General features: G+C 36.9%; 56 protein-coding genes (1 of these 56 running past the window's edge). 23 read left to right on the top strand and 33 right to left on the bottom strand.

All coding sequences use genetic code 11. The annotated features are described in order from the left end of the window. The 3 genes from ASU31_RS19715 to ASU31_RS19725 form a co-directional block, all read right to left on the bottom strand. A partial coding sequence (locus ASU31_RS19715) for a triose-phosphate isomerase family protein (protein WP_167346214.1) occupies positions 1 to 341 on the bottom strand: 341 nt, incomplete at its 3' end. Between the two features lie 47 nt (positions 342 to 388). Further along, positions 389 to 1555 (bottom strand): putative sugar nucleotidyl transferase, encoded by a 1167-nt coding sequence (locus ASU31_RS19720; RefSeq protein WP_057933999.1) that lies wholly within the window; start codon positions 1553 to 1555, stop codon positions 389 to 391. 73 nt (positions 1556 to 1628) lie between these two features. Next, positions 1629 to 1877: a type B 50S ribosomal protein L31 gene (locus tag ASU31_RS19725; RefSeq protein ID WP_025142617.1), complete on the bottom strand. Its 249-nt coding sequence runs from the start codon at positions 1875 to 1877 to the stop codon at positions 1629 to 1631. A gap of 321 nt (positions 1878 to 2198) precedes the next feature. Here ASU31_RS19725 and ASU31_RS27590 point away from each other — a divergent pair, with 321 nt between their 5' ends. Both ASU31_RS27590 and ASU31_RS19730 read left to right on the top strand, forming a co-directional pair. Beyond that, positions 2199 to 2366, top strand: a complete 168-nt coding sequence (locus tag ASU31_RS27590) for a hypothetical protein (RefSeq protein ID WP_157258143.1) — start codon at positions 2199 to 2201, stop codon at positions 2364 to 2366. A gap of 114 nt (positions 2367 to 2480) precedes the next feature. Then, positions 2481 to 3065, top strand: a complete 585-nt coding sequence (locus ASU31_RS19730; protein ID WP_057934000.1) for a hypothetical protein — start codon at positions 2481 to 2483, stop codon at positions 3063 to 3065. 9 nt (positions 3066 to 3074) lie between these two features. Here the strand turns inward: ASU31_RS19730 and ASU31_RS19735 are convergent, their stop codons facing one another. Together ASU31_RS19735 and mce are read right to left on the bottom strand one after the other, a co-directional pair. Next, the gene (locus ASU31_RS19735; protein WP_057934001.1) at positions 3075 to 3359 is read right to left on the bottom strand and encodes a hypothetical protein; all 285 of its coding nucleotides are present in this window, start codon (positions 3357 to 3359) and stop codon (positions 3075 to 3077) included. A 268-nt stretch (positions 3360 to 3627) separates the two neighbouring features. Next, complete coding sequence (gene mce, locus ASU31_RS19740) at positions 3628 to 4035, bottom strand: methylmalonyl-CoA epimerase (RefSeq protein WP_057934002.1); 408 nt, start codon at positions 4033 to 4035, stop codon at positions 3628 to 3630. Positions 4036 to 4152: 117 nt separating this feature from the next. Between mce and ASU31_RS19745 the strand changes: the two genes are divergently transcribed. The 4 genes from ASU31_RS19745 (at position 4153) to ASU31_RS19760 (ending at position 8578) form a co-directional block, all read left to right on the top strand. Then, positions 4153 to 5364 (top strand): IscS subfamily cysteine desulfurase, encoded by a 1212-nt coding sequence (locus ASU31_RS19745; RefSeq protein WP_029275719.1) that lies wholly within the window; start codon positions 4153 to 4155, stop codon positions 5362 to 5364. A gap of 126 nt (positions 5365 to 5490) precedes the next feature. After that, positions 5491 to 5904, top strand: a complete 414-nt coding sequence (iscU, locus tag ASU31_RS19750) for a Fe-S cluster assembly scaffold IscU (protein WP_025142622.1) — start codon at positions 5491 to 5493, stop codon at positions 5902 to 5904. A gap of 91 nt (positions 5905 to 5995) precedes the next feature. Continuing rightward, positions 5996 to 6322 carry a HesB/IscA family protein gene (locus ASU31_RS19755; protein ID WP_025142623.1) on the top strand — a complete coding sequence of 109 codons (327 nt, stop codon included), beginning with the start codon at positions 5996 to 5998 and terminating at the stop codon, positions 6320 to 6322. 339 nt (positions 6323 to 6661) lie between these two features. Beyond that, a complete protein-coding gene (locus ASU31_RS19760; protein WP_057934003.1) occupies positions 6662 to 8578 on the top strand; it encodes an AMP-dependent synthetase/ligase in 1917 nt (638 codons plus the stop codon). 71 nt (positions 8579 to 8649) lie between these two features. Here the strand turns inward: ASU31_RS19760 and ASU31_RS19765 are convergent, their stop codons facing one another. Then, positions 8650 to 9339, bottom strand: coding sequence for a DUF2461 domain-containing protein (locus ASU31_RS19765; protein ID WP_057934094.1), 690 nt, complete (start codon positions 9337 to 9339; stop codon positions 8650 to 8652). A 233-nt stretch (positions 9340 to 9572) separates the two neighbouring features. Between ASU31_RS19765 and ASU31_RS19770 the strand changes: the two genes are divergently transcribed. The 3 genes from ASU31_RS19770 (at position 9573) to ASU31_RS19780 (ending at position 12237) form a co-directional block, all read left to right on the top strand. Further along, a complete protein-coding gene (locus ASU31_RS19770; protein ID WP_057934004.1) occupies positions 9573 to 9899 on the top strand; it encodes an MGMT family protein in 327 nt (108 codons plus the stop codon). 279 nt (positions 9900 to 10178) lie between these two features. Then, positions 10179 to 11888 (top strand): lysine--tRNA ligase, encoded by a 1710-nt coding sequence (gene lysS / locus ASU31_RS19775; protein WP_057934005.1) that lies wholly within the window; start codon positions 10179 to 10181, stop codon positions 11886 to 11888. A gap of 136 nt (positions 11889 to 12024) precedes the next feature. After that, positions 12025 to 12237, top strand: a complete 213-nt coding sequence (locus ASU31_RS19780; RefSeq protein WP_057934006.1) for a hypothetical protein — start codon at positions 12025 to 12027, stop codon at positions 12235 to 12237. Between the two features lie 64 nt (positions 12238 to 12301). On the opposite strand, the gene ASU31_RS19785 is transcribed toward ASU31_RS19780, so the two are convergent. Next, positions 12302 to 12856, bottom strand: coding sequence for a pyridoxamine 5'-phosphate oxidase family protein (locus ASU31_RS19785; protein WP_057934007.1), 555 nt, complete (start codon positions 12854 to 12856; stop codon positions 12302 to 12304). A gap of 155 nt (positions 12857 to 13011) precedes the next feature. Between ASU31_RS19785 and ASU31_RS19790 the strand changes: the two genes are divergently transcribed. Next, positions 13012 to 13509, top strand: coding sequence for a YdeI/OmpD-associated family protein (locus tag ASU31_RS19790; protein ID WP_057934008.1), 498 nt, complete (start codon positions 13012 to 13014; stop codon positions 13507 to 13509). Positions 13510 to 13608: 99 nt separating this feature from the next. Here ASU31_RS19790 and ASU31_RS19795 read toward each other — a convergent pair whose 3' ends face one another. Both ASU31_RS19795 and ASU31_RS19800 read right to left on the bottom strand, forming a co-directional pair. Beyond that, complete coding sequence (locus ASU31_RS19795) at positions 13609 to 15630, bottom strand: M3 family metallopeptidase (protein WP_057934009.1); 2022 nt, start codon at positions 15628 to 15630, stop codon at positions 13609 to 13611. A 115-nt stretch (positions 15631 to 15745) separates the two neighbouring features. After that, positions 15746 to 16285, bottom strand: a complete 540-nt coding sequence (locus ASU31_RS19800; protein WP_029280631.1) for a DUF2892 domain-containing protein — start codon at positions 16283 to 16285, stop codon at positions 15746 to 15748. 115 nt (positions 16286 to 16400) lie between these two features. On the opposite strand from ASU31_RS19800, the gene ASU31_RS19805 reads away from it, so the two are divergent. The 3 genes from ASU31_RS19805 (at position 16401) to ASU31_RS19815 (ending at position 18389) form a co-directional block, all read left to right on the top strand. Continuing rightward, complete coding sequence (locus tag ASU31_RS19805) at positions 16401 to 16919, top strand: thioredoxin family protein (protein ID WP_057934010.1); 519 nt, start codon at positions 16401 to 16403, stop codon at positions 16917 to 16919. Between the two features lie 127 nt (positions 16920 to 17046). Then, positions 17047 to 17727, top strand: coding sequence for a uracil-DNA glycosylase (ung, locus tag ASU31_RS19810; RefSeq protein ID WP_057934011.1), 681 nt, complete (start codon positions 17047 to 17049; stop codon positions 17725 to 17727). Beyond that, entirely contained in the window at positions 17727 to 18389 is a 663-nt protein-coding gene (locus ASU31_RS19815) for an alpha/beta hydrolase (RefSeq protein ID WP_057934012.1), read from the top strand. The genes ung and ASU31_RS19815 overlap by 1 nt, the downstream gene beginning before the upstream one ends. A 105-nt stretch (positions 18390 to 18494) precedes the next feature. Here the strand turns inward: ASU31_RS19815 and ASU31_RS19820 are convergent, their stop codons facing one another. Next, on the bottom strand, positions 18495 to 18965 hold the full coding sequence (locus ASU31_RS19820; protein ID WP_025142637.1) for an Lrp/AsnC family transcriptional regulator: 471 nt from the start codon (positions 18963 to 18965) through the stop codon (positions 18495 to 18497). A 127-nt stretch (positions 18966 to 19092) separates the two neighbouring features. Here ASU31_RS19820 and ASU31_RS19825 point away from each other — a divergent pair, with 127 nt between their 5' ends. After that, positions 19093 to 19755: a metal-dependent transcriptional regulator gene (locus ASU31_RS19825; RefSeq protein ID WP_057934013.1), complete on the top strand. Its 663-nt coding sequence runs from the start codon at positions 19093 to 19095 to the stop codon at positions 19753 to 19755. Then, on the top strand, positions 19742 to 21607 hold the full coding sequence (locus ASU31_RS19830) for an Nramp family divalent metal transporter (protein ID WP_057934014.1): 1866 nt from the start codon (positions 19742 to 19744) through the stop codon (positions 21605 to 21607). Before ASU31_RS19825 ends, ASU31_RS19830 begins: the two co-directional genes overlap by 14 nt. Positions 21608 to 21721: 114 nt before the next feature. Here ASU31_RS19830 and ASU31_RS19835 read toward each other — a convergent pair whose 3' ends face one another. Next, positions 21722 to 22201, bottom strand: coding sequence for a TlpA family protein disulfide reductase (locus ASU31_RS19835; protein ID WP_057934015.1), 480 nt, complete (start codon positions 22199 to 22201; stop codon positions 21722 to 21724). Between the two features lie 310 nt (positions 22202 to 22511). Between ASU31_RS19835 and smpB the strand changes: the two genes are divergently transcribed. Continuing rightward, entirely contained in the window at positions 22512 to 22961 is a 450-nt protein-coding gene (gene smpB, locus ASU31_RS19840) for an SsrA-binding protein (RefSeq protein ID WP_057934016.1), read from the top strand. Positions 22962 to 23025: 64 nt separating this feature from the next. On the opposite strand, the gene ASU31_RS19845 is transcribed toward smpB, so the two are convergent. The 3 genes from ASU31_RS19845 to ASU31_RS19855 all read right to left on the bottom strand — a co-directional run bounded on the left by ASU31_RS19845 (position 23026) and on the right by ASU31_RS19855 (position 26641). Further along, positions 23026 to 23682: a protein-L-isoaspartate(D-aspartate) O-methyltransferase gene (locus tag ASU31_RS19845; RefSeq protein WP_057934017.1), complete on the bottom strand. Its 657-nt coding sequence runs from the start codon at positions 23680 to 23682 to the stop codon at positions 23026 to 23028. A gap of 92 nt (positions 23683 to 23774) precedes the next feature. Next, positions 23775 to 26255, bottom strand: a complete 2481-nt coding sequence (gene priA, locus ASU31_RS19850) for a replication restart helicase PriA (RefSeq protein ID WP_057934018.1) — start codon at positions 26253 to 26255, stop codon at positions 23775 to 23777. Next, positions 26255 to 26641, bottom strand: a complete 387-nt coding sequence (locus tag ASU31_RS19855) for a DUF423 domain-containing protein (protein ID WP_029279875.1) — start codon at positions 26639 to 26641, stop codon at positions 26255 to 26257. The genes priA and ASU31_RS19855 overlap by 1 nt, the downstream gene beginning before the upstream one ends. 90 nt (positions 26642 to 26731) lie before the next feature. Here ASU31_RS19855 and ASU31_RS19860 point away from each other — a divergent pair, with 90 nt between their 5' ends. Together ASU31_RS19860 and ASU31_RS19865 are read left to right on the top strand one after the other, a co-directional pair. Next, positions 26732 to 28300, top strand: coding sequence for a hypothetical protein (locus ASU31_RS19860; RefSeq protein ID WP_057934019.1), 1569 nt, complete (start codon positions 26732 to 26734; stop codon positions 28298 to 28300). Between the two features lie 31 nt (positions 28301 to 28331). Next, entirely contained in the window at positions 28332 to 29738 is a 1407-nt protein-coding gene (locus tag ASU31_RS19865; protein WP_057934020.1) for a DUF5723 family protein, read from the top strand. Between the two features lie 5 nt (positions 29739 to 29743). On the opposite strand, the gene tsaB is transcribed toward ASU31_RS19865, so the two are convergent. The 8 genes from tsaB to ASU31_RS19905 form a co-directional block, all read right to left on the bottom strand. Then, positions 29744 to 30439 (bottom strand): tRNA (adenosine(37)-N6)-threonylcarbamoyltransferase complex dimerization subunit type 1 TsaB, encoded by a 696-nt coding sequence (tsaB, locus tag ASU31_RS19870; protein ID WP_057934021.1) that lies wholly within the window; start codon positions 30437 to 30439, stop codon positions 29744 to 29746. A 347-nt stretch (positions 30440 to 30786) separates the two neighbouring features. Continuing rightward, positions 30787 to 31017, bottom strand: coding sequence for a membrane protein insertion efficiency factor YidD (yidD, locus tag ASU31_RS19875; protein ID WP_057934022.1), 231 nt, complete (start codon positions 31015 to 31017; stop codon positions 30787 to 30789). Next, positions 31001 to 31399 (bottom strand): ribonuclease P protein component, encoded by a 399-nt coding sequence (locus tag ASU31_RS19880; protein ID WP_057934023.1) that lies wholly within the window; start codon positions 31397 to 31399, stop codon positions 31001 to 31003. Before ASU31_RS19880 ends, yidD begins: the two co-directional genes overlap by 17 nt. A gap of 67 nt (positions 31400 to 31466) precedes the next feature. Beyond that, a complete protein-coding gene (gene rpmH, locus ASU31_RS19885; protein ID WP_010601723.1) occupies positions 31467 to 31625 on the bottom strand; it encodes a 50S ribosomal protein L34 in 159 nt (52 codons plus the stop codon). 425 nt (positions 31626 to 32050) lie between these two features. Continuing rightward, complete coding sequence (locus ASU31_RS19890) at positions 32051 to 32785, bottom strand: LytR/AlgR family response regulator transcription factor (RefSeq protein WP_057934024.1); 735 nt, start codon at positions 32783 to 32785, stop codon at positions 32051 to 32053. Then, on the bottom strand, positions 32763 to 33824 hold the full coding sequence (locus ASU31_RS19895; RefSeq protein ID WP_245224569.1) for a sensor histidine kinase: 1062 nt from the start codon (positions 33822 to 33824) through the stop codon (positions 32763 to 32765). The genes ASU31_RS19890 and ASU31_RS19895 overlap by 23 nt, the downstream gene beginning before the upstream one ends. Further along, a complete protein-coding gene (locus ASU31_RS19900; protein ID WP_057934025.1) occupies positions 33814 to 34161 on the bottom strand; it encodes a DUF4288 domain-containing protein in 348 nt (115 codons plus the stop codon). The genes ASU31_RS19895 and ASU31_RS19900 overlap by 11 nt, the downstream gene beginning before the upstream one ends. A 23-nt stretch (positions 34162 to 34184) precedes the next feature. Continuing rightward, positions 34185 to 34949 (bottom strand): LiaF transmembrane domain-containing protein, encoded by a 765-nt coding sequence (locus ASU31_RS19905; protein ID WP_057934026.1) that lies wholly within the window; start codon positions 34947 to 34949, stop codon positions 34185 to 34187. Positions 34950 to 35081: 132 nt separating this feature from the next. Between ASU31_RS19905 and ASU31_RS19910 the strand changes: the two genes are divergently transcribed. After that, positions 35082 to 35954: a ChaN family lipoprotein gene (locus tag ASU31_RS19910; RefSeq protein WP_057934027.1), complete on the top strand. Its 873-nt coding sequence runs from the start codon at positions 35082 to 35084 to the stop codon at positions 35952 to 35954. Positions 35955 to 35999: 45 nt separating this feature from the next. On the opposite strand, the gene mscL is transcribed toward ASU31_RS19910, so the two are convergent. Beyond that, positions 36000 to 36389 carry a large-conductance mechanosensitive channel protein MscL gene (gene mscL / locus ASU31_RS19915; protein WP_057934028.1) on the bottom strand — a complete coding sequence of 130 codons (390 nt, stop codon included), beginning with the start codon at positions 36387 to 36389 and terminating at the stop codon, positions 36000 to 36002. Between the two features lie 164 nt (positions 36390 to 36553). On the opposite strand from mscL, the gene rpoN reads away from it, so the two are divergent. Continuing rightward, positions 36554 to 38026: an RNA polymerase factor sigma-54 gene (gene rpoN / locus ASU31_RS19920; protein WP_029280404.1), complete on the top strand. Its 1473-nt coding sequence runs from the start codon at positions 36554 to 36556 to the stop codon at positions 38024 to 38026. 403 nt (positions 38027 to 38429) lie between these two features. Here the strand turns inward: rpoN and ASU31_RS19925 are convergent, their stop codons facing one another. The 5 genes from ASU31_RS19925 to ASU31_RS19940 form a co-directional block, all read right to left on the bottom strand. Next, the gene (locus tag ASU31_RS19925) at positions 38430 to 39440 is read right to left on the bottom strand and encodes a PorP/SprF family type IX secretion system membrane protein (protein ID WP_057934029.1); all 1011 of its coding nucleotides are present in this window, start codon (positions 39438 to 39440) and stop codon (positions 38430 to 38432) included. Position 39441: 1 nt separating this feature from the next. Next, positions 39442 to 42942 carry a PKD domain-containing protein gene (locus ASU31_RS19930; RefSeq protein ID WP_083505446.1) on the bottom strand — a complete coding sequence of 1167 codons (3501 nt, stop codon included), beginning with the start codon at positions 42940 to 42942 and terminating at the stop codon, positions 39442 to 39444. Positions 42943 to 43210: 268 nt separating this feature from the next. Further along, on the bottom strand, positions 43211 to 43423 hold the full coding sequence (locus tag ASU31_RS19935) for a hypothetical protein (RefSeq protein ID WP_057934096.1): 213 nt from the start codon (positions 43421 to 43423) through the stop codon (positions 43211 to 43213). A gap of 58 nt (positions 43424 to 43481) precedes the next feature. Continuing rightward, positions 43482 to 43622, bottom strand: coding sequence for a Sec-independent protein translocase subunit TatA/TatB (locus ASU31_RS27265; protein WP_083505447.1), 141 nt, complete (start codon positions 43620 to 43622; stop codon positions 43482 to 43484). Between the two features lie 258 nt (positions 43623 to 43880). Then, positions 43881 to 44735 (bottom strand): HD domain-containing protein, encoded by an 855-nt coding sequence (locus tag ASU31_RS19940; RefSeq protein WP_057934031.1) that lies wholly within the window; start codon positions 44733 to 44735, stop codon positions 43881 to 43883. A gap of 222 nt (positions 44736 to 44957) precedes the next feature. Between ASU31_RS19940 and ASU31_RS19945 the strand changes: the two genes are divergently transcribed. Both ASU31_RS19945 and ASU31_RS19950 read left to right on the top strand, forming a co-directional pair. Then, positions 44958 to 45611 carry a TetR family transcriptional regulator C-terminal domain-containing protein gene (locus ASU31_RS19945; protein ID WP_057934032.1) on the top strand — a complete coding sequence of 218 codons (654 nt, stop codon included), beginning with the start codon at positions 44958 to 44960 and terminating at the stop codon, positions 45609 to 45611. A 7-nt stretch (positions 45612 to 45618) separates the two neighbouring features. Further along, complete coding sequence (locus tag ASU31_RS19950) at positions 45619 to 46917, top strand: ABC1 kinase family protein (RefSeq protein WP_057934033.1); 1299 nt, start codon at positions 45619 to 45621, stop codon at positions 46915 to 46917. Positions 46918 to 47214: 297 nt separating this feature from the next. On the opposite strand, the gene ASU31_RS19955 is transcribed toward ASU31_RS19950, so the two are convergent. Continuing rightward, complete coding sequence (locus tag ASU31_RS19955; RefSeq protein WP_057934034.1) at positions 47215 to 47571, bottom strand: response regulator; 357 nt, start codon at positions 47569 to 47571, stop codon at positions 47215 to 47217. Between the two features lie 272 nt (positions 47572 to 47843). Between ASU31_RS19955 and ASU31_RS19960 the strand changes: the two genes are divergently transcribed. Further along, a complete protein-coding gene (locus ASU31_RS19960) occupies positions 47844 to 48446 on the top strand; it encodes a GIN domain-containing protein (protein WP_057934035.1) in 603 nt (200 codons plus the stop codon). Between the two features lie 258 nt (positions 48447 to 48704). On the opposite strand, the gene ASU31_RS19965 is transcribed toward ASU31_RS19960, so the two are convergent. The 4 genes from ASU31_RS19965 to ppk1 form a co-directional block, all read right to left on the bottom strand. Continuing rightward, entirely contained in the window at positions 48705 to 51029 is a 2325-nt protein-coding gene (locus ASU31_RS19965; RefSeq protein ID WP_157258145.1) for a GAF domain-containing protein, read from the bottom strand. Positions 51030 to 51271: 242 nt separating this feature from the next. Beyond that, on the bottom strand, positions 51272 to 54874 hold the full coding sequence (locus tag ASU31_RS19970; RefSeq protein ID WP_083505448.1) for a BamA/TamA family outer membrane protein: 3603 nt from the start codon (positions 54872 to 54874) through the stop codon (positions 51272 to 51274). Between the two features lie 247 nt (positions 54875 to 55121). Then, the gene (locus ASU31_RS19975) at positions 55122 to 56027 is read right to left on the bottom strand and encodes an SdiA-regulated domain-containing protein (RefSeq protein ID WP_057934037.1); all 906 of its coding nucleotides are present in this window, start codon (positions 56025 to 56027) and stop codon (positions 55122 to 55124) included. 87 nt (positions 56028 to 56114) lie between these two features. After that, positions 56115 to 57671: the 3' portion of a polyphosphate kinase 1 gene (ppk1, locus tag ASU31_RS19980; protein ID WP_057934038.1), read on the bottom strand. Its footprint extends 483 nt past the window's final position; only the last 1557 of its 2040 coding nucleotides appear in the window; the start codon falls outside the window, past its right edge — the gene reads right to left on this strand; its stop codon occupies positions 56115 to 56117.

Below are 57671 nucleotides of genomic sequence, written 5' to 3' on the forward strand. Positions count from 1 at the left end.
GTTTTTTCAGCCAATAAAGCATCGCTTTCAGCGAAATATTGTCTGCGTTCAGAGTGACCTAAAATAACGTATTCTGCACCAACAGATTTCACCATTTTAGCTGAAGTTTCGCCTGTATATGCACCACTTTCTTTATCGCTGATATTTTGAGCGCCAATTTTAACATCGTTACCACCCAATTTTGCCAAGCTGTTTAAGTGAATAAACGGTGAGCAAATAATAGCCAGCTGATCGCCTTTGCGCTCATCTTTAACCATATTTACGATTTCGCTGAATAACGAAACACCTTCGTTATAATCTAAATTCATTTTCCAGTTACCGGCAACAATCTTTTTTCTCATTTTGTATTATTTAATGCTTGGTTGATCTTTCCAGATCGGGTTTTATATTAAAATCGTCTATACGATTCAGTTAATTCAAATACTTTAGTAATAATATCCTTTTCTACTTCATCAAAAGCAATATTTTTTCGGGCAAATACCTTTTCGGTTGTTTCGAACATTTTATTTAATTTATAGATATCGAAACCGCTGGCACCTCCCCAACTAAAATCAGGTATATGGTGTGGAGGAAAGCCCGCACCAAAAACATTGGCACCAATACCAACCACACTACCCGTATTAAACATGGTATTTATGCCCGATTTAGCATGATCGGCCATAATTAAACCACAAAACTGCAGGTTGGTGTTCCGCATTTTTTTACTTTCATAATCGTACAGTTTTACTTCGGCATAGTTGTTTTTTAAATTCGAATTGTTGGTATCGGCACCTATATTGCACCACTCTCCCATTACCGAATTGCCCAAATAACCCTCATGGCCTTTGGCCGAATTGCCCCAGATTACCGAATTGTTAATTTCGCCTCCTGCACGGCTATTCGGACCTATGGTAGTACCTGAATATATTTTGGCCCCCATTTTTATTGATGAATTATCACAAAGCGCAAAGGATCCCCTTATTAAAGAACCTTCCCAAACCTCGGAATTCTTACCGATATAAATCGGTCCGTAAGTGCTATTAAATACGCTGCATTCAGCTTTCGCTCCCTCCTCTAGAAAAATATCATCTCCGAGTAGCTGATTGGTACCGCTTAAATTTGCCGAACTGCGTCCTTCGGTCAATAATTTAAAATCTTTTCTGATCTCTCCGGGATTATTACCAAAAATATGTTCTGGATAAACAATCTGTATAAAATCTCCTGTGTATTCTACCGACTTTAGCGATTTAACCGATTCTAAGTCGTGCTGATCTGCGATATATGCGATTATGACATCTCTTTTGTAAAGCACTTCACCTGCTTTAAGCTTATCTACGGCGTTTAGCAAAGTTTCATCCGGACAAACAGAACCGTTTATAAATAAATCGGCATTAGGCTTAGGCGCAAATTTTACAGAGAGGTAATCTTGGGTATGAAAGCCAAAATCTGCCTTTAAATATTTTGCCCATTTCTCGGCAATGGTTAAAATACCAATGCGTAAATCGGCCACAGGCCTGGTAAAAGTAAGTGGGCGGAGAGATGCCCAGCAAGAATCATCAAAAAGATTGATTGTCATAAGCAACAAAAATAAAAAAAGTCCCGATGCTTTTGGCAAAGGGACTTCAAAAAATGCTTTTTTATTGCTAAAATTATTTCTTAGCGTAACGGTTTTTGAATTTATCGATACGTCCTGCTGTATCAACCAATTTCATCTTACCAGTATAAAAAGGGTGTGAAGTGTGAGAAATCTCTAATTTATAAAGAGGATACTCGTTACCATCTTCCCATTTAATTGTTTCTTTAGTATCTACGCAAGATTTTGTTAAGAAAGCATATTCGTTAGACATATCTTTAAAAACAACTGGTCTGTAGCTTGTTGGGTGCAAATCTTTTTTCATTTGAATATTATTTTTAGTTATTTGTGTGAAAGCATCAAGAACATTTTTGCAATTTGCTGGCAACAACGCTTATGACATTTCCTATTAGTCTTTCTACCTCTATTTTAGAGGATGCAAATATCTTAATTTTATTTTTGATTTACAAGCCTAAATTAAAATTTTAAATTATAAGATTTCCAGGCATCTGTTTTAGTAAAAACTGATTTAAACAATGTTTATTGTAAAACGACTGCTCCATCCGCATATAATACAACAAACCTAAACTTTTTTGGACTGAATATTGTTTTTCAGATATTTAAAAAATATGTGTAAATTTGATATATGAGAAAAGATAGCGAGTTTGATGGAATTATCCATTCTAGCAGTAGCGGAAAGCTCTACATTAAAAGCCCCGATTTCTTTGCACAGCCAAGGATCAGACAAATGGTGGGCGCTCTAATGGAGTCGAGTATTTTCAAAAAGATAGAAAAGGATAAAAACAAGAAATAGCCAATATAGATGCCTTTTAACCTGCTCTTATTCCCTCTTGTAGGCGGCTACTATATTCTTATTAGGTTCAGATACCTTCGATATGTACAATATCGGCTAGAAAACCAACGCGTATTGCTAAATTCCGCTTTTGCAGGCATCCTGCTTTTAGGTGTATGCTTTTTATTAAGAGGATTACTCATTGCCATCTTTCCTGAAACCGTTGAGCAATTAAGCAGATTACTTCCCATCCACACACCTTATTTCGGAACCACCAGCATGTCGTTATTTGTTGCGGTAGGTACAACAGAAATCGCAAATCTTTTTATTAATCGCCTTAAGGCAATTAAAAGGGCAATAGCTACCTCAGGAAATGAATTTGAACTTCTATTGAGTTCGTCTTTTTTTGATGCCCACCTTTTGCAGTTTACCATGGATAGCGGTAAATTTTACATTGGCTGGGTTAAAGAACTGCCAAAGCCCTTTACTACAAGTTATATCCGCATTACGCCTGCTTTTAGCGGTTACCGCAAAGCTGACGATAAAGAATTGGTTTTTACCACCCAGTATTTAACGGTTTATGCCAGTTATATTGAAGATGGCTCTGTTGCAAATACGGATGAGTTAAAAACCGACCTCGTACTAAAAGCGGATAAGATCAATTCCATTTCGTTTTTTGATATGGATATGTACAACCGTTTTAATCCTTCACAAGAATAAGCTTCGCTCTTAATCCTTCTTTTGACTGTATTTTTTCCAGGTTTCTATTTTAGCCATTTGGCGGGCGATATAAGCATCAGCAATTACTTCAGCCGAGCTTGAACCCTCTACAGTTTCTAATAATTCTTTTAATTTATACTGATCTACATCGGCTTTATACAAGATCTGGATCAGTTTTGGAAAGTCGTTATCGATTAGATAAGCAAAGGCATCAACCATTGCATCCCGCAACTGATTCTCAGAAAGATCATCTGGTATATCGAAATCTTTACTGATTATACTAATTAATGACATAGAATAGGATTTTTGGGATTACAGGATTTTAAGATCAAGTTTATATTTTAGGCAATTTGCACTACCCAAGAACCACAGGCCAATTTAAATAAACCTGATAAAAGCGGCAGCTCCCGATTCTTCATCGGGACTATAGCGGTTAGCAGGGCTGAAGAGGCTATAGAGTACGGAACCACTCGTTTTCAAAAACAAATCATGGATCAATTGACACCCCGCCTTGCAGGCACCCCTCTAAAAGAGGGGAATGAAACAATCGCATTAACATCTTCTAAATCCATTTAATTTCCTGGCAGATCTCAATCAGCACACCATTGGTATCTTTCGGATGCACAAAACACACCATCTTATTATCAGCACCCTTTTTTGGTGAATCGCTGAGCAGCACAAAACCTTCTTTGTGCAGGCGTTCCATTTCGGCCAGGATATCATCAACCAGAAAAGCGATATGATGAATCCCCTCTCCTTTTTTTTCGATAAATTTAGCTATTGCACTATCTGGAGCAGTAGCCTGCAGCAGTTCTACCTTGTTTTCGCCAGTTTTAAAGAAGGCCGTATTTACAAACTCGGATGCAACTTGCTCAGTTTTATAGCAATCAGTATTCAATAGTTTCTGATAAATATCTATGGAACTGTTAAGGTCTTTTACCGCGATGCCGATGTGTTCTATCTTATTCATAGATTATAAGGTTATGTGAATGTAAAAATGCAGCTTTTCTCTATAAGGTCATAGCTATTATTTATAATTGTTAAATAAGTTTTTTCGTATCTTTGTGTTATAATTAACAGAATAGAGATGAAACAGCCGATATATTTAGATAATAATGCAACCACCCCGTTAGATCCAAGGGTGTTGGAAGCAATGCTACCTTACTTTACAGAGAAATTTGGAAATGCCGCAAGTCGTAATCACGCGTTTGGCTGGGTGGCTGAAGAGGGTGTAGATTATGCCCGTGAGCAGGTAGCCAAACTAATCGGCTGTACTGAAAAAGAAATTATTTTTACATCAGGTGCTACTGAGGCCGATAACCTGGCTATTAAAGGTGTATTTGAAATGTACAAAGAAAAAGGTAACCACATTATTACTGCGGTTACTGAACATAAAGCGGTTTTAGATACTTGCAAACACCTGGAGAAAAACGGTGCACGTGTAACTTATTTAGGCGTTAAAGAAGACGGTTTAATTGATTTAGCTGAATTAGAAGCTGCTATGACTCCTGAAACAATTTTAGTTTCGATTATGTATGGCAACAACGAAATCGGTGTAATTCAACCCGTTAAAGAAATTGCAGCAATTGCACACAAACACGGTGCTTTATTTATGACTGATGCTACGCAGGCAGTTGGTAAAATTCCGGTTGATGTAAATGCTGATGGTATTGACTTAATGGCTTTCTCGGCACACAAAATGTATGGTCCGAAAGGTGTTGGTGTACTTTACGTTCGCCGTAAAAACCCAAGGGTTAAAGTTACCGCACAAATGGATGGTGGTGGCCACGAGCGCGGAATGCGTTCTGGTACATTAAACGTTCCAGGTATTGTTGGTTTAGGTAAAGCCTGCGAACTTTGCCGTTTGGAAATGGAAAGTGAATCAGTTCGTTTAGCTGCTTTACGCGATAAGTTAGAAACTACTTTGAACAAAATGGAAGAGAGTTATGTTAATGGTAATACACAACACCGTTTACCACATGTAGCCAATATCTCTTTTAAATATGTTGAGGGTGAAGGTTTAATGATGGCGATGAGTGATTTAGCGGTATCTTCAGGATCAGCTTGTACTTCAGCATCTTTAGAACCATCATACGTTTTAAAAAGCTTAGGTTTATCAGATGATTTAGCTCACTCATCTATCCGTTACGGTTTAGGAAGGTTTACAACTGAAGCAGAGATCGATCAGGCTATTGAAGTTACTCAAAAAGCAGTTAACCACTTAAGAGAACTTTCTCCACTTTGGGAAATGTTTAAAGAAGGAATTGACTTGAGTAAAATTGAGTGGGCGGAACACTAAGAAAGGTAGAGGGCCGGAAGGCTTAAGGTAGAAGGTTAATCGCCAAACGCTTTACGCAAATCGCCAAACTCCAAGTTGAAAACTAATTAAAAATTTGCTCCGTAAGGAGATTAAAAAAATAAAATCATGGCATATTCAGAAAAAGTAATTGACCATTACAATAACCCACGTAACGTAGGTACTTTAAATAAAGACAGCAAATTTGTAGGAACAGGATTAGTTGGTGCACCTGAGTGCGGTGACGTAATGCGTTTACAGATTGAAGTTGGAGAAGATAACGTAATCACTGATGCTAAATTTAAAACATTTGGTTGTGGTTCGGCTATTGCTTCTTCTTCTTTAGCTACAGAATGGTTAAAAGGAAAAACAATTGATGAGGCTTTATCTATTGACAATATGGATATTGTTGAAGAATTGGCTTTACCTCCGGTAAAAATTCACTGCTCAGTTTTGGCAGAAGATGCAATTAAATCGGCCATTAACGATTACCGCGTTAAAAATGGCTTAGAAGCAATTGTGTTAGAAAAATCACACCATTAAAATAGATATGAGACAGTAGATTTGAGATATGAGCCTTAAGGCGCTCAAATATATCTCCAATCTAACATCTCAAATCTCAAATCATAATACTATGATCACAATAACAGATAAAGCAAAAGAAAAAATCACCCACTTAATGCAGGATTCGGAAATGGGTTCTGATTACTTTTTACGCGTTTCAGTAAAAGGTGGTGGCTGTTCGGGCTTATCATATAATTTAGATTTTGATAACGAAGAACAAAAAGGCGATCAGTTTTTTGAAGACAGAGGAATCAAAATTGCTTTGGATATGAAATCATTCCTTTATTTGGCCGGAACTGAACTCGACTTCACTGATGGCTTAAACGGAAAAGGTTTTAACTTTATAAACCCAAATGCCAGCCGTAGCTGTGGCTGTGGCGAAAGTTTTTCAGTTTAATCGAGTCGATACAACTTATAAAAAAAGGTTTCATTTTATGGAACCTTTTTTGCGTTTTAAGAGGTTTGTTCTTCACAAGATACGTCATCTCGACCGAAACGCTTGTAGCGGAGAGATCTATCTCGATAGATTTAGCTACGCTGAGCAATCATGGTTCTCGACTTCGTTGCACCCGATAGCTATCGGGTCCGCTCGAAATGACGACATCGAAGTTGGACCCATTGAAATATCAATACAGCCTTAAAACTACTTAAACAACCAAAGCCTAAAGCGCCAATTTGTATTTTTAAACCAAAAAGTCTTATAATTGTTAATTATAATTAGCGAACCAATACGAGCATGCCATTAATAAACGAATTTTCAACTGTTCCTACCTTGTTGCGGAATGTTGTAAAAAACATCCATAAGCCCCAAGAAACCTTTTTGATTCATAAACAAGGTGCAGAATGGACTGAAATTTCTTATGAAGATACCTTAAAAAGAGCCGACGCTATTTCCGCTTTCTTTTTAGAGAAAGGAATAAAAAAAGGCGACCGATTAGGATTAATGATAGAGAATTCACCTGAATACGTATATTATGACCAGGGAATACAGCAGATTGGTGTAATTAACGTTTCCATTTACCCTACGCTTTCTGAACAGGAAGTAGCTTATATCATTAACGACTCTGGTATAAAAGCTATTCTTATTGGAAATAACTTTCTATACCGTAAAGTATTAAAGGTAGCAGCCAATTGCAAACAGTTAAAATATATTATTCCTGCTTTTAAAGATTTTGAAAAAGTTGTTATTCCAGAGGATGTACATGTAGAAGTTATTGCCTTTTCTGATATTCTGGCGCTTAAACATCAGATTACGGCTGCCGAAAGGGCTGACATTGACCAATGCAGAAGTTTGGTTTTACCTGACGATGTTTCCTCTTTAATTTACACCTCAGGAACAACAGGAACCCCAAAAGGTGTAATGCTTACCCATTATAACTTTGTTAAGAATGTGGAGGTTTGCTTGCAGCAGATCCCTGTGATTGATCAAACGGAAACTTTCCTTTCTTTTCTACCGCTATCGCACGTATTCGAGCGCACAGCAACTTACCATGTGTGCTGCGCACAAGGCTGTAAAATTGCATTTGCCCAAAGTTTAGAGTTATTGGCCAAGAACATGGGTGAGGTTCGTCCTACTGTGATGAGCTGCGTTCCGCGCCTTTTAGAACGCATACACGATAAAGCGATAAAAGGAGGAACTGCTGGCGGAGGTACAAAAGCAAAAATATTTACCTGGGCCTTAGAAACTGGCAACAAATACCGTTTAGCAAAAGAGGCTGGCAAAAACCCAGGCTTCATTTTATCAGCAAAAAAAGGAATAGCAGAGAAATTGGTTTTCAGTAAAATTAAAGAGAAAACCGGCGGACGTTTAAAGTTTATGATTTCGGGCGGTGCCGCCCTACCTAAAAATGTGGGTGAATTTTTTGGCGATCTGGGCATTAAAATATTAGAAGGATTTGGCTTAACAGAAACTTCGCCCGTAATGTCGGTTACCGAATATCACAGGCAGGTTTATGGCACTGTTGGTCGCGTAATTCCAGGAATCGAAGTGGGCATACAAGACGTTGAAACTAAAGAAATGCTCAGTATCCAAACACACAATACTTTTAACGAAGAATTTGAATGTGCCGAAGGTGAAGTAATTGTACGCGGTCACTGCGTAATGAAAGGTTACTTTAACAAACCAGCAGAAACAGCCGAAGCGATAGATAAAGACATGTGGTTCCATACCGGAGATATTGGTCGCTTTTATAAAGGTAACCTGCAGATTACAGACCGTTTAAAAAACATGATCGTTAATGCTTATGGCAAAAATGTTTACCCTACCCCGGTAGAAAACATTTATCTGAAAAGCCCAAAAATTGATCAGCTTTTTTTAATTGGAGATAAACGTGAATTTATTACTGCAATTATTATCCCGAACAGGGAAACTTTGGAAGAAACCTTTAAACTCAAACCATCGTTTTTTGAAGAGGCTGATCCTTTTATCCGCGATCAGGAAATTATAGATTGGATGGAACAGGACATCAAAAAAATATCAAACGAACTGGCTAAATTTGAGCGCATTAAAAACTTTAAGATCAAACGGAATCCTTTCAATATAGATGAAGGGGAAATTACCCCTACCATGAAAGTTAAACGCCGTATTGTAGAAAAGAAATATGCCGAAGCCATTAACGAAATGTATGAGGAAGGTATAGAAGCTGAATCATAATTAAAAAAGGGTCATCATAGCAAAAATTAGTATGATGACCCTTAATTTTTTGCAGCAATTGCAAAAATCAATTACAGTTCCAATCCATTTGCATCGGTTGTTAATATTTCGCTCATATAATCAAAGAAAGGCCGCATGTTTTTAAATTCCTGATTACAATACCCTAGGAATTCTTTACTTAAAACTTCCTCATCTGTAAATCGATGAACTAACAAAAACTGTTTATAACGTAGCAGATCGATATCCTGGTGGTCTCCATCAAAACCTTTCGGAGCTGTTTTCAATTGTTCGCCCTTCAAAGTCTCGAAAGAAGCAATAAAAGTTTTATCATTTAATATTTCTCTTAAAGGCCCGGCATCAAAACTTATGTTTTCCCTTATCAGTTTCAAATCTTGAGGAGAAGGCCCGAAAAAGCCGCCGGCCACAAAACTATTACCTGGTTCTATATGAAAATAGTAGCCACCCCTTCTCTGTTTACCTGCCCGTTTAAAACTTCCGCTCCAATGGGTTTTATAAGGTGTTTTATCATTTGAAAAACGGGTATCCCGATAAATCCGGTATAAACTTTTCTTTCCCGATGATGTTTCAATTACATCATGGGTATTCATAAGATCTAATAAATCCTGTGCAAAAGATTCTATATAAGCATGCTCTTTCTGGTAGGCTATTTTATGGTCATTAAACCACTCTCGTTCATTGTTATTTTTTAACAACCTTAAGAACTCAAAACTAGAAGGTGGTATTTGCTTAATATTGGGCATATTTTTTTTTAAATGGCTATTCACATCCAAACAAATATAACATCTGTAAAACACTAAATCCATATCGCTGAAAAAATTTACTCGAAGAAATATTTAAAAACTTCAGAAGGGTTCTGACCACAGATTAGCTATTAGACCAATAACACTATAAAAGCCCTTAATAAAATAAAATTCAAAATGATGAATTATGAAACAGCTATATTTAATAGCTTTATGTATCATTTGCCAAAACAATGAAACACGATTTATTTTTTGAACAGGTTTGGGATTTAACCAGAGAAATACCCAAAGGAAGGGTAACATCATACGGAGCAATTGCAAAAGCCATTGGTGCACCTAATTTATCAAGAATGGTTGCCAGAGCCATTGGTGCTTGCGGATCAGCACAGTCTCCTGTGCCTTATTATAGGGTAATCAGTAGCAGCGGCTTGCTCAGCGGTGATCCATCATCAACAGCTAAAAGACAGGAACTTCTCGAACGCGAAGGCGTTGAAATTAAAAACCTGAAAGTTCAAAATCTTAAAAAGGTATTCTGGGATCCGTTAATTGATATGGAATAAAGTATCATAGGTAAAACTTCTGATCATCCATTTTTTATCCCATTGGCTTTTACATTCTAAAATGCGGTTTTATATCAAATAAAGCATTTAGTAATTACAATAGCTTTCTTATCTTTGCAACCATCTGTTTTAAGTGGATAGCTAATTGGTACTGAAAATTGAATTTTTTCCAATATTAATTCAAAATTTAATCAGCTAATTATTTCTTTTTCATTAAAGCACCAAAATTTAACAATAACAAAAAATGCAAGAGCATTACTTTTGCAAAAAATACCTGAAATGAGTATAGGATTATCAGAACAAGAAGTATTACGACGTGAGTCGTTAAAACAATTACGCGCATTAGGCATTGAGCCTTATCCTGCAGAAGCGTATGAGGTAAATGCATATGCCGCAGATATATTAGCTAATTATGAAGTAGATAAGACAGCATACAAGACCGTAGTATTAGCAGGTAGAATTATGAGCCGTAATATAATGGGCGCTGCTTCTTTTACGGAGTTACAGGATTCTACCGGCAGAATTCAGATCTACTTAAAGCGTGATGAACTTTGTCCTGGTGATGATAAAACCCTATATAACACAGTTTTTAAAAAACTTTTAGATATCGGCGATTTTATCGGGGTTAAAGGATATGTATTCACTACGCAAACAGGAGAAATTTCTGTACATGTTACTGAATTTAAGGTGCTTTCTAAGTCACTACGTCCTCTACCAATCGTTAAACGCGATGATGAAGGTAATGTTTACGATGGATTTACCAATCCAGAATTGCGCTACCGCATGCGTTATGTAGATTTAACGGTAAACCCTGATTTTAAACAGATCTTTATCAAACGTAGCAAGGTGATTAACACCATGCGCAATTATTTTGATAACCAGGGTTGGATGGAAGTAGAAACGCCTATCCTACAGCCTATTCACGGCGGTGCTGCAGCGCGCCCTTTTGCCACACACCATAATACTTTAGATATGCCGCTTTATTTGCGTATTGCAAATGAACTTTATTTAAAAAGATTAATCGTGGCAGGTTTTGATGGTGTATATGAATTTGGTAAAATGTTCCGTAATGAAGGGATGGACCGTACGCATAACCCTGAATTTACTTCAATGGAAATTTACGTTGCCTATAAAGATTATATCTGGATGATGGCAATGGTTGAAGAATGTTTAGAAAAAGTAGCTATTGCAACAACTGGTGCAAGTGTAGTTAAAGTTGGTGCCAACGAAATTAATTTTGAAGGACCGTACGAAAAATTAACCATGTACGAGTCGATCCAAAAATATACCGGAATTGATGTTTCGGCGATGACAGAAGAAGAAATTGCGCAGACTTGTAAAGATTTAGGTATCGAAATTGATGATACAATGGGCCGCGGTAAATTAATTGATGAAATTTTCGGTGCTAAAGTTGAAGCAAATTTAATCCAGCCAACCTACATTACAGACTACCCGATCGAAATGACGCCACTTGCTAAAAAGCACCGTACCGCAGAAGGATTGGTAGAGCGTTTTGAGCTATTTGTTAATGGTAAAGAGATTGCGAATGCTTACTCAGAATTAAACGATCCTATTGACCAAAAAGAGCGTTTAGAAGACCAGTTAAAGTTAGCTGCACGCGGTGATGACGAGGCCATGGCAATGGATGATGATTTCGTACGTGCATTAGAGTATGGTATGCCGCCTACTTCAGGTTTAGGCATTGGTATTGATCGTTTGGTGATGTTAATGACTAACCAAAGTACCATTCAGGAAGTTTTATTCTTCCCGCAGATGCGCCCGGAGAAAAAGAAAATAGAAATGACACCTGAAGAAACAGAATTATATGCATTGGTTTCGGAAGGCGAACAATACCTGTTAACTGAAATAAAAGGGAAACTGGCCGATTGGAGTAATAAAAAATGGGATACAACCTTAAAAGCTTTAACAGGAAGAGGAATTTTAAAAGTTGCCAAAACAGACGAAGGCTTATTCTTATCTCATAAATAATCAATCTGAGACCCGAAAAACGGAATTCTGGATTTGATTTTAACAAAAACATAACATAAACTTAAAAGGCTTGCTAACAATTGTTTAGCAAGCCTTCTCTATATTTACAGCAATCGATAATTAAAATCATTGCGATATGAATACGTCAAGTTTAGAAATCAACGAAAGAGAATACTGCATTAAATTAAGCAAAGATGCTTTTGATTTAACGTTGGTACGTCAGTTAATAAAAAGAATCCAGGCCGAAGCTTTGTTCTTCTCAAGAGTACAAGCCGAAGAAGAAGATATCTTAAGCAAAAGAGCTCAAAGAGAAGAACTTGAAGGATTCGATTATTTAGGGGATAAATAGCAAGTTAACAGTTTGCAACTTTCAGTTGAGAGTTAATTGCAACAATTTTAAACAGTTAACCTGACTAATCCACCTCCAAAGTTCCTTCTACCGAATCATCCATTGTTTTTCCTGTAATTACCGACGCTGCCATCTTTAAAAATGCAACGGCAGTGCCGTGTTTGGTGTCCCAATAATATCCCTCTGAAGGGATAACCTTAATCAAGGTAATATCTGGATCGTCTTTCCCTCCCTGAAACCATGTTTTGATAAACGGGCTCCAAAGTTCGTCTATTTTAGCCTGATCCCTGCTGATTTCTGAAATTCCATAAATATTTACAAAACCCGAGTGCGCTCCAGCCTGAAACAATAAATGTGTAAAAGGATCAGTAGAAATCTCGTCATTTTTATGACTGTCTTTCATGCTCATAAACCAAATATTTCCCTCATCATCAACTTGCTGAATGGCCATTGGCCTTACCGATAAAGGTACGCCAGTCTTAATATTGGTACAGAAAAAACAGCTTTCGGCCTTTTCGGCTAGTGTTCTCAGTTTTTCGATGGCTTCTTTGCCGCCTAAATCTTTGATGTTATTTTCTTCCTGAGTATTGTTGGTACTCCCCTCTTGTGATGTTGCCATAGTATTAGATTTTATATAAACTACAATGGAAAATGGAGTTTAGTTTTAATTTTTTGGAGAAGAGCAAGTGACGAATGGCGTTAAGCGGAAAGCATAGCGTCTGATTTGTTGACGAAAAATTATGGAGTTTTAATCAAAGACAATATCTTTAATTAATGGATAATAAGAAACCTGTGCCATTTACTGCTGAAATTAAGATTATTGGTATCAATCCCTTTGTATTTGTACCGGAAGAAGCATTAAACTATGTTTTCCATCAAGCTGGGAAAGACAAAGGTCAACTTCCGATTACGATGAAAATTGATGGACATGAGTTTAAACAAACACTGGTAAAGTATGCAGGCGATTGGCGTTTGTACCTGAATACCCCTATGCGAAAAGCGGCAGGCAAAGATGTTGGAGATACTGCAAGCTTCGAAATTGAATTTGATGCTGAAGAACGGACAATAAGGATAAATCCTAAGTTGAAACAGGCTTTAGTAGAAAATAAACAAGCTAAGGATATATTTGACAGCCTTGCCCCCCATTTACAGAAGGAAATTATACGTTATATAGCCAACCTTAAAACGGAAGAATCGGTAAACCGCAATGTAAAAAAGGCTATTCAGTTTCTTTTGGGTAAAGAAAGGTTCATCGGCAGAGATGGAATTTAAAGAAAATAGCACCATAACTACAGCGGCGCCATCCTAAACCCGTTATTGATTATAGTACAAAGGTCAATTGTTAACTGTCCTTTGTACTATAATTTTGTTTTACAATAATCCGCGTTTTTTAAGCATTGGTTTAATATCAGGATTATGTCCCCTGAAATTAAAAAACATTTTGCCAAGATCTTCGGTATTTCCTTTTGACAGAATCATATCCCTAAAACGCTGACCATTTGCCCTGGTCAGTCCTCCATTCTCCTGAAACCACGAAAAGGCATCATTTTCAAGCATAGAAGTCCAGCTATAGGCGTAATAACCTGCGGCATAGCCATTACTCCAGATATGCAGAAAATAACTGGAGCGGTAACGTGGCGGCACATACGATAAATTTAGATTGGTTTTCTTTAAAGCTTCGGCTTCAAATTTGTCGACATCCTGCAATGGTGAACCCGGAGAAATCGTGTGCCACTGCATATCCAGATCGGCTGCTGCCAATGCTTCAGTAAAAATATACCCCTGGTTAAACGAACTCGCCTTTTTAATTTTATCTAACAAAGCCTGTGGCATCTGTGCTCCGGTTTGATAGTGAAGCGCATAATTCTTTAATATTTTTGGATCGGAAGCCCAATGTTCATTAAACTGTGAAGGAAATTCTACATAATCGCGGGCTACGTTTGCACCAGAAAGACTGGGATATTGCTGGTTGGCAAACAGACCATGTAAACCGTGTCCAAATTCATGAAACATGGTTGTAACATCATCAAAACTAATTAATGCTGGTTTTCCTGTTTCGGGTTTGGTGAAATTGCAAACATTATAAATAACTGGTATCGTGCCGAATAGCTTAGATTGGGGAACAAGGTTATCCATCCAGGCACCACCATCTTTATTATCACGCTTGTAGTAATCACAATAAAACAGACCTAGCTGTTTCCCATCTTTGTCTATCACATCAAAAACACGAACATCTTCCTGGTAAACAGGTAAATCTTTACGTTCTTTAAAAGTAATGCCGTAAAGTTGTGTTGCGGCATAAAAAACACCGTTGATGAGTACTTTATTTAACTCGAAATAGGGTTTAACTTCGTTTTCATCTAAATCGAATTTTGCTTTGCGAACTTGTTCAGCATAAAAGTCCCAATCCCAGGGGGCCAATTTAAAGCCACCTTTTTGCTGATCGATTATGGCTTGTATATCTGCCGCTTCACTTTTTGCCTTAGCGGTAGCAGCTGGAATAACCTTACTAAAAAAATCTTCAACTGCTTCGGGTGTTTTAGCCATCTGATTTTGCAATTTCCAAGCCGCATAATTTTTAAAGCCAAGCAATGCAGCCTGAGCAGAACGGATCTGTGCAATTCTTGAAATTATTTTACGGGTATCATTTGCATCACCTTTTTCTGCCCTGTTCCATGATTTGTTAAAAAGTTCTTCTCGCTTGGCACGATCGGTCATTGATTGCAATTCGGGCTGCTGGGTAGTATTTTTTAAACCTTTACCTGCTGCCTGTAACTGTGCGGTAAACTTTGCGCTTAAAGTAGCTTCTTCTTTGTTCAGCTCTTTAAGCTTGTCTTTGTCAGCATCAGATAGCTTTGCTCCTGCCAATTCAAATTTCTGGTAATAATACTCCAGTAAACGCAACGATTCGGCATCCAGTTTCAGCTGATCCTTCTGTTTGTAAAGGGTTGCTACCCGATTAAAAAGTTTGGTATTTAAATAAATGGCATCGGTGTTTGCAGTTAATTTAGGAGCTTCCTCTTCTTTAACCTTTTGCAATTCAGGATTGGTATTGGCACCTGTAAGTAGGTTAAAAACCACACTTGTCCGGTTCAGCAATTGTCCGCTTTTTTCGATGGCCAGAATGGTATTTTCAAAATCAGGTGCTTCAGTCTGATCAGCAATTTCCTGGATTTCGTTCATCTGCTGCTTCATTCCTTCTTCCAATGCGGGTTTAAAATCGCCATTTTTAATTTTGTCGAAGGCAGGAGCCTGAAAGGCAAGTTCGCTTGCTTTAAAAAAAGGATTTGCCGATGAAAAGCTTTCATTGCTTTCTTCAGCGTCCTTTTTGTTATTGCAAGCACCTAGAATGGCTAAGAAGGCCAGCATGGGTAAATAAGATACTTTTTTCATGAATATTTAAAAGTTAGATTATCCATAAAAATAGTAATTTATAAGCTGCAATTTTCAATAAACAAACTGAGCTGAAACAAAAAAGCCATTCCGGTTAAGAAATGGCTTTAAAATTTTATCTGTAACGAACTTGCTGCTGCTTGTCCATCATGCCCATCTGATCTTTCATTTGTTTAATCTGATCGGCCAGTAATTTATTTTTATCTGCTTTTTTCGCTTCGGCAAGATACATGGTCGCTTCGCGTTTGTTACGCTTAGCCATTGCAATGCCCGCTAAACTTAATTTTGCTAAAGCAATGTTATGATCCATCTGCATGCCCAATGCAAGCGATTTTTTGAAATACTTCTCACTTTGCATCGGTGCTGTTCTGCTTTCAATTAACCCGATCAATAAATTATAATAACCATGTTGAACTTTAATCAACTGCGTTTCGTAATTGGTAATCCGATCTAAAAACATTTTTGCTTTAGGCATGTTATCTTTTCTAAGAAACCATTGTGCTAAAAGCATGTTCTCGTTAAAGAAATAAGTTACCAGTACAATTATTCCCAATAAAATGGCAACAATACCCCATGGCCAAAAGCCGAAAATAAATAAAGCTACTGCGCCACCCAGTAAAGCAAACCCCGCAATTAATCTGATAATATTTGGCATAAATTTTATTCTAATTATTTTTTTTTGCAAATATCGTGTTTAAATGGCAGAAATTAGATTTTAAAACAATAATTTCATTAAAAATTTAAAAGTTCAAAAAAACCGTCTCTTAAATATGAAAATCCTATTATCCATCACTCTAATCGTACTTGCAATGAATGTTTCTGCACAAGAAGTTAATAAAAAAATCCACGATCAAGTCCACAATAAAGATATTCTGATTAACGCCTGTACACGTGAAGGAATTACCGCTTTTCCTGAGTTTAAAGAAATGTACGATCCACTTTACGCGGCATATATACCTGATGCAGCAACCATGATCGAACTGAAAACACTGGTTAAAAACGAAAAAATAAAAATTGTTTTAGGCACGTGGTGCGGCGACAGCAAAGCAAACGTACCGAACTTCTTTAAAATTTTAGACGCCTTACACTTTAAAGGGAAAAACGTAGAAATTATTGCAGTAGACGGAAATAAAAAAGCTGAAAACGGCATTCTAGATGGCCTGGATATTGTAAGGGTACCAACTTTTATTGTTCTTGATAAAAAAGGAAAAGAACTGGGGCGGATTATAGAAGGACCAAAAACAACACTCGAAGGTGATTTACTGGCGATATATAAGAAGAAATCTTAAACTTTTTTAGAAGATTTTGGTTCATAGTCTATTGGTTAATAGTTGATAATATAGCTACAGCTCATCATTCTAACAATTACCTATAAACTATCAAAAATATTACATAACACATCTTACAGCAAAAAACATGTCTGCAGCATTAGAACGAGGTTGGTTAACCGTTTTAGAAGAAGAATTTGAAAAAGACTACATGAAAAGCCTTAAGTCTTTTTTACAGGAGGAGAAAAACAATGGCGCAACGGTTTACCCAAAAGGCAGTGATATTTTCAACGCATTAAACACCACGCCATTTGACCAGGTAAAGGTTGTTATTTTAGGCCAAGACCCCTATCATGGTATTGGCCAGGCGCATGGTCTATCTTTTTCGGTACAACGCGGTGTAGCCATTCCGCCATCGTTAAAAAATATTTACAAGGAGTTAGAAACTGATATTGAAGGTTTTAAAACACCAAACCATGGACACTTAACACATTGGGCAGAACAAGGCGTATTGTTGTTAAATGCAACTTTAACTGTTCGTGCTTCGGAAGCAGGCTCGCATCAAAACCGTGGCTGGGAAATTTTCACTGATGAAATTATTAAGGCTTTATCTCAAAAACGCGAACATATCGTATTTCTTTTGTGGGGTAAATATGCACAACAAAAATCGGCTTTAATCGATCAGAAAAAACATTATGTACTTACGGCTGCCCATCCATCACCATTTTCGGCCTACAATGGCTTTTTTGGATCGAAACATTTCTCTAAAGCAAATCAGCTTTTAGTACAGAATAACTTAAGCCCTATCGACTGGAACTTACCAGCCTAATGAATACCTATTTTATCAGCGGTTTAGGTGCCGATAAAAGGATTTTTTCTAAGCTGAAGCTTAATGAAAATATCTATATGATTCATATAGACTGGATTACTCCGAATATAAATGAATCATTAGCTTCATATGCTCAACGACTAAGTAGCGTAATAGACTTAAGCCAACCATTTGCTTTGGTTGGTGTTTCTTTTGGCGGAATGATTGCTGTAGAAATTGCGAAATTATTAAACCCTACAACAACGATTATCATTTCGAGTACAATGTTGAGTGCTCATCTGCCTGCATTATACCGCTTTGCAGGGAAACTTGGACTGTTAAAATTTATTCCCGCCAGGCTCTTAAAATCATCGAATAAACTTACTCAGAATTACTATTTCGGCACACGCTCGAGCAGTGAAAAAACATTACTAAGCAGGATTATAAAAGACACAGATCCTCGTTTTCTAAAATGGGCAATTGGGAGTATTTTAAGCTGGAGCAACAAAATCAAACCTAAAAACATCTACCATATTCACGGCACCAACGATAAAATTTTATATTCAGAAATTGCTCAGCCAGATTTTATTATCGAAAACGGAACGCACTTTATGGTTTATCAAAATGCTGAAGAAGTCTCAGGAATTATTAATAGAGTAATATTGAATAACGAAATCGACTAACCTTCCTCGATACGTCACCCTGAATTAATTCAGGGTCTTAATAGCAAGAAAGATGCTGAAATAAATTCAGCATGACGCATCTATAAAATGACGGTATTATTCGGTTTAATACTCCAAAGGCACAATCGGTTCTTTCTTCGTGGTCGACATGATCATCATCGTTTGAAAAGTTTTAACCACAGAAATCTTACTGATTTTATCCATAATTAAACGTTCGTACGCTTTAATGTCTTTCACATAAACTTTTAACAGAAAATCAGCCTGACCGGTAACGTGGTGACATTCTGTGATTTCCTTTATTTGATTTACTTCATCCAAAAAGATCTGAATAGTGTTATTTTTATGAAAATCGAGTTGAATCTGAATAAAGGTTTTTATACCTAAACCCAGTTTTTCTTCATCTACCAAGGCATGATAACTTTTAATATATCCTGCCATTTCAAGCTTGCGCACACGTTCTAAAGTTGGTGCAGGTGATAAACCAATTTCTTGGGATAAAAGCAAGTTTGTAATTCTTCCATTCTCTTGAAGAATTCTTAAAATTTTAAAGTCAATTTTATCTAATTCAGATGCCATATGGTGTTAAAGGTATTTGAGAATACAAACATAACCAAATTATATTCTAAATTTTAACATAATTTATCATATAAATTTTAAATAAAAATTTTTAGATTTACCTAAAAATAAAATTAGATAAACATAAATGCAAAGTTACACAGAAGAGAACTATCTAAAGACTATTTATCACCTGGCAGAGAAAACAATAAACGTTCAAACCAATGCTATTGCAGAGCAAATGCAAACCAAACCGGCATCGGTTACCGACATGATCAAGAAATTAGCAGACAAAGGTTTAGTTGATTATATTAAATACCAGGGCGTTACTTTAACCGAAACAGGAAAAAATACAGCGATAGATATTGTACGTAAACATCGCTTATGGGAAGTTTTTTTGGTAGACAAATTAAACTTTAAGTGGGATGAGGTACATGATGTTGCTGAAGAGTTAGAGCATATTAAATCAATTGAGCTGATTGAAAGACTAGATGAGTTTTTAGGCTTTCCGAAAGCCGACCCTCATGGCGATCCCATTCCTGATAAAAACGGAAGATTTGCCAAAACCCAGTTTATTAAATTAATCGAACTAACAATAGGCGATCAAGGTACCATTACCGGTGTTACCCAGCATAGCTCGGCATTTTTAAAACATTTAGAAAAACTAGGCTTAACCTTAGGCAAAAAAATCCAGATCAGCGATGTGACCGATTTCGATGGTTCAGTAGAAATCCTGTTATCAGATAAACAAGTTAATATTAGTAGAGAAGTTGCAAAACATATTTTAATTAGCAGTAATGGCAAAAACTGAATCGTTAAGTGAAGTACATCAAAGTGTAAATACAGATAAAAGAAAAGGCTGGAGAAGAATTTTAGCTTTCATTGGTCCTGCCTATTTAATTAGTGTTGGTTACATGGATCCGGGCAACTGGGCAACCGATTTAGCTGGCGGTAGTAAATTTGGTTACCAATTAATTTGGGTTTTACTAATGTCGAACCTCATTGCGTTACTTTTACAATCGTTAAGTGCCCGTTTGGGGATAGTAAGAGGATTGGATTTAGCACAGGCATCTAAACAAGCTTATCCGCGTTGGGCCAATATTCCATTATTTGGCTTGGCACAAACCGCCATTATAGCCTGCGATTTAGCCGAAATTATCGGGATGGCGATTGGTTTACAGCTCCTTTTTGGATTGCCATTAATCTGGGGTATTTCCATTACTATTTTCGATACCATTTTACTACTCTTTTTACTCAATAAAGGTATGCGGGCCATGGAAGGCTTTATTGTTTCGATGGTTTTTATTGTTGGGATTTCCTTTCTGGTTGAAATGTTTATTGTAGAGCCCTCACTTAAAGAAGTAGCCAAGGGATTTGAGCCGTCTATACTAAATGGCGATGCACTTTATATTGCTATCGGGATTATTGGTGCCACTGTAATGCCGCATAACTTGTATCTACATTCATCTTTAGTACAAACCAGGAAGATTGAGCGTAGTAATAAGGGAATCAAGGAGGCCTTAAAATTTAACCTCATTGATACAACGGTTGCATTAAACCTTGCTTTTTTTGTTAACGCCGCCATACTGATTCTTGCAGCAGCTGCCTTTTATAAAAATGGATTGCACGAGGTGGCTGAAATTCAGGATGCACATAAACTACTTTCGAACATTTTTGGCAATGTTGCCCCAACCCTATTTGCCATAGCGTTAATCGCCGCCGGACAAAGCTCTACTGTTACCGGAACTTTAGCAGGACAGATTATTATGGAAGGCCACATTAACTTAAGGATTCAACCTTGGTTACGGCGTATGATTACACGTCTTTTGGCTATTATTCCTGCATTTTTCACTATATTACATTATGGCGAAAACGCACTTGGCGGCTTGTTGGTATTGAGTCAGGTGGTATTAAGCTTGCAATTGGGTTTTGCCATTATTCCATTAATTCATTTTACATCAGATAAAAAACTGATGAAAGATTTTGCAATTAAACCCTGGGTTAAGGTATTGGCATGGGCAAGTGCGCTAGCTATTATCGCATTGAATGTGAAACTTGTAATTGAAGAAATAAGTGGCTGGGCAAAAGAAGCCAACAACTGGTGGATTTATGTGATTGTAATACCGGCATTAATCCTGATCGTTTTACTCCTGCTTTATGTTTTCTTCCACCCGTTAATAGAAAAGAAAAGAAATGCTTCAAAACAGCTTGTACCACATGGGAATGCTTTGGATATTGGAAAAATAGACAAAATCAGTTATAAGAGGATTGGAATTGCTGTAGATTTCTCTAAAAACGATCGAAACACCATCCGGCATGCTTTAATTCAGGGTGGCAAAGATGCACACTATTACCTGATCCATATCGTAGAAACTGCTGCTGCCCGCTATCTTGGTAATGATGTAATGGACCATGAAACGCAGAGCGATGCTGCTAACCTGGAGAAATACAGGGCTAATCTGGAAGATCTTGGATATGATTCTACACCTTTTATCGGTTTTGGAAGTACCGGTAAAGCCATAGCTGATATCAGCAACAAAAATGAAATCGAACTATTAGTAATGGGTGCGCATGGTCATAAAGGCTTAAAAGATCTTATTTTCGGCACTACGGTTGATTCTGTACGGCATAAGGTAAATATTCCGGTTTTGATTATCCGGTAATTTTTTAGACCTGTCCTTTAGCTTAACTTACTTATTGTTAATATAATTAACCACAGATCAAAAGGATGAACACTGATATCAAAATCCGTGTTTATCTGTGGCAAAAAAATAAGATTATTTACCTACTACGGTCATTAGCTTTTTTACACCACCATCTCCCGATTGGTACATCAGTAGTTTACCAGCTGAAGAATATAAGTACATTGATGGGTATTGCTTTGGCAAAAAGGTTGGGATAAACATGCGTTTTTTATCCTGCAATACCAGTACATTGGGCTTGGTATTTAAACCCTTGGCATAAGAATTGAAAAACTGCGGAATGATATACCCCTCATCCATGGTAATCATGTAAATATTAATGTCTTTAAATTTGGCGTAATTGGCATTCAGATTTTTACTTTCCCGCTGACAATGCTCACAGGTACAATCAAATAAGATAAATAGATTCTTTTTTCCTTGTTTAATGTCATTATTTGAAAACGGTTTTCCATCCAGTTTGTAAAAGGTGAATTGTGGCAATAAAGTAGGTTGCTGTGCTTCTACCTGAAAAGTAACGGCTAACAATAAGATTAAAAGTAGGTTCCTGAATTTCATTTTTGAGATTTAAAGTCCAAACTTAAACGAATAAATACGAACATAATAATATATCCTTAGCTTTTACAAACAGATGAAAATTTTTATCCAAGAGAAGTCAAATATGCACATTGTTCAGAATCGTCACCCTGAATTTATTTTAGGGTCTATTTGTATGAAAGATGCTGAAATAAATTCAGCATGACGATCGCATTAAACACGAAATAAATTAAAACTAAATTATCACATCAATTTTTAGGATATTTGCAACCCGGCATGTATAATTTATACCATTGCTGAATATTACAACAACATATACTTTATTAAAATTTTGAAAAACGACATCCACATAAAGAATAAAAGAGCATATTTTGACTACAATCTTTTAGATAAATACGTAGCAGGGATTGCGCTTTTAGGGACTGAAATAAAAGCAATCAGACAAGGTAAAGCCAACATGACCGATGCATTTTGCATGTTTATTGGGGGGAACCTGTACGTGCGCAACCTTCACGTTTCGGAATACTCACACAGCTCTTTCTATCATCACGATATTAAACGCGACCGTGCCTTATTACTGCAGAAGAAAGAAATCAGAAAATTAAAGCTTAAAGGCGAAGAAAAAGGTTATACCATAGTTCCATTACGCATTTTCATCAACGAAAGAGGTTTCGCTAAAATAGAAATAGCACTGGCTCAAGGTAAAAAAGAATTCGACAAACGCGATAGCATTAAGGATAGAGATACCAAACGTGAGCTGGACAGAGCGATGAAGCGGTAGTTTAGTCAGCAGTCGTGGGCCCGAATTGACTAGGGACTGAAGACTTTAGACTAAAGACTAGTAACTACCACGCTTGGTCGCCCACTAAAGGAACAAACCTAAAAGTATCCAACACAATTTTTTCGTAGTCGGTTTCGCTTACGCGGATAACAGTAACCATTTTCTGGGTTTTCTCATCTCCTACCGGAATGACCAGAATGCCGCCTATTTTTAATTGTTTTAATAAAATTTCTGGAACCAGAGGAGCACCTGCAGTAACAATTATTTTGTCGTACGGCGCGTGGGCAGCAATTCCTTTCGAGCCATCGCCACAATAAAAAGTAGGTCGGTAGCCCATTCCGGGTAAAACCTGAATCGTTCTATTGTAGATATTTTCTTGTCTTTCGATGGTAAAAACGTTTGCCCCCAGTTCCATTAAAATACAGGTCTGGTAGCCTGAACCCGTTCCAATTTCGAGTACCTTATCTCCTTTTTTAATGTGCAACAGCTCACTTTGGTAAGCAACGGTGTAAGGCTGGGATATAGTTTGCCCATCACCTATTGGAAAAGCAATATCTTTGTAGGCTTGGTTCCAAAAAGTTTCATCAAAAAAGAAATGCCGTGGAACTTTACCTATGGCTGTTAACACATTTTGATCTTCAATTCCGCGAGATTTTAACAACTCAACCAGTTTTTTTCTCGCTCCACGTTCTCGGTAATTATCAACAAATTTATACGCCATGAGATTCAAAATTAGCGTTTCTTAAACGGGGAAACAAGATAAAGAAATCCACATTACCGTAAGTAACACTAAATCAAAACTTAAATTAGTAATTAATACGGATCTACATCAATTTGCGTAAAAACGCCTTTAAATTCTTTGGTAGCATTAAATTGGGTCAGGGTTTCTCTTAATGCATCTTTAACTTTTTGAATGGCAGTATGCTTATCAGCCTTGATAATGATCTGTTTGATATAAAGATTCCGTACACGACTTACTAAAGGTTGCTCGGGACCTAAAACCCGTTTACCAAATTTCCCTTTAAGGATATTGGCCAGCGTGAATGCCGCGTGATCTAATACATGAGAATCTTTATGTTTTACATACAAGAATATCATTCTGGAAAAAGGAGGATAAAGAAATTTCTCACGCTCAACAATTTCGTCGTTGTACATACCTTCATAATCGTTGTTCACCACCTGCTTGATAATACGGTTTTCGGCATCGTAAGTCTGGATACAGACATTACCCTGATCGGCCCTTCTACCTGCCCTACCCGCAACCTGTGCCAACAACTGGAAACTCCTTTCGTAAGCACGAAAATCGGGGTAACCTAAAAGCGTATCGGCATTAATTACACCAATAAGGTTCAGGTTATCGAAGTCCAATCCTTTAGCCACCATTTGTGTGCCGATTAAAATATCGGTTTTCTTCTCTTGAAAGTCGTTTAATATCTGTTGGAGCCCATTTTTTGTCCTTGTACTGTCCATGTCCAACCGGGCAATGGTAACTTCCGGGTAAAGTAACCTGAGTTCCTCTTCAATCCGCTCGGTACCAAATCCTTTTTGCTCCACATGCACCGAACCGCAGGCCGGACAGATATTTACGCTACTTTGCTGATAGCCACAATAATGGCAATGTAATTTGCCGCTGCTTTTATGATAGGTTAAACTTACATCGCAGTTTACACATTTTGGAGTATAACCGCAGGTAGCACAGATTAAAATGGTGGCATAGCCCCTTCTGTTCTGAAATAACACAATCTGTTCGTTTTTAGAAAGCGCCAGGTCGATATCTTTGATCAATACACTCGAAAAATACGAGCTCATTGTTTTTTTCTTCGTTTCTTCCGAAATACTTACCACCTGCTGGTTTGGAAGCTGGACACCGCCGAAGCGCTCTTTCATTTCTACAAGTCCATATTTACCCTGTAAGGCATTATAATAACTCTCTAAAGATGGTGTAGCCGAACCTAAAACAACCTTGGCCTGATGCAGATAACCAAGGTAAATGGCTGCATCCCTGGCCTGGTAACGTGGTGCAGGATCGTATTGTTTGTAAGATGGTTCGTGTTCCTCATCAACCACAATTAATTTTAAATCCTGAAAAGGAAGAAAAACGGCTGAGCGAGCACCAAGGATTACCTTATAAGCACCGGTTCTTACTTTATTCCAGATTTCTACCCTTTCGCTATTGTTGAATTTAGAGTGGTATACCCCTATTGAATTACCAAAATAGCGCTTAATACGTTCTACAATCTGTGTCGTTAAAGCAATTTCGGGCAACAAGAACAATACCTGACCATCTGTATTTTGAATGATTTTTTCAATCAGCTTGATATAAACCTGTGTTTTTCCAGATGCGGTAACACCATGTAGCAAAACCACTTCTTTTTCTTCAAAATATCGGTTAATCTGGCCTAATGCTTTCTGCTGTCCTTCGTTCAGTTCGAAATTCACACTGAATTCTTCATCGTGCGCGGCCAGGCGACTAACCGGCCTTTTCATCACCACAAAAATATCTTTGTCGGTTAAAGCTTTTAATGCCGCTGGTCCACAATTACTTTCCTCTAAAAGCTGTTCTTTAGAGATCGGCAGATTTGATTTTTGTAATTTCAGGTAAGCCAGTAAAGCGTCTAATTGTTTAGGTGCCCTATCCAAAACATTAAAAAGCTGTTTCAGATTTTCTTCATCGCTATAAAAATCATTTAAAATGATGAACGATTTAAGCAAAGGTTTATATTTCTGAACCACTTCTTCTGCTACCAGAATTAATTCTTTATCGAGCAAATGATTGATAATCGGATATACGGTTTTCTGCCCAAGGAGCTTCGAAACATCATTAACAGTAAGTTTCTGCTGCTGTTTCAGTGCATTGATAATGATTTCTTCCTTATCGGTAAGTTCGGTATCTTCATTGTAATCTTCGCGAAGAATCAAGATCGTTTCGCTGGCCAGCTTTAAACTTGCAGGCAAAGCAGCTGCCATTACATCCCCTTCATTGCACATGTAATAATTGGTCATCCATGTCCAGAATTTAAGCTGCATGGGTGTAATTACAGGCTCAGCATCTACTACATCGATAATATATTTTGCCTCATAAACCGTTGGTGGTACGGTGCTGATGCCGCTAATTAAAGCGGTATAAATTTTATGCTTTCCAAACTGAACAACCACCCGTTTTCCGACGGCAACCTGATCGTTTAAATCGAAAGGTACCCGATAAGTATAGTTTTTCGCCAAAGATAATGGCAAAATAACTTCAACAAAAAGTGTTTCTCTTTCTGCAAAAATATCGTTTTCGAAAGTATTCATTATTTATCTTTAAATGCCGCAAAAAAGAGCATTATCCATCCCAATACAAATAAAAGCCCACCAATTGGCGTTATTGGGCCAATAAATTCAGTAAATCCTAAATGCGATATGCTTCGGGTAGCCAATAAATATAACGACCCTGAAAAAAGGATGATTCCAAATGTGAAGCAGAAATAAGCAATGTTAATGAGCTTGTTTCTATAACGTGCAAAGGTAGAAAGGTACAATAGTGCAAATGTATGATAGAACTGATAATCAACACCTTTTTGCCAAATTTCTAATGATGGTCCATCAATTAGGGCCTTTAGGCCATGAGCACCAAATGCGCCCAGCAAAACAGCAACAGCACCAAAAAAAGAAGCGGTAAGGATTATTCGTTTATTCATAGTTATTTGCTAGTAGCAATCGCTAAATTAATAAATTGACAAAGAACTTCTCACTAATCAATGTAATAAATTAAATTTGTTGCACAGCAGATGAAAAAAATCGTAATTCTAACAAGTGCATTATTTTTAGGTGTAGCCTTTATGGCCTACGTCTATTTTTCGAAATTGGGAATTGATAATGATGCGAAAGACCTGGCGCTGCAATCGGCAACCAATAATGCCGCATTGGTATTTTCTTTTCAGAACGATAAAGGTTTTTACGATATCATTGAAGGGCAACAGCTTATACAACAGGTTTTAGGGAAGGATAAAATGAACCTGTTAAAACAGCTAAAAACAAGTATCATCGACGATAATGTACTAAACAGATACCTAAAAGATCAGCAAGTTTATATTAGTGTACTGCCCGACTCGAATAAAACCCTGAACTTCTTAATCACCGTACAGATACAACGTGATAATGACATCAAAAAATTCTACGAACAGTTAAAATTAAAAAAAGCGATCAGCGAAAACGCTAAAGACCTGTACACAGTGAAGCTCAATGACAGCTTATCGGTTTATTTAGGTGTTCATGACCAGGTATTAACAGCTTCAACATCGCTCAAACTGATCAATGATGCCAATGTACGTTTAACAGAAAATCCCTTTACCGAATATATTAAGGAGAATAACCGTCAAATTAAAAATGTGCTCACCCATGTTTATATCAATTTTAACCAGGCGCCCTTATTGCTCAAAAATATTATCGCAGGTAATATTAATGGAGAAATTGCAATTTTTAATAAACAGAACAGTTTTGCCGTACTTAATTATAATTTTAGCAAAGAAAAAATTCTTTTCAGCGGAAATACAGAGTTAAAAGATCAGTATAACTACCTTAAACTATTCGAAAACATTGCTGCTCAAAATACATCTATCCAAAACATCCTGCCTGATAATACAGCAAACTATGCACTTTATGCTTATGATGATTATGGCAAATGGCTTAAAAAATTAAATAGCTGGCAGGAACAGACGAAAATACTTTCAAAAAATAATGCGGTAATAAAAAAGGTAAAAGACGAATACAGAATAGATTTAAATTCGATTTTTACCACTTACACGAAGAATCAATTTATTCTTTTTCAATTAAGCACCAGCGAAAAACTAGGTGCAATTTCATTATCAAATGGGGAAAAAGTAAAACAGTTGTTGCTTGATGTAAGTGCAGATTACAATGAAGATATTAAGCTGTTTAAATCAGCCGATATCCTGTATAGTTACTTTGGCGAACCATTTAAAAAATTCGGCAGGCCATATTATACCATTGTAGATAATAATTTGGTTGTGGCCAATAATGCGAGTACAGTTCAATCATTTTTAAATGATTACAAGCATAACAGGCTCTTAATACAGACCCCACAATATTTAGATGCAGTAAACCAGATTTCAACTACTTCGAATGTGAGTTATTACATCAACACCAAAAATTCGGCAGATATTTTCAGGAACAACATTCAGCTTCCATTTTATAAACATTTGAGGGGCGATAGCGGTTTAAAAAGTTTCGATACTTTTTATTATCAGATGAGTGCAGATAAAAACAAGTTTATCACTAACTTGCTTTTAAACAAATATTTAAAGCCAGAAATACCAGATTCGTTAAGTAACCGTTAATAAGGAAACAAGCCCAGAAAAACTATTTTACATGAAGAAACTTTTACTTGCGTTACTGGCATTAGCCAGCTTCGGGGTTGCAAATGCACAACAATATGCACTTTTTGGCACCAAAACGATGTTTGATGCTTTCGAAAACCCATCTCAAAAATCTTTCACCCTCGATTCATCGCGAAAATTCTCTTCCAATTTCTTTCTGCCCTACTTTGGTACAAATGCCATTAATAAGGGAAGCTCTAAGTTTGCCATAAGAAAATTAACACAGGAAGGTGTTTTTGATACAAGAAGTTTACTGATTGGTACTGGAGAAGTGAATCATTTTTTCGAAAACAGCAATATTTATGTAGCAGCATTCAGACTATTCAAATCTTATAAGTATCAAAAAGAAATGGGGTTTTCTTGGCAGATCAGATCTGATGCACATATCGATTATACAAATGAAAGCCTTGCTATTTTCGATTCTTTTGAAAGATTTAACAAAGGACAGCAATATACCGGAATATTCGATACCAAAGGTTACGAACAAAGTTACCATCAGTTTAGCTTTACCTATAGGGAAAACTGGAACAAGAGGCTCGCTTTTGGGCTAAAAGCAAGTATACTGAGCGGGATATTATACAACAAACTCGATATATCTGATTCTTATTTATACATAGATCCAGGCGCTTCTGCATTATTGATCGGGCTGAATGGTACCTACTCGAGCAATTTCTCTGATTTTAACGAGATAAACAAGAAAAACTTCTTTCCCAACTTTAAAAATCCTGGTTTATCATTAAGTTTTGGAACGAATTACACCACTAAAAAAGGTCTGTTTTTGATGGCCAATATTAAAGATTTAGGTTTTATCTGGTGGCGGAGCAACACACAGCGCACTACTATAGATCAATCTAAAGTGATTGAAAATTTAGAGGACCAATCTAATACCAACCAGGAAATAAAGGACATTTTTCTGCTTTCAGAGCAGAGTAAAAAATTTTTAGCACCTACAAATGCCAAACTGGATGTCTACCTATCTAAACGGTATGGATTTTACAAACCAGGATTAGCCGTTTCGAAAAACCTGTTTTATAAAGGTGGAGATATTGCTTTTGTGAATACTTTCATCGTCAACGATTTTTCTGGCAGTGTTATCCCGTTGTATAACTTAAATGGTGTTTTCATGGTCGGGTTGCAAGGGAAATACCAGACGCCAAATTTCGAGTTGTTTATGGGTACCGATAATTTAGTGGCTACCAGTTTCCAAACTTATGGACTAATTAAAAAAGATGCTACTGTAGGCAGTGGCCCCAATGGCGCTTCTTTTTATATGGGTGTGGGCATTAAATTCGGCAACGTGGTTAACCATCCGCAGTTTGCCGATGTAATACCCGGCATAAATGATAATGAAGGTGGGAGTTTCTTTAAAAGTTTGTTTTCGATCTTTAAAAGAAAATAAATGGTTTAACCCTGTGCTTGTTGTTTTTTAGATTGCGTAACGACAAAATCTTTCAGGTAAAAAGGTTCAAAATAAGCTACATCTTCAAATTTACTGTTGCTGAAAGCTTCGTTAGCTAACCACGACATGTATGTTGCAGCATTAAAATTGGCCTCATCAAACTTTGCATTTTGGTGTGTTAAAACTTCAGCACACTTAGCTGCTCCATCACCTAAAAAAGTAACGGTTTGCTGCGTGAGATAATCAGTAAAACTTGTTTCATCAATAATTTTTGCCTCAGTTGACGTGATGACGTTTAAAGAACGGTCGAAAATTGAGGTATAAACCTCCATTCTACGGGCATCGATCATTGGACAGATTAGACCTGAATAATCAGGGTTTTCCATTAAGTAACCAGCAGCCATCATTTCTAGCGTTTCAATAGCGATTAATGGCTTATCCAATGCATAACAAAGGCCTTTAGCTGTAGAAACGCCAATCCTTAATCCTGTATAAGACCCTGGCCCTTTACTTACCGCAACAGCATCCAATTCCTGATAACTTACACCTGCCGTTTTAAGCACCTCATCAATAAACAGGGTTAAATTAGCAGCATGCAGGTTTTGTCCTTTTTCTTCTTTAAATGAAATCGTTTCGCCGTTGATAGATAGTGCTACCGAACAAATTGCAGTAGCAGTTTCTATTTGAAGTATTTTAGCCATTACGCAAAGATATTAAAAAATGGATGTAGTCGGAAGTCCGATGTCAGAGGTCTGAAGTTAATTTAATTTAGCGTTTGAAGTCAATTAACCGTTTAACCAGTTTGGCGTTTGGAGTCAATAACCGATTTAAGCAATTACTGGGGCAATTATCCCTCGTGGCATGTCATCCAGAGCGTAGTCGAAGGATCTTTATAATTGAAATGAAATAGATTTCTCTCCCGAACGTTCGGGACTACGCTACAGTCGAAATGACGGCCGCGTTAACCAATAATCAAATGACTAATGAATCAATAACCAATGAGCGATGGCAACAAATGAACTAATGACCAGTGAACTAATGAACCTCGCTACGGAACAGGATCGTGACCATGTTTGCCCCATGGATGACAGCGGCCAATGCGTTTCAGCGCCAGCCAGCCACCTTTAAATGGCCCGTGCTTTTTAATGGCTTCTACCCCATACTGCGAGCAAGTTGGCGTAAACCTGCAATTTGCGCCCAGCATTGGCGAAATGGCATATTGATACACCTTGATTAAACCTAAAAAAAACCATCCGAAAATTTTATTGATGAATTTCATTTGGCTGGATTAAATTTTGAAAGCGTTTAAAAGTAGCAATCAGTTTTTTCTCGATAAAGGCAAAATCATATTTTTCTTTACCTACGAACTGAATAGAAATCAAAAGCAATCCCCTATCGGTAGGTAAAGGCATGTATAATTTATCTTGTTTATTTAGGCGATAAGCTTCGCGTATGCGGCGCTTGAGCAGATTGCGATCTACTGCCCGTTTATATCTTTTTTTAGGAACGTTGATTACCACCTGTGCTTGCACATCAGCTGGTTGATCGACAAAAAGATAAGAAATCCGGAAGGGGTATAATAAAAAAGAAGAACCGTTTTTAAACAACAGGTCTAAATGTTTCCTGCTGCATAACCGTTCTTCTTTCCTGAATGTGTACATATATTTTTGATTGATAACTGCAGATTTTGATCTGCCGATCCCGAATTAACGGAAAAGCAATCAAAAATTATGCTTTATGCTTGCGTTCGTCAGAAACTGTTAATCTTTTTCTTCCTTTAGCACGACGTGATGCTAATACTCGTCTGCCGTTAGCTGTTGCCATTCTTTCGCGGAAGCCGTGTTTGTTTCTTCTCTTTCTTTGCGAAGGTTGGTATGTTCTTTTCATGACTGTATATTATCTATTGTAAAATTAAGAGGTGCAAATATAAAGCGATTTCTCTACAAATGCAAGAGTGATTAATTATTATTTTTTCTATTTAATGCAAATGTAAAAAATCTTTTGAAAAAATGGGCTAATGTTCTCATTTTAGACGATTACCTGCGTTATTTATTTCATCAAACGTTCCTACGGAACGAAAATATGCATATTGCATTTTTTCTACCAATGATTCGTTCTATAGGAACGAAATAAGGAACCCTGACAATATCTCTTGTTATTGGTATTAGGCGCTAGAAGGGAACAGGCCAATAATAACAGCAGCGACCACCGTAAAACAAACCTGATTGCAGTGATCCCGATTCTTCATCGGGAGTAACGGAAAGCAGGACTAACCATAACTTTAGCAGTTGATTGCTTTCCAAATAATCAGCCTAAAGCCCTAAAGCCGCCTTCAGCTTTACATAACCAGTTTTACTCACCGGCAACCAGATATCAGATTTTAACAGCACCACATAACTATCCTTCTCTTTTAGCTCTATTTTGGTTACCTGGGCCAGGTTAATGATATAAGACCTGTGTATACGGATAAACTGGCTCACATCGAGCGTTTGTTCGAAATAAGCCATGGTTTTGTTCTTATAGAAAGCACCATCAACTGTACTTAATTTCACATAATCATCATCAGCCTCTAAATAGTTGATATCAGCAACAGGAATAATCTTAATTACACCGTCTTTTTTAACCACTACCCTATTATTTTGCGCCGGACTTAAAGCTGCTGCATCCAAAACAGCCTCCGTATTTTCGGTTTGATTTAATTTGTTAGGCAGTTTTTTAATGGCCGCATCGAAGCGCGATTTATCGATGGGTTTAAGCAGATAATCTACTGCATTAACCTCAAAAGCTTTAATGGCATATTCATCAAAAGCTGTAGTAAAAATCACCGCAGGTTTATCTTCAACCAGCTCGAGCATTTCGAAACCGCTTATTTTAGGCATTTGGATATCCAGAAAAATTAAATCAGGCTTATGCATGGTAATGGCTTTTAAGCCTTCGAACCCATCACCACATTCGGCTACAATCTCTATTTCTGCATGATCTGAAAGGTAATATTTTACAATATCTCTTGCTAAAGGCTCATCGTCAATTAGTATTGTTCTGATCATTTTTTTGTGGAATTTTTAGGGTGGTAATATATAAATTATTTGCCTCAATATCGGTTTGTAGCAGATGGGTATTCGCAAATAACAGATATAACCTGCGTTTAATCGCACTTAAACCAAATCCTGTTCCTCCGGCAGCCTTCATTTCTGGGTCGAAAGGATTTTGTACACGTAATTGCAAAATATTATATTCAACGGTAACATCTATCTTGATGGTAATGCCTGCGGAAGTATTATAAAGTCCGAATTTAATAGCATTTTCTACAATGGGCTGCAATAAGGTGCCTGGCAAACAAAGGTTTAAAGTATCTTCTGCCACATTAACTTCGATATTTAACCTGTGGCTAAACCTCACCTTCTCAATATCAAGATACAATTGGATGTACTCCATTTCTTCTTCTACCGAAACCCACAATTCATCATCACGTTTTAATGTACCACGAAGAAAAGAAGCTAATTTCATAATCATTACACCTGCCTCTTTCGGATTAACCATCGTAAGTGCAAATACCGAGTTTAAGCTATTGAAAAGAAAATGTGGCTGTAATTGGTGCCTTAACTTATTTAACTCAGCCTCTTTGGCTAAACTTTTAGCTGCCGATAGTCTTTCGTGTGTTTCTGATTGTTCTTCTAATCTATACCATAAAATATTAGCTAAAGCACACCAGGCCAAACACATGAAAGAAATTAAACCTCTGAAGGCAAAAGAGAAATTGTAAAAATCCTTGTACTCTTTATAATCTGAAAAAATATAAAGCACCACATATTTTGATGCAAAAATAATCACAAAAGTAAGCGCAAGCGTGATGATCAGTACGTACAGTATCCGCTCATTTTTTGGCTGGTAATACCCAAGCATGTTGCTGATACCAATGCAGGCCAAAGCCAATAAAAAATTATTGGTTAAGCTGTCGGTTATTGATATCCACCAAGAAAAATTAACTACATAATGTAATCCTGCACCACACAACACAGTCCACACTATTGCAATAGTGAACGATATTTTCTGTATTTGCGGAACAGATAAAGGTCTAGTTGTCAAAATGGTTTTGATTAGTTAATGATTTATTGCGGTGCGCTAGCTTTTCCAGGTATTGTGTAACCGATTTTGGTTCAACAATTCTGGAACTTACTTCTACACCATCAGCAAGTTCTTCTACTGCCGATATCCCACCTACACCTATAAACTTCCATACTACTTTATCGCCGTTACAATTATTAAAAGAAGGGTTAAAATGTACAGCATTCAATTTCGCTTTGTCTAAAGCCTGCGCAATCCCATCTGCCTGGATTAAACGCGTTTGTTCATTAAATTGGGGCGTATGTTTTCCCTCACCACAAATTACCTGATAGATACAATTTACTGCAAACCATTTCATAGGCGATGTTTTATAATAAATGTTTAGAAACTTTTAATTTCGATCCCTCCAAATAAAGCCGTCCCATCTAAAATCAATGTTTTTTTCATCTCTGCTACCGGCATTACATGCGATCTTTTATCTTCAACGCTACCAAATAATGCCGTTACGTTCGATTTTATTGCCCAGTTTTGTGGTACAATTAATTTAATTCCTCCAAAAACTGCTGTTACATCAAGCGATACTGTATCAGGAAAATCAGCCTGAGTCATTACAATATCTGCTCCGCCAAATACAGCTGTAATATCGCCCCCTTGAAAGTTTTTAGAGTAAACCGTTTGGTTACTTCCTCCAAAAACGGCCATTACTTCAATAACATCATTATTATTTACAGTCTTTTTATCGGCAGCTTCGTTAAAATCAAAATCGGCTTTATTCTTATCCTTACGTTTTTTTCTAAAAGCCTGGGTATCCTTTGGCCTGAAGATTAAAAACCCGCCTACTATAACCAAACCAATACCTAAAGCATATTTAGATAAATCAAGATCTAACCCAGGTATATTATCTAATGTATTGTAAGCACCAATCAAAATCAGGATCAGCCAGGCTATTCCTTTAAAGTTACGACGAACGCCGATAAATACACCAAGTGCAATTAAAAAATTAGACCAGCTGAATATCCATCTTGGAATATTTAATCCCATATTATTCAATAGAAATGCAAATCCGATGATGACTATGATGAAACCACTCCAAACCCTTCCTGAGTTTTTAATGTGGTTGTTATCGTTTTTATTAAGATTATCCATGTGTGTTCATATTTAATAACCCAAAAGTATTGATAAGCACCCGATCATAATAGATCTGGCTTGCAGGAACTCGATAAAAGGCGGTAAGTGCCCTTATTTTATCGGTGAAAATTATTTTGTTATTTTGATGGCATGAAATTTCCCCTATTAATGTTTGTTTTTACTATTTCTACTAGCTTATACGCACAGGAAATAAGTAGCCATTACAAGATTTACGATGTAAAAAAACAGAAATCCATATCAATAGACGACATTGTTGCTGATATGGACCAGGCAGATGTTTTATTCTTTGGCGAAGACCACAACGATTCTATAGGTCATTATCTGGAAGCGGAGCTCTTTAGAAAACTCAATTCAAAATATCCATTAAAAACGGCACTGTCTTTAGAAATGTTCCATACCGATGTACAACCTGAGTTAGACGAATATTTAGCAGGATTAATTTCAGAAAAAAACTTTGTTAAAGAAGGCAGAGCCTGGGGTAATTACAAAGATTACAAACCTTTAATAGAATACGCCAAACAAAACAAGTTAAAAGTTATTGCCTCAAATGCAGCGACGCGCTACAGCAATGCCGTTACCATGGGAGGGCTTAAAGTTTTAAAAAATTTCCCAAATACATCATTCAATTTTTTACCACCCTTACCTATCGATACTGCTCAGGGGAGGTATTATGAAAAATTCACAGAAACTTTAGGTGGCCACAGCATGGGTTCAATGAAAATTTACCAGACACAAAATTTATGGGACGCAACCATGGCATGGTCTATAAATAAGTTTGTTAAGGCAAACAGGGGCTTTAAGGTTTTACAGCTTAACGGACGTTTCCATAGCGATGAAAAACTGGGAACATTAGCGAAACTGGCTCAGGCTAATCCAAAATTAAAAATCCTGAACATTTCATCATTTTCTGATGAAAGTTTTACGAATCCAGATTGGCAGCAATTTAAAAAACTCGGTGATTACATCATTATAACCGATCCAAGTGTAAAAAGAAGTTATTAAACCAAAAAAGCCGCCCCGTTATAAAATCGGGACGGCTTTTATATATTATGCTTTTGTTTTTAACAAATCTCTGATTTCGGCTAAAAGCACTTCTTCTTTTGTAGGTACGGGAGGAGCTGAAGGCGCAGCTTCTTCTTTCTTTTTTAAATTATTGGCACCTTTAATAATAAGGAAAAGAACAAATGCAACAATGATAAAAGTGATTACCTGCGAAAGGAAATTCCCATATTTTATCGCGGTACCTGCAATGGTAAGTTTGCTTAAGTCTTCCAATCCTGCAGCTTTTAGTGCCGGACCCAAAACCGCTGGAGTTATTATATCTTCAACCAAAGAGCTAACAATTTTGCCAAATGCGGCACCAATGATTACACCCACAGCTAAATCGAGTACATTTCCCTTAACTGCAAATTCTTTAAATTCTTTTATAATGCCCATATTTCATTAAGTTTTAGTTTTTATTACTAAAGTAGCAAACATTAAACTCAATACAAATGTTTATGAAATAATTTTAAAACCAAACATATCGATAGCATTTAAGTCAATTCAGCAGAATATCTGAAATCTATTGTTTATTTTTGCCCCATTCTTTTATATTTACTATGCTAAAGCAACACTTACAACAAAAATTATTACAAAAGTTATCACCGCAACAAATACAGTTTATTAAACTGTTGCAGGTGCCAACCGTTGCTTTAGATACCCGTGTAAAAGAAGAACTTGAAGAAAACCCGGCGCTTGAAGACCCAAGCTTAATGACTCAGGATGAGCCAAAGAGCGAATATGATGATTTGAATGACGGGCCTGAAGATTACGAACAATCATCAGAAGATACCAGCATGGATGAATTTAATGTAGATGATTATTTACAGGACGATTCTACCAACGATTATAGTACCAACTACAACAATGGTGATGACGATGAGGAGAAAAAAGAAACTCCAATTGCCATTGAAAGTACTTTTTTTGAAAGTTTACAGGAACAATTAGATCTTATTCCCCTATCCGATCAGGATTTTATTATCGGCAAACAGATTATCGGTAGTTTAGATGATGATGGTTATTTACGCCGTCCGCTGGGCTCCATGATTGATGACCTTGCCTTTTCTCAGAATGTTATGGTTGAGGAAGAGGATGTATTGGAAATGTTAAAACTGATCCAAAGCTTCGATCCTCCAGGTATTGGCGCAAGAGACCTGAAAGAATGTTTACTGATCCAGTTAAAAAGGAAAGACCCGAACAATCCGATTATAGTTAAAGCAATGAATGTTGTAGAAAACTATCTGGATGAGTTTACGCGTAAACATTACGATAAATTAGAAAAAAGTTTAGGTTTAGACAGTGAAGAACTTAAAGAGGTTGTAAACGAAATTTTGCGTTTAAACCCGAAACCAGGTGATGCCAATCAGGTTACCACCAAACAAATGCAGATTATTCCTGATTTTCATATCAGTAATAATGATGGCGTATTAATATTGACGCTAAATTCGAAAAATGCCCCAGAATTAAAGGTAAGCAGATCTTATCAGGAAATGTTTGAGCATTACGACAAGGCGTCGTCGAAAGATAAAAAACTGAAAGAAGCTGTTCAGTTTGTGAAGCAAAAATTAGATTCTGCACGATGGTTTATCGATGCGATTAAACAAAGACAACAGACTTTGTTAAAAACGATGAATGCCATTATGCATTATCAATATGAATATTTTTTAACAGCCGATGAGCGTAAAATGCGCCCAATGATCTTAAAAGATATTGCCGATAAAATTGATATGGATATTTCAACCGTATCGAGGGTGGCAAACTCTAAATATGTGCAGACCGAATTTGGCACTTTCTTGTTAAAATCTTTCTTCTCAGAGGCTATCCAAACCGAAAACGGTGAAGAAGTTTCGAATAAAGAGGTTAAAAAAATACTGGAAGACTGCATTGGCAACGAAGATAAACGCAAACCTTTAGCAGATGAAAAATTAACCGAAATTTTAAAAGAAAGAGGTTATAACATTGCCAGAAGAACTGTTGCGAAATATCGTGAGCAAATGAATATTCCGGTAGCCAGACTCAGGAAAGAGCTTTAGATCAGTTGGCAGTTTTCAGCTATTGGTTTTCAGTCAGCAATAAATTATCAATTACCAAATAGAAGCTTTCTATTATTGTGACTGGGAAATTAGCAGTCTAATGTGCTTGGCAGCTTCAGTCCCGCTTTCCATTCCAAGTCCATCCCGATGAATTGGGATTCCTCGCTTACGGGCTTTCCATTAAAATTGGGTTAAGCACAAAGTTTCTGCACCCTGCAACCTCAAAAATGAAAAACTGCCTTGGTCATTTAGCCCCGGCCCCGGCTGAAGCATTACCCTGCAGCAACGAGGTACGAGGAAGCGAAGCGTAAAAGCGAAAGACGGGAGGAAACTTCCTGTTCTATACAGGTTTTGCGCTCCGATCTATAAATCACACACCTATATAAATCTGAATACCAGAATATTACCACATTTTAATATACGATGGCACCCTATAGATATTATTCAGCAATAGGCCCAATACAATTTCATGACTGCCATTACTTACCTGATTTAACTCTGATGTTGTAAAATCGTAAGAGTAGGTTAAGTTAACCATCTTACCGATGTTAAAGCCAGCCATTGCCGCAAACGAATCATCTTTGCGGTAACTGCCGCCCAACCATATTTTGTCTTTAAAAGCCAGTTTCAGGTTTACATCAACAGAAACCGGGGCAGGTGATACATACTTTACCATTACCGATGGTACAGCGGCAATTTCATCATCTAAGAAAAACTTATATCCTGCCGTAGCAAAATAATGTGGGGCTTCTTTACCCAGATTATAGCTGTTATCACCAGTGAAACTTAATTTCTGAGGTAAAATCTGCTGTACGGATAAACCTGCAAACATCCTGGCGCCATATAACCACAAACCGATGCTTAAATCGGGTTTCACCTGATTAATCAATGCCCTGTTCATAATCGGATCTATCGGCGTATCGAAAGTAAGCGCATTAACATCTAAAGAAATACTCGAAATACCTGCAGCAACACCTGCCGAAAGATTAAAATTATTACTTAGCTGTAAATGATAGGCATAGGTAACATTCGCATCCAGTCTTTTAATCGGACCAGTTTTATCTAAAACAGCAGTTACCCCCATTCCATGATGCGATGGCGACGACATGTAGTTTTGCATATAATTACGGTCCATCGGATTACCTGTTTGCTCAGGGAAAGAGGTTAGTGCATTACTCCACAGTTGATTATCGCCCAAGGCCCAATGTGCCGATACAAATGAAGTTTGAGGCGCATCGGTAATACCTGACCATTGTTTACGGTAACCAGCTTTAAAATCGAGATAATTTTCAATCCCTGAGAGCGCTGGATTTAGCAGATATTGATTAAAAATGTATTGCGTATACTGTGGCTTTTGTTGTGCAAAAACCTTAAATGTTGCAAAAAGTGCAAATATGATGATGAACTTCTTCAATTTATCTGATTATAGTGAGCGGTCCAGTTATTGTTTTTCGTCCGTTACGCGGGTTGATGATATAATAATAAACACCTACCGGAAGCGGTTCATTTTGGTAATTCCCATCAAAAGGAATTTTATATCCATTGCTAAAAAACACCTTATTCCCATTTCTGTTAAAAATTTCGACGGTGGCATTTGGATAAGATTCTAAATATTTAATGATCCAAGTATCGTTTACATTATCACCATTTGGCGTAAAGGTATTGGGAGGATTTATAGCTTGCAGTACCTTAACTAATACCTTTGAAGTTGTTACGCAACCTTCTGGCTGTGTAGTGGCCGTTAAGGTATATTCTGTATCCTCATTTGGTGAGGCAACTGGTTTTAAGACATTGGTTTTGTTCAGACCAATTGCCGGCGACCATTCGTATTTTAAATTGTCTCCCTCGGCGGTTGCCGGAATTTCGATCTGTCCACCGGCCAAAAGATAAACCAATGTCCCCGCATTGGCCAAAGGGGATTTATATACTGTAATGGTATTGGAAATGGAATTAGGACAACCATTATCTCCTGTAAATGTATAAGTGATGCTATGTGGCCCAGGCCCGGCAATTTTAGGATTAAAGGTGCCATCTGTCCTCATACCATTGCCACTGTATACACCTGGCCGTCCATTCATTTCTTCGCCAACTTTCTGTTTGGCCTGCGTAATTAAAACTGTTCCATCTGCCTCGCAAACTGGAGCCATATCATCAAACACCAATTGTGGAACTGGTTTTAAGGTAAGTGTTTTCACCTCTGAATATTTAAAACAACTTTCTCCGGAATAGGCAACAAGTCTGATGTTAAATGTCCGGTCGGTAGTACCACCAAATGTATCGTATTTAAGAATAAAAACTTCGTTATTATCAGGATAAGGGATTGTTTTATAAATGGAAGTTTCTTTACCAAAATCTCTGTAAATCTCAATCTTTGTGATTTTTCCCGTAAATACAGTAGATTTATTTTTAATCATGATATCTTCACTCACACAGCTATGATCGTTTAAAATTTCAAAATCTGCTACTTTAACATCACCATTAACGGTAAATGGTTTTGGAAACGACATGTCACAGCCCTCTGCATTTTTAACGGTCAGTGTAATTATATAATCGCCAGTATTTTGAGGCGTAAAAGCACCATCAAAATCAGTTGAGGTAGCTACTGTGCTGCCATTATAAGTATAGGTCCATTGTGCAGTTAAGCCTATTGTGGTGCCATCTGTATTTTTTGAGGTATTCTTAAACCTTGCTACGCCATCAGCCAAACAAAAATCAGGAAGCATGAAATCCACTTCTTTCGGTGGATCGTATACATTTATGTTTATAGGCTTAATATTTAAACAGTTAAGATCACTTTCAACAGTTAAGGTAATGGTATAAGCACCCGCAACAGCATATTGATGTGGAGGAGGAACATTATCTTCTAGCGTTATGGGAGTACTTCCATCTCCAAAATCCCAGGTCCACTTTACTATGGTCCCAGTACTTTCTATACTCGATTTATCAGTTAAAACGGTTGGTTTATTGGTACAAAAGCCAATAACATTAAAATCTGCTAATGGTGTAGGATTTATTGTAATTTCAACAGGATCTGAGGTATTAGCACAATTCGAACCTGTGGTAACTGATAATCTGACAATATATTTACCAGGTTTTGCGTAAATATGTTCTGGATTTTGTTCAGTAGAGGGGGTGCTTCCATCTCCAAAATCCCAAAACCATTTGGTAATTGTAAAATCGTCATTATTAGGAATACTCTCATCTGTAAATTTCGCAACAATATTTGAACAACCTATGATAGGATTAAATTTTGCTATTGGAAGATCGTAAATATTAAAAGTATAATTGGTTGTTAAATCACCCGACGCGCATGAAGATGTGTTAGGCACATGTGCTACAATTTCTAAACTGTGCTTACCCTTTTCCGCGTACGTTCTGGTATATGGCGATTCATAAGTATATATGTTGGTTCCATCGGGCAAAGTTTTAGTATCAAGTAATACAGGCGGATTTTGATTAATTACAGTTTCATTATCTAGCGACCAATTAATATAATCAGGTTTGTATGGAAGCGATATTTTAATATTATAAGTTTCTCCCACGCATCCATTTTGTCCTTCTTCATTTTTAGTGGTGTTAAACACGGTAAGATAGTTGTTGGAAGATAGATTTGTACCGGCAGAATAAGCATAGGATTCATGATCGCCAAAGCCGTAAGCCACAGCATTAAAGCCATCACCAGCAGTTAGTGTTATGCTTTCTTCGTTAACCGGAATCTGTGTATAGGAGTAAATAGAATTGCCATTTAAAACGGTCCATGCGGTATTTGGTGCCACGCCGTTATACCTAAATCCCGAAATGCTAGCTGTTTTAATTAAAACATTTACATACTTTTCTGTAATATTCTGCAAATCAGAAGAAAAAACGGTCACACCCTTTATATTAAATTCAATCGGATTTAATATCACCATTTCCGGATCACCTATAATAGCCCCTCCATTAGCAGAGGAACAATCTTGCGTTAAGGAATACTCGGCTACACTAATTAATTTATCAGCCGTGATAAAAGTAGAGCTGGTTAATTGTTCGCTTTCAATAGATATACCTTTATTAATAATGTATGTAGTGCCATTATAAGTTACACTTGTATTATCTTCTTGTGCAAGAATCCGTAAGATATATTTTCTATTGATAAAGGGCACAACCCCATAATTTTTACCCCAGCTGTTTGTGGGGTAAAGCTGCTGAAACAATGGATCTTGAGAAGAATTACAAACAATTGTGAGTACTGAAGAACCGGAAAACGCTGCAAAACGCTTACAAGAAGATGTTACCGGATCTGTTTCTACATAAGTACCAGTAAGATCTTGCGTTCCAGATGCTAAATATTCATAAACATCTCCGGCTTTGTTTAAGGTTATTGAGATTTTATTGCCATTTTTTTCATGCAAAATAACATCAGTATTATCTTCTACAGCTACCAATGTTAAAAAATTATTACCACCATTGCTCTGCGAAAAATTCATGGAATAATATGTCTGGCCCAAAGTTTCAAATGGTAAGATCAGGGAAGCAGCAGATCTTGCTGCACCATAAATGTGGGTATAAACGGATACTTTCGGCTGACCATCGGTAACTTTAACATGTATTCCCTTATTTGTTAAAACCTGGTTGGCCTCTAATACTCCATCAATATAAGCATCGGCTCTTGGAACATCAAACCTAACGGCTGTATTGGCTGGAATAGTCTTTGTAACAGGAGCAGCATTTCCACAAGTTACGGTAACTTCAGAATTAGATTTTGATGTTACAAAAACAGCAATATTACCATATGGAATTACTCCATTAACAGCTCTTGATGGTACATGGGTTGGAAAAACCGTCCAAAAATCAGTTCCTTCGTTAGAAATGTTTTGTCCAAATGCTTTAGCAAAAAACAAAGACGTACACAAAACTAACAACCAATACCCCCTCATTACCTATCAGTTTAGTTTGAAAACGTTACACATGGCTATTTGATTAGATATGCAATATACTATTAATCAAATCATTAGAAACAACAATTGTTAGATTTTTAATAGTTTTAAGCGGAAAAATTACCTTTTGTGTAATAAACCAGAGCAGTAGTGTAAAAAAGTTTCACATAAAAACGTAATACCTTAATAAAAACCGAATTGAGAACGATGAATAAATATCATGCAGAACAAAAAAGCCACCTATTAAAAGTGGCTATATGATAAATATTCAGTTATTACCCTGATCGGACTGATCGCCGCTACCGTACTTTGCGGAGAAGTCTTTAGCTTTTTCGTCTGCAACACTATCATTATGATCTTCAGACTCCAGGTTTTCATCTAGGCGGTCGTTCCAATCATTTAATCCCTTTTCAGGGTGTTTTGCATTTTCTGCTGTAAAATCGGATTTTGATTTGGCCTGATCTTCTTTTTTATTTTCCATATTAGCGTTTATTTTAGTTAAAAACAGCACCATTAACAGAAAGTTTTGTTTCTTGCAATTATTTTACCGGAGGTTCGTCTTTGGCATCCTTAAATTCTTTCACACTTCTCCCTATTCCCCTCATTAATTCCGGCAATTTCTTGCCACCAAAAATAAGCAGGATAACCACTCCTATTAAAATAATTTCTATTGCAGACATATCTTTATATTTTTTTTACAATATACGTTAATTCTTATGAAATGGTTTGTTGGTTCGTTAGCCCTCGGCATATATTTAAACAGAAAGATCCTGAAACAAGTTCAGGATGACGAAACGAGAGCGATAAACTGTACATAATAATTCGTGACAAAATATAACCAAGCCTGGTGTGGTAAAACAAGTCCAGAAAGCCCCTGAAACAAGTTCGGGATGACGAAATGAAGAGGATAATCGACGCTAAACACCTACTCCTAATCGCTAAACCAAAAGCGCATTTAATGTTCTTGTTTTTATCTTTGGCACGGCTCCATGGCGCATAAATTCGGCGAAACCTTTTAACTGTTTGATTGATTTAATGGCTTCATATCCTTCATAAGAAGTTCTGATTTTGTTTAACAGCATGGTATCTGTCTTAAACATATCACTTTCAACCAATACCCCTTTATTCAAAAACTTCTTAATTAATTCGGCCATTTTACCGTTGGCGTAAAGGTGAAGCGGTAGTTTAAACACTTCATTATTCAGTTTTTCAAAAGCTTCATTAATCCAAGCCACCTCAGTTTCTGCATTCACCGCTATCTTCCCATCCTTCAACACAATGGAAGTCAAAAATTCGCGGGCGCGCTGACGGGAAATTACCCCACCATGAATACCATCACGTAAAGTATAATCCAAACGATCCGCACAGAGCGCTGGCAATGGCTGTTCTAAAATATCAAATGTACCATACAGAATCTGGTTAACGTTGTATCCATAATTTAACAACACGTCAGGTACTTCCGATCTGCATAAAACTTCGGCGAAAACCTTTTCATGATAGTCTTCGTCTGTATTGTCGAAAACATAATCGCCCACATGAGAAAAAGCGGTATGCGAAATATCATGCAGCAACCCTGCAATTTGCTCTAACTCTGAACCACCCAGCATTCTGATCAACATGGTAACTCCTATGGCATGCTCCAACCGCGAATGGCAGATATCTGGATTGACTAAAAATATAGCACCGCTTTGATGAATCCCACCTAACCTTTTTAAAGCATCAGTATTTAACAGATCGGAAAATACCATTGGCAGTTCCATTTTGCCATATAAAAAATCGTTTACCTGGATCATGTTGCTTTATTTAGTTAAGGAATAATCAGAAGCAAAAATACTAATTATTTTAGTTCAACAGTAAAAAATTATCAACATTAAAATTTATAAAAACTAAAATAATTAGTCAAAAACCAACTTTCAAATATTTTGAAAGCTATTATTACAATTTCATGATCAACAAAAAACCAACTGTAAAAACAAGCCCATAAATTAAACGTTATACTTGTAAAAAACTGGTATATGGCAACTGCTCAGCAAATTAGAAAAGCATATTTAGATTATGTTTTAACAAACAATGAAAAACCAAAATCGGTTTATGTTTTTGTGAAGAAGCTTAAAATTACCGAGGCCGATTTTTATCAATTTTTCTCTTCTTTTGAAAGCATTGAAAAAACAATCTGGTTCGAACTTACTTTCGAAACCATTAACAAAATCAAAGAGCAAGAAGTTTGGCTACAGTATACGGCCAGAGAAAAAATGCTTTCTTTCTTTTACAGTTACCTCGAAAACCTGAAGAACGAACGCAGTTTTGTGATTTACAGTTTAAAGAATCACCGTGGTAAATTTTCTACCCCTGATGTACTGGCTGGCGTTAAACCTATTTTCGAAAACTTTGCGCAAGAAATTATTGAAGAGGGTTTAGATAGTGGGGAGCTTGCTGAGCGCCGTTTTCTAAGCAAAAGATATAAAGATGCCTTATGGATCCAGTTTGCCTTTATTGTTAATTTCTGGATCAACGATGATAGTGAAGGTTTCGAAAAAAGTGATGAGGCCATCGAAAAAGGCATTAATGTAACTTTCGATCTTTTTCAGCATTCGCCAATCGATAATTTATTGGAATATGGGAAGTTTTTATCCAGGAATGGGAAGTTTGCAGAAAAGATGAGGTTTTAAATACCAGATGAAGACACAAAAAAGTATTCCAACCACAAAGGTAGAGCGTTCTGCAAAGTTTGTTAAAACAGGTATTCAGATCGGAGGCAATTACATTAAACATTACTCAAAAAAACTGTTTAACCCCGAAATGGACCGCGAGCAGCTTAACGAGGATAATGCCACCGACATATATAAATCGCTGAGCGAATTAAAGGGCAGTGCCTTAAAAATCGCACAGATGTTAAGTATGGATAAGAATATCCTGCCAAAATCTTACGTCGATAAATTTACCCAATCTCAATACAATGCTCCACCCCTTTCAGGTCCGTTAATTGTTAGAACTTTCACCAAAAATTTCGGCAAAACACCTGAAAATATTTTCGATAGTTTTAACCTAAGCTCCAGCAATGCTGCTTCTATTGGCCAGGTGCATCAAGCGATGCTTCATGGTAAAAAACTCGCCATTAAAATTCAATACCCTGGTGTTGGAGACAGTATTTCTTCGGATCTGAAACTGGTAAAACCTTTCGCTTTCCGTTTATTGGGCATGTCGGAAAGGGAATTGAATATCTATATTAAAGAAGTTGAAGAACGTTTGCTCGAAGAAACCGATTACGAACTGGAAGTTAAACGTTCTATCGAATTTTCAGAAGCCTGTAAAAACCTCGATCATGTTGTATTTCCGAAATACTACCCCGAATTATCCGGAAAGCGGATCATTACCATGGATTGGATTGATGGTTTGCATTTAAAAGAATTTTTACAAACGGATCCTTCTCAAGCGCTGCGAAATAAAATTGGTCAGGCGCTGTGGGATTTCTATAATTTTCAACAACATGAACTCAGGGCTGTACACGCAGATCCGCATCCTGGAAATTTTATGATTACACCGGATGAAAACCTTGGAGTAATTGATTTTGGCTGTATAAAAGAAATGCCAGATGATTTCTATTACCCGTTTTTCGCCTTAATTTCTACTGATGTAATTCATGATAAAAATAAAACGATAGATGCATTTAGAAAACTGGACATGATCCATGCTGACGATTCTCCTGAACAGATTGAGTTTTACTATAAATCGTATAGGGAGATGATCAGTCTTTTTGCCAAACCCTATACCAGTAAATCTTTCGATTTTAGTAAACCTGATTTTTTTGAGCAACTATATGTCTATGGCGAAAAAATTTCTAAAATGCCGGAATTTAAACAGGCACGTGGCGTAAAACATTTCATTTATGTTAACCGGACTAATTTTGGGCTATATACGATTTTACATGAATTAAAAGCAACGGTTAAAACAGATACTTATAAACCAAATGTATAGTGCATAGTTGTCATTTCGATCTCGATGCTTCGAGAAGAAATTTATATTGCTTTGATATTAGCCCTTCCTTGCTGGATTAATACTAACCATTAATGAATTAAGAAAATTAATTTTTTTTAGGATGTTATAAAGGAAGTTATCCCTTAGGAAAGGTCCGTCATTTCGAGCGTAGCCGAGAAATCTATTAGTAAAATTCTGAATAATACAATTCATAAATTTCTCTCCCGAAAGTTCGGGATTGCGCTCCATCCGATAGCTATCAGATCGAAATGACGACCATTCGATCGAATAAGATTTTTAAGAATTTTTCTTTACCACTTCAACCATATGATCAATATCAAACGGTTTTTCGATATAATCATCAGCTTTGCATTCTTCTGCCTGTTGAGGTAAGTTATTTGATGTGGAAGTTAACACAGCCGATACATCTTCTGTTTGAGGATCAGATTTAAGTTCTTTAATCACCTGTGATCCTCTCTTTTTTCCCTTAATGTGATCATCTACAATCACCACATCGGGTTCAATTTCGTCTATTTTATCTATAGGTTCGGTTGTCAATGATGCCGTAACATCAAATCCCTCCTCTTCCAATACATGGTCCATTATATCAAGGATATCTTTATTATCCTGAACAAGCACAACCTTTTTCTTCATAAATAAAAACAGACTAAAATTCTCATTAAATATAAAGAAAAAGACTAACTCAATAAAAGATCTTAAAATATTTTACAAATGCTTGGTAAAAGTTTCAAGTTTTCGTCTTGAATTAATGCCTGTTCGTCGAGTATTACCTATCGATTGTATAAAAACGCAACATTGCCTGCAACGTTTTTTATTTCATTGCGTCTTATCATCAAAACTACAACAAAAAGACTTAAACATTTAAATAACAATTAATTAACATTTAATTTTTAAATAAAAATATTATGAAAACCTCAATCAAAACCCTAATTGCCACTTCATTAACAGCAATCGTTTTATCGTCAGCTGTATTTACTACAAGCGTTTCTGCAATAGAAAAAGAGCCACATACAATTTTAAAAATATCGGCTTTTAAAAGAATTTCTGTAAAAGGAAATGTAGAAGTAACCATTATCCAGCGGAGTAACCCAGGCATTTCTTATACTGATGATAACACTGGAACAGCAAAAGTGATGCAGGATGGTGATAATTTAAAAATCACTTCAACTAGTACCGAAAAAGCAAAACTAACTGTTTATGTAAACGATTTTTACAGAATTGTAGCATCAGAAAATGCAATTGTTAAAACTGAAGGAAAACTAAGGACTAAATATCTTCAGATCTTTTTAAAAGGAAATGCACATGCCGAAATCAATACCAGCTCAGAAGGTTTATATACTGTAATTGCTGATCAGGCAGACTTAAAATTAAGCGGTTCTACTGATCAACATACTTTAGTAATGGGTAAATCACAAAAATTAACTATCGATAGATTTGCAGCTTTAAAAACAAACATCAGCTCTGTAGAAACTTTTGCAATTGAAAAAGAAATTGCTGCAATCAAATAATAAAAAACACACAAATGAAACAAGGCTTTCTGATTAGGATCAGAAAGCCTTTTGTTTTTGAACATAATACAAACTTCTAAGGAGGCTGTATCACAGATATAGATTGTCATCCTGTCCAAAGGACTCCTACGGAGAGCCTGTCGAAGGACTTGTCCAAATGCTTCACAAAGCGTTTCGACAAGCTCAACGTGGCAAGTTCTAACGGAATCAAAATTTATGATACAGCCTTTAACTTATAGTGTCACTGATCTATAGTTATTAACGCTGCAGCACCTTCGCGATTTCCTTCTCGATGGATTTGATCTCTTTAGGTTTAAGTTTTTTAGCAGCATCTGTTTTGGCTGCTACTTTACTTTCCAGATATTTTACGCCTACCCTTAACGCTTTTAAACCAGAAACACCTTGAAGTTCATCTAGTTCAAGCTGCTCTAAATCGTCATTTAAATATCCTTGCACCTGCATGTATTTAATGTACTCCATATATTCTTTGGCCTCTTCAGGATTGAAATAAACCATTGCAATTTTATGGGGCTGCGTTAAACGTTCGGTTGTACCTTTAACCAATACTTTATCAATACGTTTTTTAACTACTTCGTAACGGATGTTATAAGCACCTTCTACATCAAAACGGCGTTCGTCGTTCCTAAAGCTAATATCAATTGCATTAGAGTGGATAAAGATCAGCTGTGTGGTTTCTAATGCACGGGGCATTTCGCCAATTAATCCTTTCGATAAACGCGCAATATCGACCATTGAGGTTAACTGCCATAAACGGATATTTTTGAGGTACAACAAATCAAATGGCCGATCTGGTGCAATTTCCTGTCCGATGTAAATATCGTACTCCACTCCATCAGTTCTGAATTTGGCAAAATAACAAGGGTATGAAGCCTGTAAATTAGCCTGCGATTTCTCCAGGTACTGACTCACTTCGGTATTGATCAGCTGCATCGAAATTTCCAGCTGCCTGCGATTTGCAAATGCAGCACCTGTTTCTGGAACAATAACTTCGAAATAACGATCAACAAACTCAGCTGTTATCGGGTAGTTTCCTTTTATAATTGATAAGAAAGGATAAACCTCTATTTCTAAAAACTCGTTCAGTTTGTTCTCTTCGTTTGATGAAGCAAAATCGCCGATGCGTTTAATCCAGTCTTTACAATTGAATAAAAGTTTATCGGTAAGTTCTAAAGAAACATGCTTACGGATGGCTTTTAAAGTATCAATTAAACTGTTTAACTGTACTTCCATATCATCTTTTAAAGCTTTATTCCGCTCTATGGTAGAATTACGGATATCAATTGCGCCAAACAGCGGATACATATGTTTAAAGGTGATCGTTTCGATTTCCTTTAATTTATGGTAACTGTTATTCTGCTGAAGAAAATGCCAAACAGCTTCATTAAACTTCCATTGTACCGATGGTTGTAAAGCGGTAAACTTATCCATCAGCACTTCGTCCATTTTAGCATCAAATTCTTCAATACTGTATTGGAAAAGCTGACCGATTAAAGGCATCGCCGGACGTAACCTCGATAAAAGTTTATCGTCAACCAATACTTCCTCACTCGAATAAACCTCTAAAACGCCTGCCAGCTGGGTATTGTAATACACCGGTAATACCGAATAAGAACAAACACCAGCAGCTTTTAAAACCCTTAAAAAAGGATCTTTATCAATCTGATCGTCGTTAATTGAGCTTACAAAAATTGACCTTGGGTTTTCTTTATATTTATCAACCAACGAATAAAATACCTCTTCTTCCAGATTGGATGATTTTGCCGAATTAATAAGCATACTCTGCGAAAACTCCTGATTATCGAAAACGAGCTTATTGTTAACGGTTAAAAAAGGCATTAAACCAAATTCGAGTTTTCCGTTTCCACTAAGGGTTTTTAAGGCATGGATTACATGTGTATAGGCTTCCGTTTGATAATTGTGATTAACAAGCGCATCGCGGATACCATCAATAGCATGTTGCAAAGTTACATCTGTTATTGAGATAATGCTGAATCCTTCAAAGTGAAAATTTTGTAAAGGCAGGTGCTTTACCAGGTATTCCAGTTCGGTTTCGTCTTGAAAATGCTTGCCGAGTTCTTCAAAATTAAGCTCAGGCAAATCACCTTTATGCATAATATCTACAAACTTCGTATCGGTTTGGATATTGTAATATTGTGTCAGTTTTGTTTCCTGATTAATATGAGCATAAATGATCTCATTCTTTAGTACCGAGGTAAAATTATAAAAACGGCCTAAAATAACGTTGTAGATAAACTTAAGTTGTTTTTTCTCAACAGGCTCGTTGTCTTTGGTTACCTTATTTTTAGGATCATGATCCTTAAAAAATTTATAGAATGCATTGGTACTAAAAAAAATCTGATCTGGAATTGGGGTACTTAAAGCCCAAAATAAATCGTCTTCATTATCCATTAAAGGGGTTAGAATGGTAAAAATCAATTCTAAAGTATCTTTATATTGGGATAATTCTTCGGCACTGATGTTGCCAAGCAGCACATCGTCTTTTTCAATTTTTTGAAGTAAAAACCTGTAAAATTCAGATTTTACCGATTTTTCTGTTTTCAATCTGCCTTTTAAATACTCCACAAGGGGGCGAAAAGACAGTGATGATTCTACCTGGCAATGTATACATTCGTTTTTATGTATCTGTATTACATTGGTATTCATTGTATAAGTTTGCTATAGTGTAAAATTTATAGTTATCTATTTAATTACTAATTCATTGCAAAGATACATACTCGTTAAAGCAATGTTCGTCTGCTGAACGTAATACTTGGATATTACATCTATTAATATGTTACACAAATTTAGTACCTAAAATTAAGCGATACGTATGGATACCAGCCATCAGACGAGTGCCCCATTACAAATCGCACAACTGTAAGTGATGCCGGAGCGAAGTAAACGCCCCCTCCTACACCGTGGTGCCATAATGTAGAAGTTTCGTCACGTTTCCAAACCCTGCCTACATCATAAAAACCCAATAAGCCAATTTGTCCGGGTAAAACGTAACTAACCAGATCGCCAAGTTTGGCCCTAAGTTCTAAGTTGTTATAAAAAGTATGTTCGCCGGCAAACCTAAACTGGCGGTAACCTAAGAGATTTCCTTGTCCGCCCAGATATAAGGCCTGATAAAAAGCTGGTTTACCAATGGTTACTCCTCCACCAAAACGATCTGCCAAAATGAAGTTTTTCCTGCCATCGAGGTTTTTATACAAAGCTATACTGGCCGTAAACTGGCCGTAAGAATTTGAGTATTTGTTAACGCCTTTATAACCCAAAAGTTTAAAGTCAACATAACTGCCCAATGTTGGTAACAAATCATTATCGCGGGTATTGTTGGTAAAATTGACAAACGCACCTGCAAACATTTTTTCGTTACGTACCGTTATCGAATCAGATGAATGTAAGAGTGATGGATTTTCGATAAAACGACCATCATTATCTTCCTGATTATATTTATAATATTGATATGACGGACCAACGCTAAAAGTAGATTTCGGACGGCGCCACCTGATTGAAGCATCAACCTGATAAAGGTTGAAACGTGCACGGTAGTACCTAATGTTGTCTCCATCGTTGAAAGGTGTTTCGTTGCCCAAGCCAAAGAAATTCTGTGTGTTATTTGGCGCGAAAGCATCGGCTTTTACAACAAAATCGCCTTTACCCAAAGCTTTTAACCACTCGCCTTTATAGTTAAACCTAAAAGCTTTTGTTGAGAATGAATGCAAGAAAGAAATAGTCTGCGAATTACCATAAGGTTGTTTTCTGAAACCAGGGTTGGTTTGTTTGTAGATCAAACCTAATAAAAGGCCATCATCTTGATTGTAACCTGCATTTAACAGCCACGAATTACGGCGGTACATATCTTTTGGTATGTAACTGAAATTCGAAGTATCATTAGAAATAATTTTCCTGATTTTATTGATATCCGCTCCATTGTAAGTTGCCTTATCGGTTCTACCGTATAACTTTACAGATCCGTTGCTATTTGCAAAATCGTAAACTTTAGTGCCCTTTCCACCGATAATCCGTAATTTAATATTCGATTTTTTATTGTTCAGGATCAAGCTGTCGTTACCATTGTGCATGTAAACCCTGATTTCTTTGGTTACTTTGGGATCGAATTTCCGATCGAAAAGCTCGTCTTTGATATTACCCTCTTTAGAAATTTTATTGATTTTTACGCGTAACCCATCTTTTTCAGCATCGGTAATCTGAATCAGTTCATTCTTATTGGTCACCTCAATATCTACAATCCGGTTAAAGAAATGATAATACTGGTTCATTAACTTTGGCAAAGTGGCTATCCTGTTACGCATTTGTGCCAAAAAAGCATCGTGATGTAATGAATAACTTGGTTCAGGGAGTTTTTTTAGTGCTTTTTCGAAAACGGCATCGTTATAATTAGCGCAGAAATCTTTCACAATTTTATCAAATTCCTCCTCTTCGATATTGGCTGTCCAACGGCTGCTGATTTCTCTACCTTCCCATAAAAACCAATTGATATCTTTTATACCACGTTCATAACCCTGCATCATCGGTAATAATGACGAAGATTGTGTGTAACGCTGTAAAAGGCCGTCAGATCTAAAAAATACCTGATCGCGATCTCTTGGTACCGGCGAATAAAGCGAACCATCTTTTGTTTTCGTTTCTTTCCAACGCCATTGGTCTTCGTGCCTGTCCCAATCGCCTAATAACACATCAAATGCCCTTGCTTTAACCCAGGCAGGTCCATCTAATCTATTATCGTTATCATCAGTTAGTTTTTTATCCATTTTCGGAGAACTGTCTGATTCTCCTGTAGGTTCTCTTTCTTCAAACAAACACAAAGTATTGGCGAATGCTGATTCAAATTCACCTAAGTTGTCATCAGGGGAAACCCAGCCAATAATCGGGTTGCTATGCGGGATACCGCCAGCTTTAGCTAGCTCGGGAACTACCAGTGCCGAAAACGGATGCTGTGCCGACATGTTATCCTTTATAATATCTTTAGCAAAAGTTTCGCGCAATGCTGCAGGCAAAAGTACCTCAGGGTATTTCTCCACGCTACGCAATACATATTCTTTACCGTTTTTATCCTCTAATCGTAAAGAGCGCGATTGATTGCCCCCACCACGCTGAGTCGCTTTTAAACCACCCATCATTTGAGAAACCCGTAACACAGGAACTTTTGTTTTTGCAGCATATTCTTTACGGTAATTTTCGCCAAAAATAGCACGGTGAAAACGACTAACGCTGTCGTATTCGGGTTTAATGCGTACAAAAATACTATCTGCGGTAATCGGTTTATCTCTGTTTCTTACTATTTGAGGGATGGTTTCGAACTTTTTAATGTAACTATAAACTCTTTTAACGCTCGTATCTGAATAAATATAATATTCGTAACGCATATCGTTGTTTTTCAACTGATCGGCAACCACATAACCTTGCTGCATTTCGTGAAATAAAGATGTTTTGCCCTCCTTATTTGGCGATACTTTCGAACCAGATCCACTAATAATCTGCAGCTGTTTTCCTTTGATTAACTGCAGGCCGTGTTCATGCCCGGCAACATAAGTTACATTAGGATAATCGCCGAATACACCGGTTACTGATTTAATCATATCCTTATAGGCCGGATGGTTTAAATCTTCAGGACTTAACAAGGTTGAACGCAATAATGGATAAACAGAACCCAAAACAGGCAAAGGGACATATAGATTTTTATCCAGCGATGTTAATGGAAAGATATGGTTTCTTAAATTGAAATAACCGCCATGGGGACCATAACTCTGAAATGGATGATGTGAGGCTAAAAGAATAACCTTGTCTTTGTTCTCTTCGAGTAACTGTTCCATTTTAACCAAAACCTCATCTTTGGTACGGCATTCGCATTCGCCGTTAGGGTTTGATTTATTGTATGGAAAAACCCACCATTCGCTATCGTAAGCAATGATGGTTAATTTATCAGTTAATTTAATGGCGACAGGATCAGGGCATCCGTTTTCTGGTATTAACCTCAGTAATGGATCGTTCTGTGCTTTAAGAAAGTCATCTTGCGCTTTGATTTTGGCCAAACCTTTGGGGCCAGATTTATCCCAATCGTGGTTGCCGGGAACAAAATAAACCGCAGCCCCCATTTTACGCATTGGCTCGAACTGTGAACGTAAGATCTTTTTGGTCTCCTCTTCTTCTACACTACCTGGCAGGCCCATTCCGGTTGGGTAAATATTATCACCAAGATATACAACGGTTGTTTTTTTAGGAAGTATTTGTTTGGCCGCATTTTTTAAATCCTGCATTTGCGCTGGATTCATCTCGCCTGCATCGCCAAAAAGAATTACACGATATTTTACATCATCCTGCGCAAAGGCAATGAAGTTAATTAAAAATAAGATGGTAAAAAGGGTAAATCTTTTAATCATATTCCAGCGTTTGTATAAAGATAGTTATTTTAAAATTTATTTTATTTCTCATTAGCCTCGTCCAAGCCATCTCATAAACGTAATTTCAGGTTATGACCTGTCATGTTGAGCCTGTCGAAACACTTCAACATGTATTTTAGTTAGTCCTTCGACAGGCTCAGGATGACAATGAATGTTAATGAAGTTCCTCTAATAGGTCCTAAAACAAGTTCAGGATGACCACCGTATGAAAGAATTTTCTTTAACCTTACTTTTTCAATTTAAACATTAAAATGTTTCCGGCCGATAAAGTACCGCCTTCATTAGAGATGTAAAGGTTCTGATCGCGATCAAATGCAATACCTTCTGGTTGGTTAAAAAAATCTCCTTTTAGAGGATAGGTCGCTTTTATTTTAAAGTTTGCATCAGTAACTACCAATAGTTTATTCACTGATGAAAGCACATACCACTCGTTAGTTGACTGATTTTTAGCCAAAGCAGAAGGGCGGAACTTAATTTTGGCTTCGCCAGATAAGTCAGCTATTTCTTTATAAGACAAAGCAAAGGTTCCACTTTCGGTAAATTTACCATCAGCATATTTAAACGCATAAATATCCGTCTGATCGCTTTTATTTTTCTTAATTTCTTTAGTTAAAACATACACCAGGCCTGTTTTTTCGTCAGCGGCCAAGCCTTCGTATTCGGCTTTGGGAACCAGATCTTTCGTTTTAACCACATCTGCAACTTCTGGTTTATTGATCTCGCTAATGGGAAAACTATGCAGTTCACCATTACTTTTTAACACAATTACGGTATTATTTAAGATAGCCAGATCTTCATAATCGCCTTTGCCTCCAAATTTGGTAAATTTCGATTCTTTATCGGCTAAACCAAGATGAAACAAATCGCCGTCTTCATCCTGAATTGCAAATACTTCTTTAGGGTCGCCATTATGAAATACAATTCCAGAAATTTCGAAAAGATTATGCGGCATATTGTATTTTACCGGCTTTGATAAATCGTAAGGAAGCGTTGATTTTTCTGCTCCGCTATTGGAAACAGTTTCTGTTGAATCGTTCTTTTTATCATCGCGATTACCATTTACGCACGAAATGCCCAAAAAGGCAACTGAAATTAGCAGGCTAGAGGCTAGGAAAGTTTTATTGTATTTCATAAGGGGTAAATTTAATGTCCATGGTCTGTGTCCCCACAGACCATCAATAAGTAAAATCATATGGTCTGTGAGGACACAGACCACGGGTTATTTATTTTTTAATAATTGATAAATATCGTGTTGAGACTCGACAGGAGCCCCGCTACTTTTAACAGGAATATTGTTCATGTTTTCATCTATACAAACCGCCTGTACGTTATCTTGTTTTTGGATTTCGATAATATCTATCATTTCTTGCTTAATCTGCTCGTCATAAATCGGGAAGCAAACTTCAATTCTTCGATAAATATTGCGGTTCATCCAATCGGCAGAGCCGAGGTATACATCGTTCTTACCTGAATTATGAAAAATAAACACACGTCCATGTTCTAAATAACGATCAACAATGCGGGTAACCTTAATATTTTCGCTCATTCCTGGTACGCCTGGAATTAAGCGACAAATGCTCCGAACAATCATTTCGATCTTTACACCTGCCGATGATGCCTCGTAAAGTTTATCGATTAAAACCTTCTCTTCGAGATTATTCATTTTAATAGTAATACCTGATGGTTTACCTTGTTTGGCATGTTCAATTTCACGATCTATCAAGTTAAGAAAAACTTGCTGCAAATTAAACTGTGCTACTAATAAATGGTTAAATTTAATCAGATCGGCAGAGGTAGGTTTAACCCTTTTGGCCAGAAAAATAAAAAGCAGCTCTACCTCGCGCAGCATTTCTTTATTGGCCGTCATTAAAATATGATCGGTATAAAAAGCTGCTGTACTTTCGTTAAAGTTTCCGGTAGAAAACAAACCAGAATAACGCATGCGGTCACCTGTCTGGCGTTTTACTAAGGCTACTTTGGCATGCACTTTTAAAGCGGTTACACTGTAAATAATATCAACGCCAACCTCCTTCATTTTCTTGGCCCATTTGATGTTGTTGGCCTCATCAAAACGAGCTTTAAGCTCTACCAATACGGTTACTTTTTTACCATTTTTGGCAGCACTGATCAGTGCATTAACAATTTTCGAATCGCTGGCTACGCGATAAAGCGTAACATAGATTTCCCGTACATCTTCATCAATAGCAGCTTCGTTAAAAAAACGCAATACACTATCATAACTCTGGTAAGGCGTATGTACTATAATATCGTTTTTATAAATGGCTTCAGTTAACGATCCATCAATCAAATCGGTATTGCAGATTTTTGGCCAGTTTTGGTTGGATAATTTTGGTGAATTTACAGGAAAACCCATAAAATCTTTCAGGTTGTGGTACTGTCCGCCCTCTATCCTATTTGCTTTTTTAAGGTTGAAAAGCTTTTTGAGCAATTCGAAAACGTTCGCTGGTATGCCTGGTTGATGGAGAAAACGTGTAGCTAAACCAGAATCGCGTTTGAGCAACTGCTTCTCTAACTGTTCGGATAAACTGCCCGAATATTCGTCTTTCAGGTCAATTTCTGCATCCCTGGTAATCTTGAAACTATAACAACCTGTAATTTCTCCCTCGGGAAAAATACGGTCTAAATGAAAACGAATAATATCATCCAAGAAAACGATAAAGGTTTCCGCTCCTGCCTCTACTTTATAAAAACGCGGCAATTGATTGGAAGGAATATTTAAAATAATAACTTCTGCATCTTCTTTCTTCTTGAGTGT

Origin of the sequence: Pedobacter ginsenosidimutans (assembly GCF_001442625.1) — a bacterium.
GTDB lineage: Bacteria > Bacteroidota > Bacteroidia > Sphingobacteriales > Sphingobacteriaceae > Pedobacter > Pedobacter ginsenosidimutans.

Excerpts from the sequence above, each read along its gene's own strand:
- ASU31_RS19720 (WP_057933999.1), bottom strand. The coding sequence starts at position 1,555 with ATGACAATCAATCTTTTTGATGATTCTTGCTGGGCATCTCTCCGCCCA.
- ASU31_RS19725 (WP_025142617.1), bottom strand. The coding sequence starts at position 1,877 with ATGAAAAAAGATTTGCACCCAACAAGCTACAGACCAGTTGTTTTTAAA.
- ASU31_RS27590 (WP_157258143.1), top strand. The coding sequence starts at position 2,199 with ATGAGAAAAGATAGCGAGTTTGATGGAATTATCCATTCTAGCAGTAGC.
- ASU31_RS19735 (WP_057934001.1), bottom strand. The coding sequence starts at position 3,359 with ATGTCATTAATTAGTATAATCAGTAAAGATTTCGATATACCAGATGAT.
- mce (WP_057934002.1), bottom strand. The coding sequence starts at position 4,035 with ATGAATAAGATAGAACACATCGGCATCGCGGTAAAAGACCTTAACAGT.
- ASU31_RS19745 (WP_029275719.1), top strand. The coding sequence starts at position 4,153 with ATGAAACAGCCGATATATTTAGATAATAATGCAACCACCCCGTTAGAT.
- iscU (WP_025142622.1), top strand. The coding sequence starts at position 5,491 with ATGGCATATTCAGAAAAAGTAATTGACCATTACAATAACCCACGTAAC.
- ASU31_RS19755 (WP_025142623.1), top strand. The coding sequence starts at position 5,996 with ATGATCACAATAACAGATAAAGCAAAAGAAAAAATCACCCACTTAATG.
- ASU31_RS19760 (WP_057934003.1), top strand. The coding sequence starts at position 6,662 with ATGCCATTAATAAACGAATTTTCAACTGTTCCTACCTTGTTGCGGAAT.
- ASU31_RS19765 (WP_057934094.1), bottom strand. The coding sequence starts at position 9,339 with ATGCCCAATATTAAGCAAATACCACCTTCTAGTTTTGAGTTCTTAAGG.
- ASU31_RS19770 (WP_057934004.1), top strand. The coding sequence starts at position 9,573 with ATGAAACACGATTTATTTTTTGAACAGGTTTGGGATTTAACCAGAGAA.
- lysS (WP_057934005.1), top strand. The coding sequence starts at position 10,179 with ATGAGTATAGGATTATCAGAACAAGAAGTATTACGACGTGAGTCGTTA.
- ASU31_RS19780 (WP_057934006.1), top strand. The coding sequence starts at position 12,025 with ATGAATACGTCAAGTTTAGAAATCAACGAAAGAGAATACTGCATTAAA.
- ASU31_RS19785 (WP_057934007.1), bottom strand. The coding sequence starts at position 12,856 with ATGGCAACATCACAAGAGGGGAGTACCAACAATACTCAGGAAGAAAAT.
- ASU31_RS19790 (WP_057934008.1), top strand. The coding sequence starts at position 13,012 with ATGGATAATAAGAAACCTGTGCCATTTACTGCTGAAATTAAGATTATT.
- ASU31_RS19795 (WP_057934009.1), bottom strand. The coding sequence starts at position 15,630 with ATGAAAAAAGTATCTTATTTACCCATGCTGGCCTTCTTAGCCATTCTA.
- ASU31_RS19800 (WP_029280631.1), bottom strand. The coding sequence starts at position 16,285 with ATGCCAAATATTATCAGATTAATTGCGGGGTTTGCTTTACTGGGTGGC.
- ASU31_RS19805 (WP_057934010.1), top strand. The coding sequence starts at position 16,401 with ATGAAAATCCTATTATCCATCACTCTAATCGTACTTGCAATGAATGTT.
- ung (WP_057934011.1), top strand. The coding sequence starts at position 17,047 with ATGTCTGCAGCATTAGAACGAGGTTGGTTAACCGTTTTAGAAGAAGAA.
- ASU31_RS19815 (WP_057934012.1), top strand. The coding sequence starts at position 17,727 with ATGAATACCTATTTTATCAGCGGTTTAGGTGCCGATAAAAGGATTTTT.
- ASU31_RS19820 (WP_025142637.1), bottom strand. The coding sequence starts at position 18,965 with ATGGCATCTGAATTAGATAAAATTGACTTTAAAATTTTAAGAATTCTT.
- ASU31_RS19825 (WP_057934013.1), top strand. The coding sequence starts at position 19,093 with ATGCAAAGTTACACAGAAGAGAACTATCTAAAGACTATTTATCACCTG.
- ASU31_RS19830 (WP_057934014.1), top strand. The coding sequence starts at position 19,742 with ATGGCAAAAACTGAATCGTTAAGTGAAGTACATCAAAGTGTAAATACA.
- ASU31_RS19835 (WP_057934015.1), bottom strand. The coding sequence starts at position 22,201 with ATGAAATTCAGGAACCTACTTTTAATCTTATTGTTAGCCGTTACTTTT.
- ASU31_RS19845 (WP_057934017.1), bottom strand. The coding sequence starts at position 23,682 with ATGGCGTATAAATTTGTTGATAATTACCGAGAACGTGGAGCGAGAAAA.
- priA (WP_057934018.1), bottom strand. The coding sequence starts at position 26,255 with ATGAATACTTTCGAAAACGATATTTTTGCAGAAAGAGAAACACTTTTT.
- ASU31_RS19855 (WP_029279875.1), bottom strand. The coding sequence starts at position 26,641 with ATGAATAAACGAATAATCCTTACCGCTTCTTTTTTTGGTGCTGTTGCT.
- ASU31_RS19860 (WP_057934019.1), top strand. The coding sequence starts at position 26,732 with ATGAAAAAAATCGTAATTCTAACAAGTGCATTATTTTTAGGTGTAGCC.
- ASU31_RS19865 (WP_057934020.1), top strand. The coding sequence starts at position 28,332 with ATGAAGAAACTTTTACTTGCGTTACTGGCATTAGCCAGCTTCGGGGTT.
- tsaB (WP_057934021.1), bottom strand. The coding sequence starts at position 30,439 with ATGGCTAAAATACTTCAAATAGAAACTGCTACTGCAATTTGTTCGGTA.
- yidD (WP_057934022.1), bottom strand. The coding sequence starts at position 31,017 with ATGAAATTCATCAATAAAATTTTCGGATGGTTTTTTTTAGGTTTAATC.
- ASU31_RS19880 (WP_057934023.1), bottom strand. The coding sequence starts at position 31,399 with ATGTACACATTCAGGAAAGAAGAACGGTTATGCAGCAGGAAACATTTA.
- rpmH (WP_010601723.1), bottom strand. The coding sequence starts at position 31,625 with ATGAAAAGAACATACCAACCTTCGCAAAGAAAGAGAAGAAACAAACAC.
- ASU31_RS19890 (WP_057934024.1), bottom strand. The coding sequence starts at position 32,785 with ATGATCAGAACAATACTAATTGACGATGAGCCTTTAGCAAGAGATATT.
- ASU31_RS19900 (WP_057934025.1), bottom strand. The coding sequence starts at position 34,161 with ATGAAATGGTTTGCAGTAAATTGTATCTATCAGGTAATTTGTGGTGAG.
- ASU31_RS19905 (WP_057934026.1), bottom strand. The coding sequence starts at position 34,949 with ATGGATAATCTTAATAAAAACGATAACAACCACATTAAAAACTCAGGA.
- ASU31_RS19910 (WP_057934027.1), top strand. The coding sequence starts at position 35,082 with ATGAAATTTCCCCTATTAATGTTTGTTTTTACTATTTCTACTAGCTTA.
- mscL (WP_057934028.1), bottom strand. The coding sequence starts at position 36,389 with ATGGGCATTATAAAAGAATTTAAAGAATTTGCAGTTAAGGGAAATGTA.
- rpoN (WP_029280404.1), top strand. The coding sequence starts at position 36,554 with ATGCTAAAGCAACACTTACAACAAAAATTATTACAAAAGTTATCACCG.
- ASU31_RS19930 (WP_083505446.1), bottom strand. The coding sequence starts at position 42,942 with ATGAGGGGGTATTGGTTGTTAGTTTTGTGTACGTCTTTGTTTTTTGCT.
- ASU31_RS19935 (WP_057934096.1), bottom strand. The coding sequence starts at position 43,423 with ATGGAAAATAAAAAAGAAGATCAGGCCAAATCAAAATCCGATTTTACA.
- ASU31_RS27265 (WP_083505447.1), bottom strand. The coding sequence starts at position 43,622 with ATGTCTGCAATAGAAATTATTTTAATAGGAGTGGTTATCCTGCTTATT.
- ASU31_RS19940 (WP_057934031.1), bottom strand. The coding sequence starts at position 44,735 with ATGATCCAGGTAAACGATTTTTTATATGGCAAAATGGAACTGCCAATG.
- ASU31_RS19945 (WP_057934032.1), top strand. The coding sequence starts at position 44,958 with ATGGCAACTGCTCAGCAAATTAGAAAAGCATATTTAGATTATGTTTTA.
- ASU31_RS19950 (WP_057934033.1), top strand. The coding sequence starts at position 45,619 with ATGAAGACACAAAAAAGTATTCCAACCACAAAGGTAGAGCGTTCTGCA.
- ASU31_RS19955 (WP_057934034.1), bottom strand. The coding sequence starts at position 47,571 with ATGAAGAAAAAGGTTGTGCTTGTTCAGGATAATAAAGATATCCTTGAT.
- ASU31_RS19960 (WP_057934035.1), top strand. The coding sequence starts at position 47,844 with ATGAAAACCTCAATCAAAACCCTAATTGCCACTTCATTAACAGCAATC.
- ASU31_RS19970 (WP_083505448.1), bottom strand. The coding sequence starts at position 54,874 with ATGATTAAAAGATTTACCCTTTTTACCATCTTATTTTTAATTAACTTC.
- ASU31_RS19975 (WP_057934037.1), bottom strand. The coding sequence starts at position 56,027 with ATGAAATACAATAAAACTTTCCTAGCCTCTAGCCTGCTAATTTCAGTT.